General features: G+C 41.6%; 52 protein-coding genes and 7 tRNA genes (1 of these 59 running past the window's edge). 29 read left to right on the top strand and 30 right to left on the bottom strand.

Translation table 11 applies throughout. From position 1 onward, the window contains the following. A protein-coding gene (gene leuS, locus H5125_RS11435; protein WP_101088859.1) for a leucine--tRNA ligase crosses the window boundary here: on the bottom strand, positions 1 to 1,411 show its 5' portion. It extends 1,181 nt beyond the left edge of the window; 1,411 of the gene's 2,592 nt are visible here — the first part of the coding sequence; it begins with the start codon at positions 1,409 to 1,411; its stop codon lies off the left edge, out of view. 120 nt (positions 1,412 to 1,531) lie between these two features. Between leuS and H5125_RS11430 the strand changes: the two genes are divergently transcribed. Continuing rightward, complete coding sequence (locus H5125_RS11430; RefSeq protein ID WP_101088702.1) at positions 1,532 to 2,032, top strand: zinc ribbon-containing protein; 501 nt, start codon at positions 1,532 to 1,534, stop codon at positions 2,030 to 2,032. A 16-nt stretch (positions 2,033 to 2,048) separates the two neighbouring features. Here H5125_RS11430 and H5125_RS11425 read toward each other — a convergent pair whose 3' ends face one another. The 8 genes from H5125_RS11425 to H5125_RS11390 all read right to left on the bottom strand — a co-directional run bounded on the left by H5125_RS11425 (position 2,049) and on the right by H5125_RS11390 (position 9,073). After that, positions 2,049 to 2,339 (bottom strand): DUF6482 family protein, encoded by a 291-nt coding sequence (locus H5125_RS11425; RefSeq protein WP_174839650.1) that lies wholly within the window; start codon positions 2,337 to 2,339, stop codon positions 2,049 to 2,051. Between the two features lie 111 nt (positions 2,340 to 2,450). Next, the gene (locus tag H5125_RS11420) at positions 2,451 to 2,963 is read right to left on the bottom strand and encodes a prepilin-type N-terminal cleavage/methylation domain-containing protein (protein ID WP_101088703.1); all 513 of its coding nucleotides are present in this window, start codon (positions 2,961 to 2,963) and stop codon (positions 2,451 to 2,453) included. Between the two features lie 12 nt (positions 2,964 to 2,975). After that, complete coding sequence (gene lnt, locus H5125_RS11415; RefSeq protein ID WP_101088704.1) at positions 2,976 to 4,538, bottom strand: apolipoprotein N-acyltransferase; 1,563 nt, start codon at positions 4,536 to 4,538, stop codon at positions 2,976 to 2,978. 3 nt (positions 4,539 to 4,541) lie between these two features. Further along, a complete protein-coding gene (gene corC, locus H5125_RS11410; protein ID WP_101088705.1) occupies positions 4,542 to 5,420 on the bottom strand; it encodes a CNNM family magnesium/cobalt transport protein CorC in 879 nt (292 codons plus the stop codon). A 45-nt stretch (positions 5,421 to 5,465) separates the two neighbouring features. Then, on the bottom strand, positions 5,466 to 5,936 hold the full coding sequence (gene ybeY, locus H5125_RS11405) for an rRNA maturation RNase YbeY (RefSeq protein ID WP_101088706.1): 471 nt from the start codon (positions 5,934 to 5,936) through the stop codon (positions 5,466 to 5,468). Then, positions 5,933 to 6,997, bottom strand: coding sequence for a PhoH family protein (locus H5125_RS11400; RefSeq protein ID WP_182744296.1), 1,065 nt, complete (start codon positions 6,995 to 6,997; stop codon positions 5,933 to 5,935). The genes ybeY and H5125_RS11400 overlap by 4 nt, the downstream gene beginning before the upstream one ends. 161 nt (positions 6,998 to 7,158) lie before the next feature. Further along, positions 7,159 to 8,583, bottom strand: coding sequence for a tRNA (N6-isopentenyl adenosine(37)-C2)-methylthiotransferase MiaB (miaB, locus tag H5125_RS11395; protein WP_101088708.1), 1,425 nt, complete (start codon positions 8,581 to 8,583; stop codon positions 7,159 to 7,161). An 82-nt stretch (positions 8,584 to 8,665) separates the two neighbouring features. Further along, positions 8,666 to 9,073 carry a hypothetical protein gene (locus tag H5125_RS11390; RefSeq protein WP_182744302.1) on the bottom strand — a complete coding sequence of 136 codons (408 nt, stop codon included), beginning with the start codon at positions 9,071 to 9,073 and terminating at the stop codon, positions 8,666 to 8,668. 227 nt (positions 9,074 to 9,300) lie between these two features. Between H5125_RS11390 and H5125_RS11385 the strand changes: the two genes are divergently transcribed. The 11 genes from H5125_RS11385 to H5125_RS11335 all read left to right on the top strand — a co-directional run bounded on the left by H5125_RS11385 (position 9,301) and on the right by H5125_RS11335 (position 14,845). Then, a complete protein-coding gene (locus H5125_RS11385) occupies positions 9,301 to 10,524 on the top strand; it encodes an FAD-dependent monooxygenase (RefSeq protein ID WP_182744295.1) in 1,224 nt (407 codons plus the stop codon). A 218-nt stretch (positions 10,525 to 10,742) separates the two neighbouring features. Continuing rightward, entirely contained in the window at positions 10,743 to 11,330 is a 588-nt protein-coding gene (gene pth, locus H5125_RS11380; protein ID WP_101088711.1) for an aminoacyl-tRNA hydrolase, read from the top strand. A 77-nt stretch (positions 11,331 to 11,407) separates the two neighbouring features. Next, on the top strand, positions 11,408 to 12,499 hold the full coding sequence (gene ychF, locus H5125_RS11375) for a redox-regulated ATPase YchF (RefSeq protein WP_101088712.1): 1,092 nt from the start codon (positions 11,408 to 11,410) through the stop codon (positions 12,497 to 12,499). 213 nt (positions 12,500 to 12,712) lie between these two features. After that, a tRNA-Met gene (locus H5125_RS11370) sits at positions 12,713 to 12,789 on the top strand. A 45-nt stretch (positions 12,790 to 12,834) separates the two neighbouring features. Continuing rightward, positions 12,835 to 12,919, top strand: a tRNA-Leu gene (locus H5125_RS11365). Positions 12,920 to 12,964: 45 nt separating this feature from the next. Next, positions 12,965 to 13,039, top strand: a tRNA-Gln gene (locus H5125_RS11360). Positions 13,040 to 13,062: 23 nt separating this feature from the next. Beyond that, positions 13,063 to 13,137, top strand: a tRNA-Gln gene (locus tag H5125_RS11355). Between the two features lie 5 nt (positions 13,138 to 13,142). Continuing rightward, positions 13,143 to 13,219, top strand: a tRNA-Met gene (locus tag H5125_RS11350). Between the two features lie 93 nt (positions 13,220 to 13,312). Beyond that, positions 13,313 to 13,397, top strand: a tRNA-Leu gene (locus tag H5125_RS11345). Between the two features lie 48 nt (positions 13,398 to 13,445). Beyond that, positions 13,446 to 13,520 (top strand) — tRNA-Gln (locus H5125_RS11340). A gap of 299 nt (positions 13,521 to 13,819) precedes the next feature. Continuing rightward, positions 13,820 to 14,845, top strand: coding sequence for a patatin family protein (locus H5125_RS11335; protein ID WP_101088713.1), 1,026 nt, complete (start codon positions 13,820 to 13,822; stop codon positions 14,843 to 14,845). 266 nt (positions 14,846 to 15,111) lie between these two features. Here H5125_RS11335 and H5125_RS11330 read toward each other — a convergent pair whose 3' ends face one another. From H5125_RS11330 to lolB, 3 genes are all read right to left on the bottom strand, one after another. Next, positions 15,112 to 16,059 (bottom strand): ribose-phosphate pyrophosphokinase, encoded by a 948-nt coding sequence (locus tag H5125_RS11330; RefSeq protein ID WP_011636202.1) that lies wholly within the window; start codon positions 16,057 to 16,059, stop codon positions 15,112 to 15,114. 90 nt (positions 16,060 to 16,149) lie between these two features. Continuing rightward, positions 16,150 to 17,022, bottom strand: a complete 873-nt coding sequence (ispE, locus tag H5125_RS11325; RefSeq protein ID WP_182744294.1) for a 4-(cytidine 5'-diphospho)-2-C-methyl-D-erythritol kinase — start codon at positions 17,020 to 17,022, stop codon at positions 16,150 to 16,152. A 47-nt stretch (positions 17,023 to 17,069) separates the two neighbouring features. Further along, positions 17,070 to 17,681: a lipoprotein insertase outer membrane protein LolB gene (lolB, locus tag H5125_RS11320; protein WP_162023774.1), complete on the bottom strand. Its 612-nt coding sequence runs from the start codon at positions 17,679 to 17,681 to the stop codon at positions 17,070 to 17,072. A gap of 237 nt (positions 17,682 to 17,918) precedes the next feature. On the opposite strand from lolB, the gene hemA reads away from it, so the two are divergent. From hemA to H5125_RS11280, 8 genes are all read left to right on the top strand, one after another. Beyond that, positions 17,919 to 19,169 (top strand): glutamyl-tRNA reductase, encoded by a 1,251-nt coding sequence (gene hemA, locus H5125_RS11315; protein WP_182744293.1) that lies wholly within the window; start codon positions 17,919 to 17,921, stop codon positions 19,167 to 19,169. A gap of 14 nt (positions 19,170 to 19,183) precedes the next feature. Then, entirely contained in the window at positions 19,184 to 20,269 is a 1,086-nt protein-coding gene (gene prfA, locus H5125_RS11310; RefSeq protein ID WP_101088717.1) for a peptide chain release factor 1, read from the top strand. Between the two features lie 9 nt (positions 20,270 to 20,278). Next, positions 20,279 to 21,133 carry a peptide chain release factor N(5)-glutamine methyltransferase gene (gene prmC, locus H5125_RS11305; protein ID WP_059744790.1) on the top strand — a complete coding sequence of 285 codons (855 nt, stop codon included), beginning with the start codon at positions 20,279 to 20,281 and terminating at the stop codon, positions 21,131 to 21,133. 124 nt (positions 21,134 to 21,257) lie between these two features. Then, positions 21,258 to 21,653 (top strand): SirB2 family protein, encoded by a 396-nt coding sequence (locus H5125_RS11300; RefSeq protein WP_011636208.1) that lies wholly within the window; start codon positions 21,258 to 21,260, stop codon positions 21,651 to 21,653. 10 nt (positions 21,654 to 21,663) lie between these two features. Further along, a complete protein-coding gene (locus H5125_RS11295) occupies positions 21,664 to 22,452 on the top strand; it encodes a tetratricopeptide repeat protein (RefSeq protein WP_101088718.1) in 789 nt (262 codons plus the stop codon). Positions 22,453 to 22,645: 193 nt separating this feature from the next. Next, the gene (locus H5125_RS11290; RefSeq protein WP_101088719.1) at positions 22,646 to 23,893 is read left to right on the top strand and encodes a DUF819 domain-containing protein; all 1,248 of its coding nucleotides are present in this window, start codon (positions 22,646 to 22,648) and stop codon (positions 23,891 to 23,893) included. A 17-nt stretch (positions 23,894 to 23,910) separates the two neighbouring features. After that, positions 23,911 to 24,762, top strand: coding sequence for a 3-deoxy-8-phosphooctulonate synthase (kdsA, locus tag H5125_RS11285; protein ID WP_011636211.1), 852 nt, complete (start codon positions 23,911 to 23,913; stop codon positions 24,760 to 24,762). 169 nt (positions 24,763 to 24,931) lie between these two features. Next, complete coding sequence (locus H5125_RS11280) at positions 24,932 to 25,804, top strand: DMT family transporter (RefSeq protein ID WP_162023772.1); 873 nt, start codon at positions 24,932 to 24,934, stop codon at positions 25,802 to 25,804. Positions 25,805 to 25,898: 94 nt separating this feature from the next. Here the strand turns inward: H5125_RS11280 and H5125_RS11275 are convergent, their stop codons facing one another. Further along, positions 25,899 to 26,876 (bottom strand): ketopantoate reductase family protein, encoded by a 978-nt coding sequence (locus H5125_RS11275; protein ID WP_182744292.1) that lies wholly within the window; start codon positions 26,874 to 26,876, stop codon positions 25,899 to 25,901. A 6-nt stretch (positions 26,877 to 26,882) separates the two neighbouring features. Continuing rightward, the gene (locus tag H5125_RS11270) at positions 26,883 to 27,239 is read right to left on the bottom strand and encodes a VanZ family protein (protein ID WP_101088722.1); all 357 of its coding nucleotides are present in this window, start codon (positions 27,237 to 27,239) and stop codon (positions 26,883 to 26,885) included. Between the two features lie 337 nt (positions 27,240 to 27,576). Between H5125_RS11270 and H5125_RS11265 the strand changes: the two genes are divergently transcribed. Further along, on the top strand, positions 27,577 to 28,062 hold the full coding sequence (locus H5125_RS11265) for a YajQ family cyclic di-GMP-binding protein (protein ID WP_101088723.1): 486 nt from the start codon (positions 27,577 to 27,579) through the stop codon (positions 28,060 to 28,062). Positions 28,063 to 28,242: 180 nt separating this feature from the next. Here the strand turns inward: H5125_RS11265 and H5125_RS11260 are convergent, their stop codons facing one another. The 4 genes from H5125_RS11260 to H5125_RS11245 all read right to left on the bottom strand — a co-directional run bounded on the left by H5125_RS11260 (position 28,243) and on the right by H5125_RS11245 (position 31,733). After that, a complete protein-coding gene (locus tag H5125_RS11260) occupies positions 28,243 to 29,670 on the bottom strand; it encodes an AmpG family muropeptide MFS transporter (protein ID WP_182744291.1) in 1,428 nt (475 codons plus the stop codon). 128 nt (positions 29,671 to 29,798) lie between these two features. Continuing rightward, on the bottom strand, positions 29,799 to 30,131 hold the full coding sequence (locus tag H5125_RS11255; protein ID WP_180957210.1) for a hypothetical protein: 333 nt from the start codon (positions 30,129 to 30,131) through the stop codon (positions 29,799 to 29,801). A 390-nt stretch (positions 30,132 to 30,521) separates the two neighbouring features. After that, positions 30,522 to 31,106 (bottom strand): peptidylprolyl isomerase, encoded by a 585-nt coding sequence (locus H5125_RS11250; RefSeq protein ID WP_182744290.1) that lies wholly within the window; start codon positions 31,104 to 31,106, stop codon positions 30,522 to 30,524. A 60-nt stretch (positions 31,107 to 31,166) separates the two neighbouring features. After that, on the bottom strand, positions 31,167 to 31,733 hold the full coding sequence (locus H5125_RS11245) for a YajG family lipoprotein (protein WP_011638554.1): 567 nt from the start codon (positions 31,731 to 31,733) through the stop codon (positions 31,167 to 31,169). 281 nt (positions 31,734 to 32,014) lie between these two features. On the opposite strand from H5125_RS11245, the gene H5125_RS11240 reads away from it, so the two are divergent. Both H5125_RS11240 and H5125_RS11235 read left to right on the top strand, forming a co-directional pair. Next, on the top strand, positions 32,015 to 33,040 hold the full coding sequence (locus tag H5125_RS11240) for a DUF2804 domain-containing protein (RefSeq protein WP_162023768.1): 1,026 nt from the start codon (positions 32,015 to 32,017) through the stop codon (positions 33,038 to 33,040). 223 nt (positions 33,041 to 33,263) lie between these two features. After that, complete coding sequence (locus tag H5125_RS11235) at positions 33,264 to 34,142, top strand: sterol desaturase family protein (RefSeq protein ID WP_101088729.1); 879 nt, start codon at positions 33,264 to 33,266, stop codon at positions 34,140 to 34,142. A gap of 30 nt (positions 34,143 to 34,172) precedes the next feature. On the opposite strand, the gene H5125_RS11230 is transcribed toward H5125_RS11235, so the two are convergent. The 6 genes from H5125_RS11230 to H5125_RS11205 all read right to left on the bottom strand — a co-directional run bounded on the left by H5125_RS11230 (position 34,173) and on the right by H5125_RS11205 (position 42,310). Beyond that, positions 34,173 to 34,946 (bottom strand): bifunctional 2-polyprenyl-6-hydroxyphenol methylase/3-demethylubiquinol 3-O-methyltransferase UbiG, encoded by a 774-nt coding sequence (locus tag H5125_RS11230; protein ID WP_182744289.1) that lies wholly within the window; start codon positions 34,944 to 34,946, stop codon positions 34,173 to 34,175. Between the two features lie 187 nt (positions 34,947 to 35,133). Next, the gene (locus H5125_RS11225; RefSeq protein ID WP_182744288.1) at positions 35,134 to 36,075 is read right to left on the bottom strand and encodes a sugar kinase; all 942 of its coding nucleotides are present in this window, start codon (positions 36,073 to 36,075) and stop codon (positions 35,134 to 35,136) included. Between the two features lie 2 nt (positions 36,076 to 36,077). Then, positions 36,078 to 37,364, bottom strand: a complete 1,287-nt coding sequence (locus H5125_RS11220) for an MFS transporter (protein WP_101088732.1) — start codon at positions 37,362 to 37,364, stop codon at positions 36,078 to 36,080. Then, the gene (locus H5125_RS11215; protein WP_162023764.1) at positions 37,361 to 37,708 is read right to left on the bottom strand and encodes a cupin domain-containing protein; all 348 of its coding nucleotides are present in this window, start codon (positions 37,706 to 37,708) and stop codon (positions 37,361 to 37,363) included. Before H5125_RS11215 ends, H5125_RS11220 begins: the two co-directional genes overlap by 4 nt. A 31-nt stretch (positions 37,709 to 37,739) precedes the next feature. Continuing rightward, entirely contained in the window at positions 37,740 to 39,986 is a 2,247-nt protein-coding gene (locus H5125_RS11210) for a heparinase II/III family protein (RefSeq protein WP_259395447.1), read from the bottom strand. Positions 39,987 to 40,018: 32 nt separating this feature from the next. Next, complete coding sequence (locus tag H5125_RS11205) at positions 40,019 to 42,310, bottom strand: chondroitinase-B domain-containing protein (protein ID WP_182744286.1); 2,292 nt, start codon at positions 42,308 to 42,310, stop codon at positions 40,019 to 40,021. An 847-nt stretch (positions 42,311 to 43,157) separates the two neighbouring features. On the opposite strand from H5125_RS11205, the gene H5125_RS11200 reads away from it, so the two are divergent. After that, entirely contained in the window at positions 43,158 to 43,898 is a 741-nt protein-coding gene (locus H5125_RS11200) for a FadR/GntR family transcriptional regulator (RefSeq protein WP_101088735.1), read from the top strand. A 994-nt stretch (positions 43,899 to 44,892) separates the two neighbouring features. On the opposite strand, the gene H5125_RS11195 is transcribed toward H5125_RS11200, so the two are convergent. After that, the gene (locus H5125_RS11195; protein WP_182744285.1) at positions 44,893 to 46,071 is read right to left on the bottom strand and encodes a methyltransferase; all 1,179 of its coding nucleotides are present in this window, start codon (positions 46,069 to 46,071) and stop codon (positions 44,893 to 44,895) included. Between the two features lie 332 nt (positions 46,072 to 46,403). Here H5125_RS11195 and H5125_RS11190 point away from each other — a divergent pair, with 332 nt between their 5' ends. Then, positions 46,404 to 46,814 carry a hypothetical protein gene (locus H5125_RS11190; protein WP_182744284.1) on the top strand — a complete coding sequence of 137 codons (411 nt, stop codon included), beginning with the start codon at positions 46,404 to 46,406 and terminating at the stop codon, positions 46,812 to 46,814. Between the two features lie 28 nt (positions 46,815 to 46,842). Here the strand turns inward: H5125_RS11190 and H5125_RS11185 are convergent, their stop codons facing one another. Continuing rightward, on the bottom strand, positions 46,843 to 47,325 hold the full coding sequence (locus H5125_RS11185) for a type II secretion system protein (RefSeq protein WP_157822845.1): 483 nt from the start codon (positions 47,323 to 47,325) through the stop codon (positions 46,843 to 46,845). Between the two features lie 173 nt (positions 47,326 to 47,498). Here H5125_RS11185 and H5125_RS11180 point away from each other — a divergent pair, with 173 nt between their 5' ends. Beyond that, positions 47,499 to 49,319, top strand: coding sequence for an ABC transporter transmembrane domain-containing protein (locus H5125_RS11180; RefSeq protein WP_182744283.1), 1,821 nt, complete (start codon positions 47,499 to 47,501; stop codon positions 49,317 to 49,319). Positions 49,320 to 49,558: 239 nt separating this feature from the next. Here the strand turns inward: H5125_RS11180 and H5125_RS11175 are convergent, their stop codons facing one another. Continuing rightward, positions 49,559 to 51,157 (bottom strand): AMP-binding protein, encoded by a 1,599-nt coding sequence (locus H5125_RS11175; protein ID WP_162023758.1) that lies wholly within the window; start codon positions 51,155 to 51,157, stop codon positions 49,559 to 49,561. 459 nt (positions 51,158 to 51,616) lie between these two features. Here H5125_RS11175 and H5125_RS11170 point away from each other — a divergent pair, with 459 nt between their 5' ends. Beyond that, complete coding sequence (locus tag H5125_RS11170) at positions 51,617 to 54,223, top strand: TonB-dependent siderophore receptor (protein WP_162023757.1); 2,607 nt, start codon at positions 51,617 to 51,619, stop codon at positions 54,221 to 54,223. Between the two features lie 122 nt (positions 54,224 to 54,345). On the opposite strand, the gene H5125_RS11165 is transcribed toward H5125_RS11170, so the two are convergent. After that, the gene (locus H5125_RS11165; protein WP_101088741.1) at positions 54,346 to 54,879 is read right to left on the bottom strand and encodes a thioredoxin family protein; all 534 of its coding nucleotides are present in this window, start codon (positions 54,877 to 54,879) and stop codon (positions 54,346 to 54,348) included. Between the two features lie 134 nt (positions 54,880 to 55,013). Between H5125_RS11165 and H5125_RS11160 the strand changes: the two genes are divergently transcribed. Beyond that, positions 55,014 to 55,631: a LysE family translocator gene (locus H5125_RS11160; RefSeq protein ID WP_182744282.1), complete on the top strand. Its 618-nt coding sequence runs from the start codon at positions 55,014 to 55,016 to the stop codon at positions 55,629 to 55,631. A 195-nt stretch (positions 55,632 to 55,826) separates the two neighbouring features. Here the strand turns inward: H5125_RS11160 and H5125_RS11155 are convergent, their stop codons facing one another. Together H5125_RS11155 and H5125_RS11150 are read right to left on the bottom strand one after the other, a co-directional pair. After that, positions 55,827 to 56,153 carry a DUF3144 domain-containing protein gene (locus tag H5125_RS11155; protein WP_101088743.1) on the bottom strand — a complete coding sequence of 109 codons (327 nt, stop codon included), beginning with the start codon at positions 56,151 to 56,153 and terminating at the stop codon, positions 55,827 to 55,829. A gap of 71 nt (positions 56,154 to 56,224) precedes the next feature. Further along, complete coding sequence (locus H5125_RS11150) at positions 56,225 to 56,776, bottom strand: prepilin-type N-terminal cleavage/methylation domain-containing protein (protein WP_409085818.1); 552 nt, start codon at positions 56,774 to 56,776, stop codon at positions 56,225 to 56,227. Between the two features lie 89 nt (positions 56,777 to 56,865). On the opposite strand from H5125_RS11150, the gene ung reads away from it, so the two are divergent. Next, entirely contained in the window at positions 56,866 to 57,528 is a 663-nt protein-coding gene (gene ung / locus H5125_RS11145) for a uracil-DNA glycosylase (RefSeq protein ID WP_182744281.1), read from the top strand. Positions 57,529 to 57,671 lie beyond the last annotated feature (143 nt).

Raw genomic sequence — 57,671 nt, 5'->3', positions numbered from 1 at the left:
TGATCGGACTTTGAATACCGTCCATCACCACATCTTCTGGCAAAATAACTGGCAGTTGATCTTCAGGCGTTGGCACAACAGTACCATCTGCGAGGGTCACCATTGGGATAGGAGCACCCCAGTAACGCTGACGAGATACACCCCAGTCACGTAAACGGTAGTTTACTTGACGCTTGCCTTTGCCTTCTGCAGTTAATCGAGCATCAATGGCTTCAAAAGCCGCTTGAAAGTCTAAACCGTCAAGCTCTGGGAAAGTGTCTCCAGAATTAAATACGATACCTTTTTCGGTGTAGGCTTCTTTGCTGACGTCTACTTCGCCATCTACTGGCTTAATGACCGCTTCAATCGCAAGCTTATATTTAAGCGCAAATTCATAATCGCGTTGATCATGAGCAGGTACCGACATTACCGCACCCGTGCCGTAATTCATCAATACAAAGTTAGCTACCCAAATAGGTACTAACTTGCCACTAATAGGATGAATAGCTTGTAAACCGGTTGCTACGCCTTTTTTCTCCATCGAAGCCATCGCAGCTTCAGTGGTATCAGCATTTTTACATTCTTCTAAAAATGCGGCTAACTCAGGGTTATTCAATGCAGACTGTTCAGCTAAAGGATGACCTGCTGCAATAGCTACATAAGTCACGCCCATTAACGTATCTGGGCGAGTGGTGTAGATGTCAAACGAGGCATCACTGTCAGCAACGGCAAAGGTCATTTCAATACCTTCACTGCGGCCAATCCAGTTGCGTTGCATGGATTTAACCTGCTCAGGCCAGCCATCTAACGTGTCGATGTCGTTAAGTAATTCTTCTGCGTAATCGGTGATTTTAATAAACCACTGAGGAATTTCTTTCTGAATCACTTCAGTATCACAGCGCCAGCAGCAACCATCTTGTACTTGCTCGTTTGCGAGTACAGTTTCATCGTTTGGACACCAGTTTACTGATGAGGTTTTTTTGTACACTAAACCTTTGGCATACAACTGAGTGAAAAACCATTGTTCCCAACGATAGTACTCAGGGGTACAGGTAGCGATTTCACGACTCCAGTCATAACCAAAGCCTAATAGCTTAAGTTGGTTCTTCATGTAGTCGATATTTTCGTATGTCCACGGTGCCGGCGAGGTCTTATTATTGATCGCGGCATTTTCTGCAGGCAGACCAAATGAGTCCCAACCAATCGGTTGCAAAACATTTTTACCTTGCAAACGTTGATATCGTGCCACTACATCGCCTATTGTGTAGTTACGGACGTGGCCCATGTGAAGACGACCTGAAGGATACGGAAACATTGAAAGACAATAGAATTTCTCTTTGCTTTCATCTTCAGTAACTTCAAAGGTTTTATGTTCGTGCCAGTGCTTTTGCACTAAGGCTTCAATTTCTGAGGGATTATATAGCTCTTGCATCAATCTATTTCCGGCCATGCCGCCCATTGTTTGATCTAACGCTCAGCAGCGAGATTTATAACTGCATAGAATAAACCAGAAGTGATCTATTAAAAAGGTGCGTATTAAGGAGTATTACTTATGAGTGGAAAAAGTTCAGCACTATTAGCCTTATATCAGTCACTATTCGAACAGGTGAAAACCTCGTTTGAGCAAGATAACTCATTGACTGCTAAAAGTTTGTTTAAGTCAGTGACCCAGGGTAAAGAGTATTTAAAACTAAAATCTCATGCAGATGAAGAAGAGCTCGCTTTAGTAGAAGAATTTTTAAAGCGTGACATTGCAGCCTTCTTAAATGAGGAAAATGCCGATAATTTGAGTTTTAGTCCGATGGTTATTGGGATTGAGAATACATTATGGCAGTGGTTGAGCGAAATAACTGATCGTAGCCAAGTGGAGTGGCATGAACTTTTACAAGATTTTAAACATCATGGTGTTTATAAGTCTGGGGAAATTATTAACCAAGGTAAACTGACCTGCGATAAATGTGGTCATCAAATGCAAATCGATTTTCCTGGGGTCATCCCCGACTGCCCAAAATGTGATTATAATGAGTTTTCAAGGGAGCCGTTAACACCATAAACAGCTAAGTGAATACTTAAAACTCTACTCGGTAATGGTAGTGACTCGTACTGCTGTTACCGATCATTTCATCATACGCTGTCTGAATTTCTAGCATGGCATAATGAATGCCTTGTTGTTTCAATAACACTTCAGCTTGTTTGATTGAGTTGAAACTCAGCTGTTTCCCTGCTTTATTGCGAACACTGTAAAAATTTCCCAGCAGATCTTTAACACCGAGCAAATAATGATTTGAGTCGGCATAACTAATAATCGTTGGATGTTTAGTTTGTTGGGATATGGCTAATTTTATTTCAAATAGTTGCATCGTAATCTTCACCAATAGTTGTTTACTGAAGACATTACGAAGCAAGCTGAAGCTTAGTTTATATTGATAGCTTATTTTTAACATCTAAATGCATTTAAAGATGGTTGTAGATTAGCAACCACTGACTACAGTTTGATATTGGGGTGCTGTATTTGCATCTGCGGCTTGAGTGTAAGAAAAGTAACAATTGTCATTGATGACCTGGCCATTATCATCTTTATCATATCCGATATAAGTAATAGCAATTCCTTGATATTGAATGGTAAAAGCGTCATCCACAACGATCCATTTTTCGATGTCCGTGTTGTCTAAATAGCCCCATTTCAACCGAGTTTCAAATACTCCGTCGTTGTCGATATCAATATCGATTAAGTCATCGCGGTTTGTGACGGCTTGCACTCGTAAGCTCGTCATTTTTGAACGGGCATACACCAGAGTATTGGCTGTTTTAATGCTGCCCATGAGGCCCGATAGGGTGCGCTGTCTCGCTTCGGTACTCAAGCCAATAAACTTAGGTGCTGCAACCAGCGCTAGAATGCCTAAAATAATGATGACCACAATCAACTCTATTAAGGTAAATCCTTTTGAGAGAACCTGTGTTTGGAGTCGAATCGATTGTGACATCAAATTGTCCTGTTATTTACGTAAGACGTTTCTGACACCAAATAACACTAATAAACCGCACAGTATGAGTAAGGGGAATTGACCTATTTTTCTAAACCAAGTTTCACCTTGATAAAGTGCAATATTGGTTACTAACACCCCAGTTTCAAACTGCGGGATAGCATCGGTAATTCGTCCATGCGGATCAACGACTGCAGTAATGCCATTATTGGTACCACGCAGAAGAGGTTTACCCATTTCAATGGCACGCATTTGGGCTATTTCCATGTGTTGTAATGGCCCGTTAGATGCGCCAAACCAAGCGTCGTTTGATACGGTGAGTAGCATATCTGTTTCATTTGTAACGCTTGCTCTTACTTGCTCTGGAAAGGCAATTTCATAACAAATCGCCGGCGCTACATGATAACCCAGTGCAATTAAATTAGGTTGAGTGTAGTCACCACGTTGGAATGATGACATTGGTAAATTAAAAAACGGTGCAATAGGGCGTAATAAATCCCCTAATGGCACGAACTCACCAATTGGCAGTAAATGATGTTTCTTAAACTCGTTGGTGCCACCGGCAATATAGTCAGCACTTTGTTGCTGTTTCTGATGGTGATTACCTAATACGATTAATGAGTTATAAAAATCATTTTGCTGGTGGCTAATAATGCCTGTAATAATCGCAATGTTATTCATATTGGCGACTTGATTGGCATTCAATAAAAAGTCTTCCACCATGGCTTCTGGTGCAGGAATGGCAGCTTCTGGCCAAATAACGATATCGACACTAGAGGCATCATCAAATTGCTCACGGGTTAGATCCATGTATTTAAGCATGGTTGGCCACAATGCATCTGGCTCCCACTTCATACTTTGGGGAATATTACCCTGCACTAATGCCACTTTAACTGTTTTACCACTGGCTGATATTGGGTTGAGTTGCGGTGCCGCCCAAGCGCTTAATGCCAAGATAGGTAATATGATTAACACTGGGAATACTCGCTTTTGTGTTAACAGCATCAGTGAGCCTGCAACTAAAGCCACCACAAAGCTCAGTCCTAACGCACCAATAAAGCTGGCAAATTCACTAAGAGGCCCTAATGTTTGGCTGTAGCCAGCCCAAATCCAAGGGAAACCTGTCAGTACCCATCCTCTTAACCATTCAGTTAGCACCCATAATGCTGGGAATAATCCTAGATAGGTAAAGTAAGGATTTAAGGAGTGCTTAGCTGTGCGTGATAACTTGCTGAGCAAGTATCCTGTTATTGCGGGATAAATTGCCAGATACAGTGCCAGTAAAGCCATTAAGGTTATCGACACAACAATGGGCATGCCACCAAAGGTATCAATACTGACATGCACCCAACTAATGCCAATGGCAAAGCAGCCAAAACCGAAACTAAGCCAGTAATACAAACTTTGTTTGGCGGTTAATGTATGACTCTGCCATAGGGCAAAACTCAATGCTAAAGGAAATATGGCCCAAATTTCATAAGGCGCAAACGAAAGTGCCGTACTGGCGCCAGCAATAAATGCCGTCACCAGACGAACAATACTCAAAGAAGAGTGTAAAGGTTGAGTTTTTAGCACGATTTAGTCGTCGAATTCTTCACTAATATTAGGGTCAGGGAGTTTAACACGAAGTTGCACCAAGCGGCGGTTATCTGCGTTAATGACTTTGAACTCGATATTGTTGATGATAATGCTTTCATTACGTTCTGGTAAATGGCCAAATGCATGCGACACCATACCACCGACAGTATCGAACTCTTCATCACTGAAGTTGGTACCACAGGCATCGTTGAAATCTTCAATTTCAGTCAGCGCTTTTACCATGAACACCGTGTTACTGAGTTTTTTGATTTCGGTATCTTCAACTGAATTATGGTCAAATTCATCTTCAATTTCCCCGACAATTTCTTCGAGAATATCTTCAATAGTGACTAAGCCTGACACTCCACCATATTCATCGACAACAATCGCCATATGGTAGCGTTGCGAGCGGAATTCTTTGAGCAGTACATCGACTCTTTTACTTTCAGGAACGACCACGGCAGGTCTAATCACTTGGGCAAGAGTAAAAGATTCATCAGATTGTTTAAATCCGTATTTGATCAAATCTTTAGCCAGTAAAATGCCTTCAATATGATCTTTGTCTTCATTAACAACAGGGAAGCGAGAGTGACCTGAATCCATGACGATTTCTAAAAACTCATCGACGGTCGAGTCTATTTGAATGGTAACAATTTGCGATCTTGGGATCATGATGTCGCGCACACGAAGGTCGGAAACCTCTAATACACCTTTAATCATTTCGCGAGTATCTTCGGTGATGAGGTCACGCATTTCTGCACCGGCGATGACATCAACTAAATCTTCGCGATTTTGAGGTTCGCCCTGAAATAATTGGTTAATTTTATCGAACCAGCTCTTCTTGTGGGCGTTTGTACTCGGGGGGATATCGTCACTCATAATATTTACCTAAACAGGGTTATCTATAAGATATACCTTGTTTATTTATGCTTCCTTATAGGGATTGTCAAAACCTAAGCCTTCAACAAGTTGGGTCTCTAATGACTCCATCTCATCGGCTTCTTCGTCGATAATATGGTCATAACCCAGCAAATGCAAGCTACCGTGTATGACCATGTGTGCCCAGTGTGCGATTAGCGGTTTATTTTGCTCAATTGCTTCTTGTTCCACCACTGGTGCACAGATAACGAGGTCACCCAATAATGGCAATTCAACTTCAGGCGGCGCTTCAAATGGAAATGACAATACGTTAGTTGGTTTGTCTTTACCGCGATAAGTTGAATTGAGCTGCTGACTCTCGGCAATATCAACAATACGAATGGTTAACTCGACTACTGGCATTGTTTGGCCAATAGCCGTTCGAACCCAAGTTTCAAACTCAGCTTGAGTCGGTAAATGTGGATTATCGACTGCAATTTGCAGGTCGAGATCTAATGATATCCCTTGCTGGCTCATTGAGCACTTTCCTCTTTATCTATTAGCTGACGTTTCTGCTCACGTTCACGATAAGCTTGTTCTTTGATGGTTTTTTGGATTTGCTCTTGTTGCTCGAATGCTTCATACGCTTCAACGATACGAGCAACAACAGGGTGGCGGACCACATCTTGGGCAATAAAGAAATTAAAGCTGATCTCAGATACTTCACTGAGCACCTCAATGGCGTGACGTAGGCCTGATTTTTGGCTACGAGGTAAATCAATTTGAGTAATGTCGCCAGTGATCACCGCACGAGAATTAAACCCAATACGGGTTAAGAACATTTTCATTTGTTCAACTGTGGTGTTTTGGGCTTCATCTAAAATAATGAAAGCATCATTGAGAGTCCGGCCGCGCATGTAAGCGAGCGGGGCGACTTCAATTACGCCGCGTTCAATCAGTTTTTCAACCTTCTCAAAACCCATCATCTCAAATAAGGCATCATAAAGTGGGCGTAAATATGGATCGACTTTTTGGCTTAAATCGCCCGGTAAAAAACCGAGTTTCTCGCCGGCTTCAACCGCAGGACGAGTTAATAGAATACGACGCACTTCTTGTCGCTCATACGCATCAACCGCCGCTGCAACAGCAAGGTAAGTTTTACCTGTACCAGCAGGGCCAATACCAAAGCTGATGTCGTGACGAGTGATATTATGCATGTACACACTTTGATTTGGTGTACGAGGCTTAATCACACCACGCTTAGTTTTTATATGGATGCTACTGTCGTCGGAGCCTTGCTGTGCTTCAAGGTTAATGGCTTCTTGAATGGCTAAATGCACTACTTCAGGTTCTAAGTCTGGCGTGCTGCCTTTTACGGTTTGGGTTTCAATGTATAACTGACGCAGCAAGTTATTGGCATTGAGCGCATTACGTGGCAGTCCAACAATAGTGAAGTGGTTATCTTTATGAACAATCTCAACACCTAATCGGCGCTCTAGCTGTTTGATGTTGTCATCAAATGGGCCACATAATGACACGAGGCGGCGAGTATCTGAAGGTTCTAGATACAAATTCATGGTAGTGACTTTAGTGGTCAAATAAGGCTCCAGGTTTTGGTATTGGACAACAAAATATATGCCATTTAGTAATAATGACAGTTTACGAGTCTCTGTATCGAATTACCATAATATGACTAATTTTAGGCAAAATTAAAGGCGGACAAGCCGCCTTTAATATCATCTTAAGCAACAAACATGAATTACGGCTTAAAGTGGGTCACACCTAATGCGTCATCTTGCTTGTGTTTAGCCATAATATCAGCTGGTTGTAAACTGCGACGTAAATCCATTTCATCTTCACCACGGACAAATTCGCCGCGTAATGAGTTGGTATAAACATCAACAATTTTCACATCAACGAAACTGCCGATATGAGTGTGGGCGGCTTCAAAGTTAACGACTCGACTGTTTTCAGTACGACCGCGAAGTTCCATTGGATTCTTTACCGATGGACCTTCTACTAAAATACGTTGAACTGAGCCTAACATATGACGGCTATAACGCATTGCTTGTTGCGTAATGCGCTCTTGTAAAATAGCTAAACGCTGCTTCTTTTCTTCGTCGCTAACATCATCAGGCAAATCTGCCGCAGGCGTGCCTGGGCGAGCGCTGTAGATAAAGCTAAAGCTGTGGTCAAAACCAACATCTTCAATCAGTTTCATGGTATCAGCGAAATCTTGTTTAGATTCGCCAGGGAAACCAATAATAAAGTCTGAACTGATTTGAATATCAGGACGAGCTTTACGCAAGCGACGAATAATCGACTTGTATTCAATTGCCATGTGACCGCGTTTCATTTGGGTCAAAATACGATCAGAACCCGATTGCACCGGTAAATGCAGGAAGCTCACCAATTCAGGCGTGTCTTCATACACATCGATAATGTCTTGGGTGAATTCAATTGGGTGGCTAGTGGTAAAACGTAGACGGTCGATACCATCAATTGAGGCCACTAGGCGCAATAATTCCGCAAAGGTACATATCTCATCATCATGAGTTGCACCGCGATATGCGTTAACGTTTTGACCTAATAAATTGACTTCACGTACACCTTGGGCGGCTAATTGGGCCACTTCAAGAATAACGTCATCTAACGGACGGCTGACTTCTTCACCACGGGTATAAGGTACCACGCAGAAAGAACAGTACTTACTGCAACCTTCCATAATTGACACGAACGCGGTTGGACCGTCAGCGCGAGGCTCAGGAAGACGATCGAACTTCTCAATTTCTGGGAAACTGATATCAATCACGGCTTTTTCGCCACGTTGAATTTGTTCAATCATCTCAGGTAAACGATGCAATGTTTGTGGACCAAAGATAATATCAACGCATTGAGCGCGATCTTTAATTGCTTTACCTTCTTGTGAGGCAACGCAACCGCCGACCCCAATAATTAAATTAGGATTTTTATCTTTTAAAGATTTCCAACGCCCTAGCTGATGGAATACCTTCTCCTGTGCTTTTTCACGAATAGAGCAAGTATTAAGCAGCAGAACATCTGCTTCGCTTGCGTCCTCGGTCAAGGTATATCCTTGATAGTCGTCTAATAAATCGGCCATCTTTGATGAGTCATACTCATTCATTTGACAGCCCCAGGTTTTAATATGAAGTTTTTTACTCATCAGTGCTCGCCAGTAAATCACAGTAAAAATAGCGCGACATTTTACCTGTTGTCAGGCGGTCTGGCTAGCACTAGTGCAAGTTTCACTCATTTGAATCTAAACTTTGTAATAGCCTTGAAAATTGTAATGATTTATCGTTGGCGTTAAACGTGATGGATTGAGCTGAGTAAAAACCAAATTCCGCGGCCATTTGGCGACTTTGTTGCTGGACTTGAACGAGATTACTTTGGCTTAGATCGCGATTAAAGCGGAGCAACATTTCCGTGGTTTGTTGATATAGGGCATAATCGAATGCATTACGATATGTCACGGTAATGGTTTCAATGGGACCTATATTTGTTGCGTCCGGAGTGATTAAATTATTTTTGGGGTTATTGGCACTGGCATTAGTCGACAGTATTAATGCGCAACTTATGATTGTGGTGATCAAAACTGTGGCAATTAAACCATAGCGAATGTAATGGCGTACAAATTGATGGTGACGGTTCATGATGTCCTCTCTTGATGACGTAAAGTGGATCAATTAATCAGACAGTCACAGCATATAAAATCGTTTATTGATTGGTTTTTGTTCATTGTAAGCAAGTGTAGGAAAAAGCCGTTATAGCAACATTTGGTCATGCTTTAGCTCTTATAGACATATTTATACATATATTGACCTCTATTCACTGTCATATTAAACAGAAACTCATCTCACTATTTATGGATGCCAACACAATGCAAGATGCTTCATGCACATCAACGAACACCACTGGTCACAATAATCATTATGATGTTGTCGTTGTTGGCGGCGGAATGGTCGGTGCAGCAGCAGCGATTGGATTAGGTCAGTTAGGGCTCAGTGTTGCAGTGATTGAATCTCGCCAACCGCAACCTTATGAACCAGAGCAGCCTCTAGATGTACGAGTTTCGGCAATTAGTGTGGCATCTGAGCAATTGTTAGCGCGACTTGGTGTTATGGATGAGCTGCTAACCATGCGTCATGTGCCATATACTGGTTTAGAAACATGGGAACTTGATGGCTGCCTTACTGCATTTAGCGCCGAACAAGTTGGCCAGCCGCACTTAGGCTATTTTTTTGAAAACCGTTTAATTCAATTAAGCCTATGGCAACAAATTCATCAAATGGACAACATCACCTTACTGTGTCCAGCTAAAGTGATGCAGTTTTCGCGTTTAAGAGATGGTCATCAAGTCGGTGTTTTGCTGGATAATGGCGATATGCTTACTACAACATTACTTGTTGGTGCCGATGGGGCTAACTCGCAAGTGCGCCAATGGGCTGGTATTGGGGTGACAGGTTGGGATTATGCCCAATCGGCAATGTTAATCAATATAAGTACTCAAACTCCTCAGCAATCAATTACCTGGCAGCAATTTACTCCAGCAGGGCCTAGAAGCTTACTGCCGCTGCCTGGAAATAATGCTTCGTTAGTGTGGTATGACGATGCCAATCGAATTAAACAGTTATCTCAACTGAATGATCTACAACTTGCCGAACAAATCAGACTGCATTTCCCATCGAGATTAGACCCTGATTTTACTGTTGAAAATCGCGGTAGTTTTCCATTAACTCGGCGCCATGCACAACAATATTATCAAGATAATCTGGTTATTATTGGCGATGCAGCTCACACGATTAATCCATTAGCTGGTCAAGGCGTTAATATTGGTTTTAAAGATGTCGATGTGCTGGTGGCTCAAATTGCTAATGCTATTGGTAATGGTAAAACATGGTGGCATGCGAGTGTATTAAAGCATTATCAGCAAGCGCGATATTATGATAATCAATTGATGATGACTGCAATGGATGCTTTTTACGCTGGTTTTAGTAACAATTTATTGCCATTAAAATTACTGCGTAATGGCGCGTTAAAACTGGCCAATATCGACTCACCGCTAAAACGTAAAGTATTGAAGTACGCGCTTGGGCTGAATTAAACTATCGGTTGGCGATATGTGCCATTTGTTAGCTAGGCTTACTACGCAACAAACATGACTTCTGTAAAGAGTCGTCAACCGTAAAGCATGAGTGGCTTTGAATGATTACATTATGAGTGAAATTGGTATAAAATGCCGCGTTTTGCATCATGTGTATTTTGATGTACCCCATGAAGGCATTTAGCAGCATTGTTTGCTATTAAACTGACTAGGTTGTGATGAGTAACATTAAATTGATTGTCGGGTTGGCAAATCCGGGTGCTGAATACGCACAAACTCGCCATAATGCTGGTGCATGGTACGTGCAAGAATTAGCGCGTATATGTAATGTCCCTTTGGTTGCAGAGAGTAAATATTTTGGTGTCACAGCCCGTGCAACGTTGCATGGCAGGGATGTTCGTTTACTGATCCCGACAACTTATATGAACTTAAGTGGTAAGTCGGTTGCAGCGTTAGCCAATTTTTTCCGCATTTTGCCCGAGGAAATCTTAGTCGCCCATGATGAGCTGGATATGGATCCTGGTGTGGCTAAATTCAAGTTGGGCGGTGGCCATGGCGGTCATAATGGTTTAAAAGACATTATTGCCAGTTTAGGTAACGACAAAAACTTTCATCGTTTGCGCATTGGCATTGGCCATCCAGGCGATAAAAATAAAGTCAGCGGCTACGTACTTGGCAGGGCACCAACGATAGAGCAAGAGCGAATAAACGCCGCGATTGATGAAGCGGTTCGTTCAACCGAGATTTTATTTAACCAAGACATGGCGAAAGCCATGCATAGATTACATTCGTTCAAAGCAGAATAAGCCAAGCGAGTTTTGTTTTAACACCCTTTCGACATCATTATCCAATGGGATAACTCTACATATATAAAGGTAAGCATATGGGTTTTAAATGCGGCATTGTTGGTCTGCCAAACGTGGGTAAGTCAACGTTGTTTAATGCGTTAACACAAGCGGGTATTGAAGCGGCAAACTTTCCGTTTTGCACTATTGAGCCAAACACGGGTGTGGTACCGGTACCAGATGCACGTCTTGATGCGTTAGCTGCTATTGTTAAACCTCAACGTATTTTACCTACTTCTATGGAGTTCGTTGATATCGCTGGTCTAGTCGCTGGTGCATCGAAAGGTGAAGGCTTAGGTAACAAGTTTTTAGCTAACATTCGTGAAACTGATGCAATTGGTCATGTAGTACGCTGTTTTGAAGATCCGAACATTGTTCACGTAGCGAATAAAATTGACCCAGCTGGCGATATTGAAGTCATTAATACTGAGCTAGCTCTAGCAGACTTAGACGCATGTGAGCGCGCTATTTTTCGTCAAGCTAAACGTGCTAAAGGCGGCGACGGTGATGCAAAATTTGAAGTCGCTGTACTTGAAAAAATGCGTCCATTGTTAAATGAAGGCCAAATGTTGCGTTCGTTGGAATTAACTAAAGAAGAGTTAGCAGCCGTTGCTTACCTTAACTTCTTAACGATTAAACCAACAATGTACATTGCTAACGTTGCCGATGATGGTTTCGAAAACAACCCTCATTTAGATGTTGTTCGTGCTATTGCCGCTACAGAAAATGCTATCGTTGTGCCTGTATGTGCTGCTATTGAATCTGAATTAGCAGAAATGGAAGCAGATGACCGCGCAGAGTTTATGGCTGACCTTGGTTTAGAAGAGTCTGGCTTAGACCGCGTAATTCGTGCAGGTTACGAATTACTGAATCTGCAAACGTACTTTACTGCAGGTGTAAAAGAAGTTCGCGCATGGACAGTACCTGTTGGTGCTTCTGCCCCACAAGCTGCTGGCGTAATCCATACCGACTTTGAACGTGGCTTTATTCGTGCACAGGTTATGGCATATCAAGATTTTATTACCTACAAAGGTGAAGCTGGCGCCAAAGATGCGGGTAAATTACGTGTTGAAGGTAAAACATACATCGTTAAAGATGGCGATGTAATGCATTTCTTATTTAACGTATAAGTGTCACTTACGTTAATTAGAAATTAAAATGGGGCGTAAAGGTGTTTAAGGTGTGTTAATTGGGTTTATTTTGTCGATTCGGCATTCAGTTTGGTGAAGTTATAGCCGAACAAGTCGAATTGATGAAAATAGCGAAAAAAACCAGTTGACCTAGATAACCTGAATAAGCATAATACGCCCCGTTCCTCACCAAGAGGGATAGCAAGAAATAGTGGCAATATAGCTCAGCTGGTTAGAGCACAGCACTCATAATGCTGGGGTCGCAGGTTCAAGTCCCGCTATTGCTACCATCTATTTCTTACCCATCTGCTCAAGATGTTAAACTAGAGTGTTGTGCGGGAGTGGTGGAATTGGTAGACACGCCAGATTTAGGTTCTGGTGCCGCAAGGTGTGAGAGTTCAAGTCTCTCCTTCCGTACCATTTATTAGAAATATTGGCTTAAGCGGATGTTTCAAAAAGTTTGATTGGGATATCGCCAAGCGGTAAGGCACTGGGTTTTGATCTCAGCATTCCAAGGTTCGAATCCTTGTATCCCAGCCATTTATAAAGTTAGACAAGATTATTGGGATATCGCCAAGCGGTAAGGCACTGGGTTTTGATCTCAGCATTCCAAGGTTCGAATCCTTGTATCCCAGCCATCTTTGGCAATGTAGCTCAGCTGGTTAGAGCACAGCACTCATAATGCTGGGGTCGCAGGTTCAAGTCCCGCCATTGCTACCATATTTACTGGGTAGAGTGAGTTGTACTTACGTTAGCTGGTAAAGCAAAGTTTACTCTGAAATAAAAAGAGTATACTCTAAGTTAAAATTTGATGCGGGAATGGTGGAATTGGTAGACACGCCAGATTTAGGTTCTGGTGCCGCGAGGTGTGAGAGTTCAAGTCTCTCTTTCCGTACCATCAAATTTTAGCCACAATTGTTCTTCATATCTGTTTAAAAAATACTATTGGGATATCGCCAAGCGGTAAGGCACTGGGTTTTGATCTCAGCATTCCAAGGTTCGAATCCTTGTATCCCAGCCAAATTCTAAAAAGCCCGTCTTATAGACGGGCTTTTTGCTATTCTTTTTCAGCAAAATGTTTTCAGCAAAATGTTTTGAGCATATTGAAGCCTGTTGATGTTAATACTGCTCAAAGAAAATCACCCCTTAGCCTTATCCCATCTGCTATCAAGTTACTCTGAATAAGCAGATAATTAATACAATCGGTATTGTTTACCAATAGTATTTTCCTATCAACGCGATTGATTCTATCGGTTATCTATTTTACTTACTGTTGTTTAGACTTGTCTTATGCAGTGAATATTTTTAGAAAGGCTTATCATGAACGTCCTAACACCAACACCATTAACGAACCCTTATGAAGCATCACAACCCAAGATGGCACTGATTGCTGAAGGTGGTGGGCAGCGAGGGATATTCACTGCTGGTGTTTTAGATGCGTGGTTAGATAATGATTTTGATCCCTTTGATTTATTCATAGGCACATCTGCTGGTTCACAAAATCTCACGAGTTTTTTATCTCGCCAAAAAGGCTATGCCAAACGATTAATCCGTGGGTTATCACGACATAAGCGATTTTACCAACTGGGCCGAGGGTTAGTTGGCGGAAATGTTGTCGATTTGGACTGGTACTTTGATAAAACGACTCAAGGTAGTTTTGCCTTAGACTTTACCGCAGCAGCGAAATCTTTGGGACAACGCGAGTTATTGATCACCGCAACTAATTCACGCGACCGACAAGGTTATTTCTTACGCCCAAATGGTGATAATGACCACTGGCGCGAATTGCTTAAAGCCTCAAGTGCATTACCCTTTCTATATAAACAGGGGGTTAAACTTGCGCCCTGGTTAACCGCCAGTGCAGCTAATCAAGTTCAGACCGACGATGATTACCCTCAAGCGGACTTTTATCTTGATGGTGGACTGGCTGCGCCGTTACCGGTTCGTGAAGCATATCGCCGTGGTGCGAGAAAAATAGTGGTAATTCGTACTGTTAATGCAGATTTTCATGCACAGTCTGCTTGGGTGCATAAATTAAAATCATGGATTTGTGTGTCAGGTTATTGTCCCAAAACCATAGATTACTTGGTTCAGCATGAACATGCTTACGAACAAGAGCTCGCGTTTATCGCCAATCCACCAGATGATGTCGAGATCATTCAAATTTTTGCTGATGATGATCTGCAAAGCAAATTGTTGGGTAGCACAGATATGGGCTTACGCCATGATTATCAAACCGGTATCACTGCGGGCAATACTTTTTTACACACTCAAAAGGCATTCTATTCTGCACATTCTCAGCATCCGCTAGAGTCGAATGCAGTCATGCAAAGCATGACTGCATAGATGAGTCTGGTTTTTGGGTTTGGAAGCGGACGATGAGATGATGCTATTGATTCAATCAATAAATGCACTTATGAGTTGAATGCTTGAAGGTTGTAGAATGATTTGACGGATAATGTTAGACATCTGCCATTCAATACTGACAAACATCTGGTAATGGTGGTTCGGCTTATTTCTCAAGTAACTTATATAAAGTATTTTTGCGAGGTTTAACCAAACAAAAACGCACTCGTAAGAGTGCGTTTAGTTGTTTCACTCACTAAAGATGATTAGTGGCGGAACATCGCAGAGATTGACTCTTCGTTGCTAACGCGACGAATCGCTTCAGCTAATACTGCAGACATCGTTAGCTGGGTCACTTTAGCCACTTTCAGCATTTCAGGGCTTAATGGCACCGTGTCTGTCACGATAACTTCATCGATAACAGAATTAGCAATATTTTCAGCAGCATTGCCTGAGAATACCGGATGAGTAGCATAAGCGAACACGCGGTTAGCGCCATGTTCTTTTAATGCTTCAGCAGCTTTACATAAGGTGCCACCCGTGTCGATCATGTCATCAACGATGATGCAATCACGGCCTTGAACATCACCAATAATATGCATTACTTGGGCAACGTTAGCTTGTGGACGACGCTTATCGATAATCGCAAGGTCAGAATCATCTAATAGCTTGGCAACTGCACGAGCACGAACTACACCGCCAATATCAGGAGACACAACAACAGGATTTTCTAATTTCTTTGCCAACATGTCTTCAAGTAACACAGGGCTACCGAACACGTTATCAACAGGGACATCAAAGAAACCTTGAATTTGCTCAGCATGTAAGTCACAAGTCAATACGCGGTCAACACCCACGCTTGACAAGAAATCTGCAACAACTTTTGCGGTAATGGGTACACGTGCACTGCGTACACGGCGGTCTTGACGAGCATAACCAAAGTACGGAATAACGGCAGTAATACGACCCGCTGATGCACGACGTAGCGCGTCAACCATTACAATAAGCTCCATGAGATTATCGTTAGTTGGTGCGCAAGTAGATTGGATGATGAACACATCCGCACCACGTACATTCTCGTTTATTTGAACACTGATTTCACCGTCGCTGAAACGGCCTACAACTGCGTCGCCAAGTTTGCAAAATAAACGGTCGGCTATCTTGGCGGCTAGATTTGGGGTAGCGTTACCAGCAAAGAGCTTGATGTCGGGCACTTTATGAACCTCAGGTGTTTGCTTTACGATTAAAGGCTAGATCAATTTTACGTGTTGTCACTCAAAACTGACCCAGAAGAAATAATGTTGTTAGAGCTGCTCAAGTCGTATTTGTAATGGCGACTTGTTCATCCCTTTTGCGACAAAACCTCGCATATCAGCCGGTAATTTGGCTAAAGCGTCAAGGGCTTGTTGCGAATGTGTAAATTCCCCGAACACGCATGCACCTGTTCCGGTCATTCTCGACGGCGCATATTCTACCAGCCAGCTTAAGGCATTGGCAACTTGAGGGTGCTTAGTTGTGACCAGTTTCTGACAATCATTGCTCCATTGTTGAGTCATTAAACTACTCATATCCAATTTTGGTGTGTTACGTGGCAAATCAGGATGTTGAAAAACATCCTGGGTTGACACATGTACATCAGGGACAATAACTAAATACCATGACTCGGGTGGATGTACTGTGATTAGCTTCTCACCTACACCTTCGGCAAACGCAGATAAACCATTAATAAAAACAGGGACATCCGCACCAAGCGTTAAGCCAATTTCAGCCAGTTTACTGGGTGAAACATTGGTTTTCCATAAGGCATTTAGCGCCACTAATGTAGTTGCCGCATCAGATGAACCGCCGCCTAAACCACCACCCATAGGTAATAATTTTTCTAACCAAATATGCGCACCGCCTTGATATTGGGCGTAACGCTTAAGTGATTTTGCGGCCTTAAGAATTAAGTTATCGCTGTTAGCGACAGAATCGGACATCGTAGAATGGAGAATTAAATCTGGTGTGTCTGTGATATGAAAATCAAGGTAGTCACAATGGTCAATAAATTGAAATAGTGTTTGTAATTCGTGATAGCCATCGGCTCGTTGGCCAGTTACATGTAAAAATAAATTCAGTTTTGCAGGAGCAGGCCAACTTTTGGATACCGCTGATTTGCGTGATTTCGTCGATGTCATGTTTTTGTTCACTACCTTGTTGATTAGCCAGCACTGAATATTTAACGTTATTTAGTTTTGGCTGCTACCGCTGTCCATTGATTAGTTTGAATTTTTATTTGTACATTCTCACGCTCAACCTTCAACAACCTAGGCACAAGCGCGCCGCTTTGTTGTTGCCAACCGAGAAAACTGACTACCCAATTGGCTTCAGAGTCGTGACTGATTAATTGTTTAATTGTGCCATCAGGATTATAGCTGACAATTTTATCATTGCTGCCAATTTGGCCGGTAATCCATAAAGGAAGGCTATCAAGCGGGATTGACCATCCGCTAATACCTGTCAGTAAATCTTGTGCATTACTGTCACGATAGGTTTTGCCGTCAACTTCAAGTGTCGCCATACCTTGATTTGTCTTAAGGGTTAATACTGTAGTGCCTAATACCGTTGTTAGGCGTAAATCATTTGCTTTAGGTTGATGTAGCCAATACAAATTGGTGCTGAATTTGTCTTGCGATGTCTTGACGGCAATTTTGCCTTGAAGTTCCCATGCTTTGGCTTGAGCTGCGTTGGTCACATCGATAGGGGTGAAATCATCAGATGGAGTGACACTACAACCGGCTAAGACAAGCAACACGGTAATGAGAGCAGTATGAAATAAAGATGCAGATAAACGCAATGGATTGCCTAGCGGTTGCTTAAGATGATCTTATGATACTGGGCTTAAGCCATTATGTAAAAATGCTTTTGCCAAAATTAATGTGATATTAATGTAATGGTTTGCACAATAGATATGTGATCAATAAATAAAAATTTAGACATTTATTCGGTTTTGTTAAGCCAATTGTGTTTTTAGTTGGTCCAATTCAGTAGAATAGCCTAATTAACGTCACCGAAAAGAACTTGATACCGTCTAATGAGCCTAGTAATAATCGGGATAAACCATAAAACCGCCACGGTAGATTTGCGTGAAAAAGTCGCTTTCTCTCCAGACCGCATTCATGATGCCATGAAAAGCTTGGCCAGTCGCACCCGCACGGGTGAGGCTGTTATTGTGTCTACCTGTAACCGAACTGAGCTATATTGCAATAATGCTGAAAAGGAAGACATTATTGAATGGTTAGAAGATTATCATGGTTTAGATCATAGCGATTTAATGCCGTGTATCTACGCCTATGAAGAACAAGTTGCTGTCAAACATTTAATGCGGGTAGCGTCAGGTTTAGATTCTCTGGTGCTAGGCGAACCGCAAATTTTGGGACAGGTCAAACAAGCGTTTGTGAAAGCCAAAGAAGCAGGCACTATTGCATTAACCATCGATCGTTTATTTCAAAATACTTTCTCAGTGGCTAAAAAAGTGCGTACTGACACTGAAATCGGTGCCGCCGCGGTTTCTGTTGCCTTTGCCGCTGTCAGCATGGCCAAACATATTTTCTCATCGTTGAGCACCACTAAGGTGTTACTCATTGGTGCTGGAGAAACCATTGAATTAGTCGCTAAGCACCTTAAAGATAATGGTGTTGCTTCTATGGTGGTGGCAAATCGCACGATTGAACGTGCTCAAGCCATGTGTGAAGAGTTTAATGCGACCGCAATTACCTTAGAACAAATACCAGACTTTCTCGCTAAAGCCGATATCGTGATATCCTCTACCGCCAGCCCTTTGCCTATTTTAGGTAAAGGTATGGTCGAAAAAGCGCTAAAACAGCGTCGTCACCAACCTATGTTGTTGGTGGATATTGCAGTTCCAAGAGATATTGAAGCAGAAGTCGGTGAGTTAGACGACGCATTCCTTTATACTGTAGACGATCTGCATAGCATAATTGAACAGAACATGGCTTCACGTAAAGAAGCCGCCGAGCAAGCAGAATTAATTACTGAAGATCAATCACACTTATTTATGGAGTGGATTAGGTCTTTAGAGTCAGTCGACAGTATTCGCGAATATCGCAGCCAGAGCTTGGCTATTAAAGATGAATTAGTTGAACGTGCCTTGAATAAATTATCTCAAGGCAGTGATAGTGAACAAGTGATACTTGAGTTAGCTAACAGGCTGACCAATCGTTTGATACATTCACCTACACAAGCGCTCACTTCAGCAAGCCGCCAAGGTGATTTGAATACGTTAGGCCAATTAAGAACTGCGCTTGGTTTAGATAAAAACTAAGGTTAGCGAGCTAAATGAAAGAATCCGTTATCCGCAAGCTTGAAGGCTTGCTCGAACGTAATGAAGAAGTATTAGCGTTACTCAGTGATGCTACCGTGATTTCGGATCAAGACCGTTTTCGTGGATTATCAAAAGAATATTCTCAACTTGAAGATGTTGTGAGTAGCTTTAAGGCATTTCAACAAGCTCAAAAAGATTTCGACTACGCCAAAGAGATGCTTGAAGAAGACGATCTTGAAATGCGCGAAATGGCGCAAGATGAGTATAAGCAGTCAAAGCAAGTGCTAGAAAAGCTTGAAGATGAATTACAAGTTTTACTATTGCCAACAGACCCTAACGATGACACCAACGCGTTTCTTGAAATTCGCGCCGGTGCTGGTGGTGATGAAGCGGCTATTTTTGCTGGCGACTTATACCGTATGTATTCTCGTTACTGTGAAGCCAACCGTTGGCAAATGGAAGTGATGAATGTCAACGAAGGCGAGCATGGCGGCTTTAAAGAAATCATTGTTAAAATCAGTGGTGACGGTGCTTACGGTAAATTAAAGTTTGAGTCAGGCGGACATCGCGTTCAACGTGTGCCTGAAACCGAATCTCAAGGTCGTGTGCATACTTCTGCTTGTACTGTTGTGGTATTGCATGAAGTACCAGAGGCTGAAGCGATTTCGATTAATGCAGCAGACTTAAAAGTGGATACATTCCGCGCCTCTGGTGCGGGTGGTCAGCACGTTAACAAAACCGATTCTGCTATTCGTATTACCCATATTCCATCGGGCATTATTGTTGAGTGTCAGGATCAGCGTTCACAACATAAAAACCGTGCCCAAGCGATGAGTGTATTGGCAGCGCGTATTCAAGCGGTTGAAGATGAAAAAAGACGTAGCGCTGAAGAAACAACCCGCCGTAGTTTAGTGGCCAGTGGTGATCGTTCTGAACGTATTAGAACGTACAATTACCCACAAGGTCGCGTAAGTGATCATCGTATCAACTTAACGCTATATCGCTTGAATGAAGTCATGGAAGGCGATTTAAATGTCTTGCTTGAACCTATCATGCTAGAACATCAAGCAGACATGCTTGCAGCGTTAGCTGACGATTAAGGAGTGCTCTTGACTCAGTCTTCGTATTCAACAATTGCTGAAGCCCTGCAATGGGCTTATTCACAATTAGCTGCAACCTCTGAATCTGCACATGTGGATGCAGAGGCATTGCTATTGCATTGTATGAATAAAAATCGCAGTTTTTTATACACTTGGCCTGAGCGGCAGCTGACCAGTGAGCAATTTAAAGCTTATAGTCAGATGATTACTAAGCGTCAAAGTGGCACTCCGGTTGCGCATATTATTGGTGAGCGAGAGTTTTGGTCATTACCCTTCATTGTCAACGACTCCACCCTTATTCCACGGCCTGATACTGAAATTTTAGTAGAGACTGCACTGAACTTATCTGTGCGTCACAATGCCAAAGTATTGGATTTAGGTACCGGAACGGGGGCCATTGCATTGGCTCTAGCGTCTGAGCGGCCAAAATGGCGAATTACTGCCATTGATAATGTGCCTGAGGCTGTCGAGCTTGCTAAAGCTAATCGCGGTAATCTTAATTTAACCGAAGTCGAAATTATCCAGTCGGACTGGTTTTCAGCGGTAGAGCAGCGCGATTTTGATTTAATTGTGTCTAATCCTCCTTACATTGATGAAGCCGATGAGCATCTTCATTTAGGCGATGTTCGCTTTGAACCGCAAAGTGCACTCACCGCAGGCAATGAAGGTTATGCTGATTTGTATTACATTGCAGAGCAAGCACGGGCTCATTTACTTCCCGGTGGTTACTTATTGCTTGAGCATGGCTATGAGCAGGCAATCAAAGTTCGTGAAAAACTGATTGAGCTGGGTTATCAAAATGTCGCCACAGTGCGAGACTTTGGCAGCAATGATCGATGTACGCTAGGACAATGGGCTGATTGATAATCCTGTCTTACTCGGCGTTTCCCTTCTAAGTAAATAACACTCATCGTGATATTGGTATGTGGCTGGTTGATAGAGTAGACTAGCCACCTTTTATTTTGACCTTTTTAATGAGACTTAATTAATGGAAACATTTTACAGTTTATATCCAGCGGTAAAGCATACTCACATGATGCTAGTTGCCATGAGTGTGATCTTTTTTATCGTGCGTTTTGTTTTGCATTTACGTCAGTCTCCTATTATGGAAAAAAAGTTTGTTAAAGTGGCGCCACATGTTATTGATACCTTTTTATTACTATCAGGCTTCACTCTTTGCTTTATGATCAAACAATATCCTTTTGTTGATCCATGGATGACAGAAAAAATCATCTGTGTTGCGGCATACATTGCTTTAGGCATCATGGCACTTAAATCTAACCGTAATAAACTGTTTAAGTTTTTTGCTTTTATCGGTGCAATAGGTTGGGTAGTGTTAGCGGCCAAACTGGCTCATTTTAAACAAGTCGTATTCATGGGTTAATTGGTTTTTAATGGCAAAATATCATCTTGATGATGCAGTTTCGATACCTGAAACTGCATTTGAACTCTCTGAACATCTTGGCTTTTCAACCTCTAAACCTGCTATGTGGGCATGGTATGAAATGGCTGGTTCGGTATTGAGTCACTATGTTGTTGACCAACAAGCACGGCTTGAAGGTCTGTTTAAGTGGTTTTACAATGATTTAGGCTTTTGTGCTCGCGATGACTATTTTAGTGTTGAGGCGGCAGATTTAAGCTATTGCGTGTTAAAGCGTCAAGGTAACAGCACCACGTTATCAATATTACTCATTTTATTGGCTAAGCAACTCGACTTAACACTCGAGGCGGTTTTATTACCCGGTAATACGGTATTAAAAAGCCAAGTGAATGATGTTATTAGATATCATGATCCGCTTACAGGTGAAGAGCTTAGCCGTCATCAGTTGCATGCATTTGTACGTGGTGAATTGGGTAATGCGGCTAAATTAAAGCCGAGTCATCTAAAAACAGCTACGCTAAAACGATTAATTAGCCGCATGTTACATGAGCTAAAAGCGGGTTGTATTGTCAGTCATAAATTTGAACAGGCAATGGAATGCTGTAATTTATTATTACAATGGCATCCAGATGATGTACATCTTAATCGCGAGCGAGCGTTTATTGCGCAGCAATTAGGTTGCATTAAAGTGGCCATGTCTGATTTACAACACTTCATTGATTTGAGTCCGCATGATCCGGTGATTGAACTGGTTAAGATTCAATTAAAGGAACTCAGTCAACATATGCAGGTTTATCATTAATGATGTGATATTACCTGCCGAACAGGCTGCTTTGGGTTAACTCAAAGTGGCTTTAGTTCGCAAGTCGGGCGCCAGCAAGCTCAGTTTTAAAAGCTCTGCTGCGAAATCATGCGATTTTAATCACCATTGATTTTCGCAATAACAATCACAATAACAACAAAAAATATAATGTATTTGTAAGGGAGAACACTGCATGACAACGTCAGCAATGGTGAGCAATGATGCCACCGCACTGGGTATACTCGCCGTTATTTTAGGTTTTGTTTTTTACACTAGTTCATCTACCCATCCGTTTTGGCAAAAATTCTATAAATACATCCCAGCATTACTACTGTGCTATTTCTTACCTTCATTATTAAACACTTTTGGTGTGATCGATGGTCATGCGTCACAACTGTATTTTGTTGCTTCGCGGTATTTATTGCCTGCGTGTTTAGTGTTATTGATTTTAAGTGTCGATTTAAAAGCCATTCTTAGTTTAGGCCCTAAAGCGGTGATAATGTTTTTAACCGGCACGCTGGGGATTGTTATTGGCGGACCGATTGCGCTATTAAGCGTATCAATGATTGATCCATCACTACTAGGTGGTAATGGTCCTGACGCCGTATGGCGCGGCATGACAACCTTAGCGGGAAGTTGGATTGGTGGTGGTGCTAACCAAGCCGCGATGAAAGAGATTTATTCGGTCGGTGGTGAGATATTCTCGGTAATGGTTACGGTAGATGTCATCGTGGCCAATATCTGGATGGCAGTACTGCTGTTTATGGCATCAAAAGCTAAAGAGATTGATGCCAGAACGGGTGCAGACACCACGGCAATTGAAGCGCTAAAAGAGAAAGTAGAAAAGTACCACGCCGAGAATTCACGTATTCCATCACTTCGCGACATCATGTTAATTGTGGCTGTTGGGTTTGGGGTAACAGGTTTTGCCCATTTTGCGGCAGATTTCTTGGGGCCATTCTTTGAAGCCAACTATCCGTGGACCGAAGATTACAGTTTAACCTCTAAATTCTTCTGGTTAGTGGTAATTGTGACTACTATTGGCTTAGGACTTTCATTTAGCCCTGTGCGTCATCTTGAAGCCTCTGGCGCATCTAAAATCGCCTCGGCATTTTTATACATTCTCGTTGCAACCATAGGTTTGCATATGGATGTATCTAAAGTCATGGATACGCCGATTTATTTCTTAATCGGTATCGTGTGGATGTTAGTGCATGCAGGATTAATGTTATTGGTTGCTAAACTCATTAAAGCGCCATTGTTTTATATGGCAGTGGGCAGCCAGGCAAACGTGGGCGGAGCTGCATCGGCGCCAGTGGTGGCTGCTGCATTCCATCCAGCATTAGCACCTGTAGGGGTGTTGTTGGCAGTATTCGGTTATGCATTAGGTACTTACATGGCATGGCTATGTGGTCAGTTATTACAAATTGTTGCAGCGTAATGCGCTAAGAGGATCAAATGGATCAAAAAATTATTCAGTTATCTAATAACGTTCAAGTCGCTAACGATAAGCCGTTCGTGTTATTTGGTGGTATGAATGTGCTTGAGTCGCGCGATTTAGCGATGTCGATTGCCGAGCATTATGTGGAAGTGACCCAAAAGCTTGGCATTCCATATGTGTTTAAAGCGTCTTTTGATAAAGCCAATCGTTCATCGGTTAACTCATACCGTGGCCCTGGTATGGAAGAAGGTTTACGTATTTTTGAAGAAATAAAATCAACCTTTAACGTACCTATGATAACCGATGTGCATGAAATTCATCAGTGTGCGCCAGTTGCAGAAGTTGTCGATATTATTCAGTTGCCTGCATTTTTAGCACGCCAAACTGATCTTGTAGTGGCAATGGCGAAAACCGGTGCAGTGATCAATGTGAAAAAACCGCAGTTTCTAGCGCCACACGAAATGCGTCACATCATTACCAAGTTTAACGAAGCCGGTAATGACAATATTATTTTATGTGAACGTGGCAGTAGTTTTGGTTACAACAACCTCGTTGTAGACATGCTAGGCATGGACGAAATGAAACAAACCGGTTATCCGGTAATATTTGATGCCACTCATGCACTACAACGCCCTGGTGGACGAGCAGATTCTGCTGGTGGACGTCGTGCACAAGCAACCGAGCTTGCTCGTAGTGGTATGGCATTAGGTTTAGCGGGTCTATTTATTGAAGCCCATCCCGATCCTGATAATGCAAAATGCGATGGCCCATGTGCGCTACCACTGCATTTATTAGAGAAATACCTAACGCAGATGAAAGCGGTTGATGAATTGGTTAAATCTTTTGAGTTTATTGATACCAGCAAGTAAGCCATCAATGACACTGAAAGACTGAAACAGCGGTAAGTTGATTTTTAATCAATTAGGCATTTAATCAGTGTCTTTTAATGGTCGTAAACAGTAATCTAATTGCCCTTGTATAAGCCCTGACTTTTTACCAAGTTTCAGGGCTTTTTTATGTAATGAGCAATAGTTAATTATGTGGATCATGTTTACCTTCCTCGCTGCGTTTATGCAGGCGTGGCGCAATGCATTTCAAAGCAAACTCAGTAAAGAAGTCAGTGTTGCAGGTGTTACCTTGGCTCGATTCATTTGGGCCGGCCCTATTGCTGCGTGTTATCTGTATGGTTTACATCAATATCAACCTAGTGCATTACCTGAGTTTACAGGGACATTTTGGGGCTTTGTGATTGGTGCATCATCGATGCAAATTCTAGCAACAGGCTTGATGGTTAAACTGTTTAAAATGCAAAACTTTGCCATTGGTGCCGGGCTGGCTAAAAGTGAAGCATTAGTCGCTGCAATACTTGGGGTGCTATTTTTCGGCACTCAATTATCCCTATTAGGCTGGATAGGCGTTGTTATTGGCGGCTTAGCAATAATGTTGTTAAGCAGCAAACAAGGTTTTAAACAGCTCTCAGTTAAAACAGTCTTGTTAGGGCTTGCGTGTGGCAGTGCTTTTGCGTTGACTTCCCTATGGGTACGCGAAGCAAGTTTAACTCTGCAAGGGCCGTTTACGCATCGTGCAGCATGGGTATTACTGTGGGTTATTGGTTTACAAACCATCGTGCTCATTGGTTATTTGCTGGCAAAAGATAAATCGACTTTAGCGGCGTTGTGGCAACGACCCACATTAACCTTATCAATTAGTATCACCAGTTGCATCGGTTCAATTGGTTGGTTTAGCGCAATGTCGTTGCAGGCTGTGCCTTATGTCAAAACACTCGGCCAGATTGAGGTGTTTTTTACTTTGATGATCGCTGTTTTTTGGCTTAAAGATAAAGTTAAAATTAACGATGTAGCGGGTTTGATTTTAATCGCGATAGCAGCTGTTTTGGTCATGTGGAGCTAAATCCAGTAGCGAATAATTATCAGTTCAAATATTTTGATTTGGGCTGACTTACTCGATGATTTAAATTGAATTGAGGCGAGTGATAGCATCGCATTCAAGATTTACTCAATTGCAAAACCTTGTCGACGAGATATTGATTATTGGGCACATTAAGATGAAGCGCCTTGGCTTGCTGGCAAATGTAGCCATTTATCTCGTTAATTTCAGTCGGTCTGCTGTGGGCGACATCTTGATACATAGATGAGAAGTTTGCCGAGGTTAACTCAATCACCTGATAAACCCGCGCTTTGACAGCTGCCTTATCTAATATGATGCCATCATATTTAGCCACTTCTACTAGCTCATCGATAATGGCACTGATCTGTGATTGATATTCTGTTGCTGCCAATTGACCATTAGCACATTGATTTAACACAGTTAACGGGTTTATTACTGCATTAATGGCCAGCTTTTGCCACAAGACTGGTAATACAGGTTGATGCCACTCAATCGGTTGGTTGTCACTATGTAGACGAGATATGCGCATCTTTAACGCTGTCGACATAGCAGAGCCACAATAATGACCTAGCTGAGTCACACCCAAACCACTGTACTTCACCTGCCACGGGCTTAACTTCAACGCCGCTTGTGAAGTGGTGCCTAAGGTTAAGCCCATATCCTTATACCGCATAAGGGCTGCAGCAACAGGTAAGTGCGGGCCTAAACCATTATGCAGTAATACAATATGGCATTGAGGCGACAGTTTCGGTAATAAAGGTAAAAGCGCTTGCTCGACTTGATAGGCTTTAACACACACAAACAGTAATTCAACTCGCGCTAAGCGGTTATCATCTGTTCCCAATATAGTCGCTAATGCTTCATGGGTGTGTTGGGTGTGGTCAATAAAACGCAATTGTTGATGGCGAGTCTGCTTATCTCTGCCAATCAACATCACCTCGTTTACTTGAGCTTCTTGGGTATTAACACTCAATTTATGATACATCAATTGCCCAATCGCACCTGCACCTAAAACGGCAATGAGAGCATTATTGTCGTGTGTGGATGACGCTGGCAACGCTGATGTTTTTACCATGAGGTATTAACGATTCGCTTTTAATTTACGGTACTTATTGATAGAAAAGTGCAATAAGTAAAATAATGCAATCCCGACAAAATCGGCAATAACATCGGCAGCTGATGCACTGCGATAAGGTAAGCGAGATTGAATCAATTCAATTAACACTGCATAGGCTGCCAAAGAGGTACACAAAAAATACCAACGCGGTTTAAAAGCGTAATGTGCTAGATATGAAAGGGCTAAAAAACTGCCTAAATGGCCCACTTTATCCATATGGGCGAACGTTTGCGGGTAACTTGGTTTTGAAAAAACAAGATAGCTAGTCACTATCACAGCAACAACTAACGCAAGTTTAAAAATGTTTTTATAAGTGATCACGAGCGTAACATCAGCCTTGTGAAATGAGAATATCGCTAATAATAAGAAACCTGTTTAAAATTGTCACTAATTAACCTCTATAGAAAGTAACAATTGTTCAAAAAGGGCCGTTTTTACTATCGATAATGACAAACCCATAGTCGTAAAACTCAATAGAATGGGCGTTTTAACTACAATATCATTTAAAATAGCTGGTTAATGATATTTTGTTAATCAATGGGATATTAGCGCACGATAATCGGTTTAATAGAGCCTAAGTTGTACTCCACTATCCTGTTAATGACTCCTAGTGTAAAATAGCCGTATATAAATGTGATGAATCAAAGAGGAAAGCAACATGCCATCTATGGATATTGTGTCGGAAGTTGATGAAGAAGAATTACGTAACGCGGTAGAAAACTCTCGCCGTGAAGTGGCTAGCCGATTTGATTTACGTGGTAAAGAAATTGAAATTGAATACAAAGACAACGTTGTCACGCTAAAAGCGGAAGATGATTTTATTTGTAAGCAGCTCGTTGATATTTTGCGTATTCAGTTGAGTAAACGCAACGTCGATCCGTCGTCAATGGAAGTCGATGATAAAGCGGTTCACAGTGGCAAAACCTTCAGTTTAAAAGTTAATTTTAAGCAAGGTATCGATTCACTGATTGCTAAAAAGCTAGTTAAAGCCATCAAAGACAGCAAGCTTAAAGTGCAAGCCGCTATTCAAGGCGACTCAGTACGCATCACTGGCAAAAAGCGCGATGACCTACAAGCGGTCATGCGTCTAGCCAAAGAATCAGAACTCGGACAACCATTCCAGTTCGACAACTTCAGAGACTAATCCTGAAGTGATAAATTCTGCACAGGCAAGTGCGCAGAGATAAAAAAGCCGATAAGGGAAACCCTATCGGCTTTTTTATATTTCATTGATTATTGGAATTAACATAACAGCTAAAAGATAAAAAGTTAGATCTCGGCTCATAAGCATTACCGGGATGACGTAAAAAGAGTAATACAGTTGCTATAGTGGTGGTTTACCAACATCAGTCGACACATCGATAGATCCCTCTGTTGATGCCGCATTGGAAATAATCACTTGGTTTTGCGATCGATTCACCAACACCACTAATAGCAACACCGGAAAGCCAATCAAACTCGCTGCAATAAAGAAATTGATGTAACCAAAAGCATCAACATACAAGCCCGAAAATCCTGCGATAAATTTAGGAAATAGTAACATTATCGAAGACAATAACGCATATTGTGTCGCGCTATAACCACTGCTGGTTAAACTGGACAAATAAGCGATAAACGCTGCGGTTGCGATACCTGCACTAAAATTATCTACCGATATGGCTAAGGTTAAAAATGGCACGTTGTAGCCAATATACGCTTGCCAAGCAAACAACAGGTTAGTGACCGCGACTAACAAGGCACCTAAGAATAGAATTTTCATGGTGCCATAACGCATAAGCAACACACCACCAAAAGCGGCGCCGACTAAGGTCATGATCAAACCATAGACTTTACTGATAAAAGCGATTTCTTCTTTGCTAAAACCGATATCAACATAAAACACATTTGCCATAATACCCATGACAATATCGGAAATGCGATAGCACGAGATTAACAACAAAATCAGAATAGCGCTTTTGCCATAACGCTTAAAAAAGTCAATAAAAGGCAATACGCTAGCGCTGTATAACCAGGCTAATGCCCCAGCGACTTTAGCAGGGTATTTGGCAGCAAACTCGGCTCTTAATAGGCGTTCTTTATCGTCAGCCTGTTTGGTATCGACTTGCGGTTCTTTGGCACATAACGTGGTAATGATACCAATGCCCATTAACATCGCCATGGCAAAGTAAGCTGTTTGCCAAGCTTCTAAGTTGTAAGCATCATCGCCAGGAGAAACCCAAGCTGCAATGGTTAATGCGCCTGCTGTTGCGATGATCATCGCACTGCGATAACCGACTTGGTACGCTGCAGCAAGCGCTGCTTGCATTTTTTCAGGGGCGGATTCAATCCGAAAAGCATCAATGACAATGTCTTGGGTGGCGGAGGCAAATGCCAAAAGTAGGGCGCATAAGGCCAAACGTTCAAGATTGACCACTGGATCGCTAACAGACATACCGAGTATGGCGCCGACTAAGCACAGTTGTGCGAACAGCATCCATCCGCGTCGTCGTCCTAAAAAACGGGTAAAAAAGGGCAATGACATACGATCGACTAATGGCGACCACGCCCATTTAAATGCATACGTTAGTGCTATCCAGCTAAAATAACCAATCGCCGCTCGGTCGATGCCAGCTTCACGTAACCAAAAACTTAAGGTCGAAAAGACTAACATTAATGGTAAGCCGGCAGAAAACCCCAGCAAGAGTAAAATAAATACTCGTTTGTGGTAGTAAACCGATAACGCTTCACGGGTACGAGACAAGAAAACCGACATAAGACAACTGGATAAAGGAGAATGGCTCTAGCTTATGTTGCAAGGGGTTTAGGTTCAAGCCATTCTAAAAGATTATTCAGTCAGTTTGAGGTTAAATTAGCATTCAGAGCAGATTTAAGATAATCGCCTTAAGGTCTGATACCAATACAACTTTGTGGCACATTGCCGCCAATATTAATGTAGTCGCAACATTCATGAACTTGCTGGCGTAAGTATTGATTGCCTTTAATTGCCCAACCAGACCAATGATCGAAGCAATACAATAAGTGCCAAAACACTTTCTCGGTATCGCTAGGTTGTTCGGCTAATTGGATGGGATTATTTGATATAAATTGCCACTCTTCTAGTACATCCCACATATAGAGCTGTATCTCTTTGTAATCTAATTGATTATTTAAAAAAGCTTTACCAAAATAGGCAAGTTGTGGTGCTTTGGTTTCAATAAAATCATTAGCCGTCATCATAATTGCGTCCTTGAATATTCGAAATGCGGTTGCGAAGAATTGCGCAGCTAACTAGGTGAATGGGTCAAATAGAGTATAGACGTTAATTTAGCTGTCGATAGTCAAAAGCTTAAAAAAGTGTCGATTCAGTCATTCAATAGTGCTATTTAGTTGATTTATCAGCTAGTAAAAATGTATAGGGTAACAATTTATGACGTCACAATATTGAGCAAGTTTGGACCAATTAATCGAGCTAAAACTGGTTGAGATAATATTGACCGAGATAAGACTGACCGAGATAAGACTGACTGAGATAAGACTGGCCAATATGACATTGTTGGAGACAACATAAATGCCGATGGCATGCATTAACATGACCATCGGTAGGTATAGGCGATTAGTGGGATATTAGCGAGGCAGTAGAGTCGCTTTTTTCAACATGACAGTATTAACCGGAAAATCGGGCCAATTTAGGGTGGTGTTATGTTCAGTTGGTACCAATGAAATGGCTTCTAATACATCCATCCCCTGAGTCACTTCGCCAAAAACAGTATAGCCCCAACGACGTTTAGAAGGGTCTAATTTTTTATTGTCACCTAGGTTGAAGTAAAACTGACGTGTTGCTGAATGAGGATCGTTATCTCGAGCCATGGCAATTGTGCCAAGGGAGTTTGATAAACCATTACCGGACTCATTTACAACCGGCTCTAGCGAAGGGCGTTCTTCTAATTTAGTGGTTAACCCGCCACCTTGCACCACAAATTCGGCAATCACACGATGAAAAATAGTATTGTCATATTCGCCTTTAACCACATAGGTTAAAAAGTTATCTACGGTAAGCGGTGCACGAGTGCGATCTAACTCAACCACTATTTTCCCCATAGAGGTGTCCAACTCTACTTGCGGATATAAAGTGTCTTTTTGAATGTCGACCGCAGCGTTGGAACTTAAGCTGGTCAATAACAGTAGGCAAGTGGATAACCATTTCAACATAATGTGACGTCCTTTTTTATTGGCATCTCTCGATGCCAATACCTGATAAAGCGGGTTGGATTAACGTTGAATAAATTGGTGTAACTCTTCATCGTTAAGAATTTCAGTGGTGAGCTTATCAACGAGTTTGGTGATATCTAATTCAAGAGTGGCAAAATCTGGGCTTAACGGGCCTTTTAAATAGCCATTAGCGTTATAGGATTTGGTGAACTCTTGTTGTGAGTTTTTAGCCAATACATTGATAACTAAACGTGTTTTTGATTCGTAACTGAACGTGGTATCCGTGACGTCAGCTAACAAGTAATTTAGCTGAAACTGCACTGAATTGCGTGCGGCAGGGTCAATAACATAACCGGCTTTGTTCATGCCATTACGGAACAGTGTATCCAACTGTTGACGGATGGGCTCACTGGCGCTGACTAATCTTGGTGATTTGCCTTCTTCATTAAAGCGCACCACAAAGCTTGCTTCGCGAGTATCGATGGTGTCGACCAGTACAGGGAAATCGACTTCAGTTTGTAACTGAATCGGACCCAGCGTGGGATTAAGACCAACATGAGTCGGTTCATAACTTGCGCAAGCCGACAACAATAATGTAGACAGTAAAATAGGGATCAATAACTTCATGAGACAACAATAACCAGTAAAAGGTAGATAAATGATACCAGAATTTGTCTGGGTTTCCAGTATCGCTAAGGTTATGTTGTTATAAAGAGAACTAGAGTGATGCCCATTACAAGTTATGCAGGCGTCATCACTTATTAATATCTGGTTTTAACGTCATTTTAACGTCATTTTAATGGGGTTATACGGCAACCATATACTTGGTTATTGACATTAATGACTGATCAATTCAGGTTAGTGATATGTAACTTAAGTTTGATAAACAACATGATGTAGGTAATGTAATGCAACATAAACAGCCGCAATTGGCTCCTGATAAATTGATTAATGTCAACGGCCAGCCTGTGTTTGGCATATTTGATGGGATTGTTGATTCACTCAATGTTAATCAGTTTGCTTATTCGACGGTAATGGACAAGCCTGCATCGGCAATGGCTAAGTACTTTGATTTTAAACAATTCCAATTCGTTAGTATTATCACTCCTCATTATATTATCGCCCTGGCGATTGCCGATATTCGTTATGTCGCCAATGGTTTTTGCTACCTTTATGACATTAAAACTAACAAGCTGACCCAAACGCAATGGCTAACGCCATTCGGGTTTGGGTGCCAGCTAAGTGACTCTCCTAAGCGTGGACGCGCCGAAATTGGCCGTAAACACAAAGGTATTGTTATCAATATTGTCGACGGACAATGGCAAGTCGAGATTAACCTTGCAGACATACAAGCCAATTTACGTATTCAACCTGCGCCGTTGAGTTTACCCATCAGTTTGTGTACCCCAACGGGTTATAACGGTTGGACCTATACACAAAAGCACAATGGCTTAGCCGTAACAGGGCAATTAACTATTCATCATGAACCGCAGCCTTTACAATATGCGCTTGCAGGTTATGATTTTTCGGCTGGGTTTATGCGCCGCGAAACCAGTTGGCGCTGGGCTTCAATGAATGCCAAAACTGACGCCGGGGTTATTGGGTTGAATTTAGCCGCTGGCGTTAATGAAACGGGTCAAACAGAAAATGTGATGTGGATAAATGGCCAACGCCATATACTGGGCGGGGCACAGTTTGATTTTAATCGACACTCACAACAAGATGTGTGGCATATCACCACTAATGATGGCAATGTCGATTTGCATTTTAGGCCGTTAAATCAACGCAGCGAAAAGCTCAATTTAATCTGGTTAAAAAACAACTTTAGACAATACATTGGCTACTTTAGCGGAGTGATTTGCGACAACAATGGTAATCAATATAAGTTAACTAACCAGCTAGGATTAACAGAAGATCATTTTGCCAAATGGTGATGACGATTAACGATGTCGACTAGATTAGTGACCTTTTTAGTCTATGGCCTATTAAAAACGGCCTATTAACAACGGATTATTAAAAACGGCCTATTAAAAACGGATTATTAAAGCGGTTTACTCAAATGGGTTTCGCCAAAAGATCACTTTGATTAGGAACCAGAAATAGTGAACCACTAGTACAAACATTGACTCAATAATAATAAATAGAAATGGATAACATATGGACATGGATTTACTGATAGCTCACCCAGAGTGGTTATTACTGGTGTTAGCCCCGATTTTTTTCGGCTGCATTTTACTGGAATGGTGGTTTGGTGTTCGCGCCCAGCGATTACCGAGTAATGCTCAATATCGTCCTGCCGAAGTATTGTGTAATTTTGTATTGGCTGGCATGCATCAAGTGGCGGATATTATCGCGGGCTTATTGATTGCAACGATCTACTTACACTTTTTTGGCTGGCGCTTATTTGATATCGAAATGACATTATTCACTTTTGGTTTATTGCTCATTGCGCAAGACTTTTGTTATTACTGGTTTCATCGCGCTAGCCATCGTATCCGTTGGATGTGGGCTGCACATGTGGTGCATCACAGCTCAGAAAACATGAACTTCAGCACCGCCTTTAGACAAAGCTTAATGTACCCGTTGGCAGGCATGTGGTTGTTTTGGTTACCGCTGGTGGTGATTGGCTTTGATCCTAACTGGGTGGTGTTTGCGGTGTTGCTCAACCTTGGATTGCAGTTCTTTGTTCACACTCAAGCGATTAAATCGTTAGGACCGTTAGAATTGATTTTCAATACACCGTCCCATCATCGTGTTCATCATGGGCGCAACCCACAATATATCGACAAAAATTATGCCGGTGTGCTGATTATATGGGACAAAATGTTTGGTACGTTTGAGCCTGAAAATGAAACTGTGGTGTACGGTATTACCAAACCGGTAAACAGTTTTAATCCGTTAGTGGTAACGTTTAGTGAATGGCGCGACATGTGGGGTGATGTTACCCAAGCGCAATTATCGCTAACACAACGTTTACGGATATTATTTGCACCGCCTTCAACACATCAACAGTCATCCACTAAATCCGATATTTGAGCCCGCTGTAAACAGGCTTCAGGCTAGTACTTATCCCACTTTGCTTGCTTTAATAGAGTAAATAAGTGGGATGAGGTGGTCTTGATGTTTCAGCTGGTAACCTTTGCCTACCACAAACTCCAAATCTTCAACGCAGTTGTAGGGACTGTAAGGGTGTTCGTTAAACGCTTCGATACTGAGTCCTGCACTAATAAGTGCGCTAATGACTTCACTTATCGGGTGCGGCCAAGTGACTACCGTTTCAATTTGGTCGTTGTGGTTTTCGGTGTAGGTGACTTCATCTTCGATATCCGGTTGTGTCTGTGGAAAGTAGCCATAACCACACAGCACATCATTAAAAGGGTGGAACTCAACCAAATGAAATTCACCGCCTGGACGTAATGCTCCTGCAATGTTTTGCGCCCAGCGAGTTAAATCGGGTAACCAAGCTAACACCCCATAAGAGGTGAATACGATGTCATATTGCTCGACATTGTGATCACCAAATTGATAGATGTCATTATTGATGAATGTTGCTGGTAAGTGTAATTGAGCAGCCAGCTTTTTTGCAGTTGCAATCGATTCGCTTGATAAATCTACGCCAGTGACATTGGCGCCAAGCCTTGCCCACGATAAGCTATCTTGTCCAAAGTGACATTGTAGGTGCAACAGGCTTTTGTGGTGTACATCACCGACTTGTTCAAGTTCAATGGGGTTTAATGATGACTTACCTTGGATAAATGCCTCTAAGTCGTAAAATGTTGAGTCGAGGTGGATTTGGGTTCGCTGGTTCCATGCGTGTTTATTGATGGCTAAATAGTCCATGTTCAATGTCTTCTTATTGCTTTAATAGGGTAAATTATCGAAATGATTCAGTAATATTACTTGGTTTGAAGCTAAAACACGAATGGCTCAACAGGCGATGTGTTACTTTTGCTTAACAAATAAAAAGGCTTGATAACTCAGTGTTATCAAGCCTTTTTAAAAGCGACAAAAGATGACTCTTTAGCTGTTATTGCATGATTAATTTTTGACGTTCAATAAATTGATGAAACTCAATTTTAGGTGCTATGGCGCCTTTATGTTGGATCACAAATCCTGCTGCTTGGGAGGCTAATTTTATCGCTGTGCTGATATCTGCGCCAGTTAAGCGTGCGCCTAAATACACCCCATTAAACGAGTCCCCCGCTGATGTGGTGTCGACAACATTCGTTACTGGTGTGATTGAGAAATGCTGTTGCTGACCATTAATTACATAATTAATGCCGTTTTCACCATTTTTTATCACCAGTTCATTAATGTCGTAAGGCTGGCAGAACGCAATAATGTCTTCAACGGAGCTAATACCGTAAAGTTGATTAAAGTCATCAACACCTGGCAGTACGACATCGGCCACACTAAACGCAATATCAAACTGCGCCTTTGCTTGGTCTGGACTGTGCCACATTCTTGCGCGGTAGTTAGGGTCAAATACAATACTGACACCTGCTTGCTTACATTGTTTAATCAGTAACCAAAATGCGTCGCGATCTTCTTCATTAATAACCGCTAAAGAAATGCCCGAAAAAAACACCATATCTGCCTGAGATATTTTACTGATGGCTGCATCATCAATAAATTGCATGATTTGCTTGGCGGCTGAATCGTTGCGCCAGTATGTAAAGCTGCGCTCGCCTTTACTGTCGGTTTGTATTGCATACAGACCAGCAATTTTGTCGGTGCTTTGAAAGACCATATCAGTATTAATTTTTTCATCTTCAAAGCGTTGCAACATGGCCTGGCTAAAACTATCTTGGCCAATAGCTGTGACTAGGTGGGTGCTAATATCGCTAAAGGTGCGTTTAAGGTAAACCCCAGTGTTATAAACGTCACCAGCAAAAGATTGCTGTAAACTGGTGGCCGTTACACGCTGTAATTCGACCATACACTCACCAAATAAATACAGACTCTTCACGGTTATGCCTTCCTTTTTACCGGTTCAATTTTTCCGCCTAACCACAACGAAATTAATGCTAATGGAACTAACGCCGCACCTAAAATAAAGAATGGCGTATAGTCACCGCCTTTGGTCATCATTGGCACTAATTGGATGGTGATAATTACACTTAATACTGCCGATGTACCACTAATACCAGCTAAGGTTCCGACAGTTTTACCGGAGAAGTAATCACTTGGTAATGTTTGAACGTTGCCAATAGCTGTTTGAAAACCAAATAAGATAAGTGCTATAAGGCCCATTGCCATCCAAGGCGTTGCAGCAAGAGATGTCAGTAACAGTGCTGGCAGCATAACCATACAACCTAAGACAATTGCACTACGACGGGCTTTATTCACCGACCAGCCTCGGCTCATCAAGTGGCCACTAAACCAGCCACCAAATAATGCTCCGATGGCAGCTCCGACATAAGGTAACCAAGCAAATGCGCCAATTTGTTTAACATCAAAGCCAAATTTTTCGTTTAAATACAATGGTAGCCAAGCAACAAATAACCACCAGATAGGGTCGATAAAGAAACGTGCTGCAATCACTCCCCAAGTTTGGCGGTGGCGTAATAACTGTCCCATAGTGGGCACGTATTCTTTGTCCTGTTGTTTTTCTGAAGTGCATCGTTGTCCGGTTAAGATATGTTGGCGTTCTTCTTCAGTGATCCACGGGTGTGAGTCTGGTGATGATTTATAAACAATCAACCAAGGTAAAATCCAAAGAATACCCAAACTACCAATGACGATAAAGGTTGCCTGCCATCCTAAAAAGGCATACAAAAAAGCAATTAATGGTGGGGCGATAATCGAACCTAAAGACGCTCCAGCATTGAAGATGCCTTGTGCTAGGGCGCGTTCTTTAATCGGAAACCATTCTGCATTCGCTTTGGTTGCGCCAGGCCAGTTACCCGCTTCACCTAGCCCGAGCATAGCTCTAAAAATAGCAAATGAGGTAACGCTTGCTGCAACAGCATGGAGGGCGATTGAGACCGACCACACTACAATGGATAGTAAAAAACCTAGGCGCGTGCCAATAGCATCAAATATCTTACCAAATAGAGACTGACCAATTGCGTATGAGATCATGAACACGGTAATAATGTTGGCATAATCACTTTTATCTAAACCTAAATCTTCTGCAATGCCTGGCCACATAATGGCAAGGGCAGATCGGTCGATGTAGTTAATGACAGTAGCGAGTGCCACTAAGCTGACAACAAGCCAACGTAGGTGCTTCAATTTAAGGGGGACTTTTTTCATGCTAAACCCTCAACAAAGTCTTCTCTAGCCGGGCTAAAGGTATCAATTAAAATGCCACCAGTTGGGCAAACTGCACCATGGTCTACATGAGGTGGCACAAAGAAGCTGTCTCCAGCCGTTAGCACCTTAATCACGCCATCGACATTGACATGAAACTCACCTTCTACCACATAAGATACTTGTGAATGGCGATGAGCATGCACATAGCCTTCTGCTCCCTTATCAAACCAAATCTTTACTGCCATGAGTTCATGATTAAATCCAAGCATTTGGCGCTTTAACCCTCCGCCAATATCTTCGATTTCTGTTTGTTCCCCAAATGAAAAATGTTCACTTTGCTGCATGGTGTTTATTCCTTTTTATTTTAATTTTGTGTTACTTGAATTCTTTAATGTCTAATAATTCGGCGCGTCCGCTAAATGGGTATTGCACCCCATTGACGCTAATGACACTTTGAGTTTCTTGAGTCACAGCGATATCTGCGTGGTTGATTGCTAATAGATATTGTTGTCCATCGGTAAAGCGTATTTGCACCGCTTCTAGATCAGCTTGTTGATGATGAATCAGCTCAGCAATACTGCTGGTGGCTTCTAAGGTGTATTCTTTTGATGGGTTGTACTCGCCGTGTGGCTCCATCACGCTGATATAAGTATGATTAGTAGCATTCACTCGGTGAATGAACGACTGCTGTTGGCGTAAGTTCATATCCGGATCGTTGGCACCCAATTGGGTGAATAACATTTGCTCGTCAGTGGCGTTGTTAAAGTTAGTATTAACTAACGTGCTAAGGGTATAAAAATGGCCGTTATCATTTAACCAAGTGACTTTAGCCAGTTTATTAGCGGCTTTGTCTTTGGCTAGGTTAGCAGTTGCTAACAACCATAGATGTTGATAACCATTTTCGGTACCCAAAGCAGACAATTGAGTCAAGGATGCCTGTCTGTCAAAGTTGGTATCGATTAATTGCCCTTGATAATGCACGGGTAAGTCGTATTGATGTGGCTTGTTAGCTGTAACACGCATTATATCGATGCCAATTACCGCATCACGTTGCTTGACGTTGACTAAGGCGAGAGTGCGCTTAAATGCGACATCATCATAAGCGGTATCGATAGAAGCCGACGCGATGGTGAGGTCTTGCTTTGCTGAGTAGAAGTGTAATGTAGGGTTATTTTTGTTAGCCGCTTTAAGCTTGCCATTAAAATGACTTTTCTCGTCAACAATTAAAGTGTTATGGGCAATGGTTTGTTTAGCCCATGATTCATTTTCAGGTAAATAACGGCCACCAAATTTTGCCTCAACATTTAGAAAACGTGCAGCGCCATAATCGGATACGATTTCATTACCAGCATCGTAAAACTGCCAGGTTAACTTATCAAAATGGCCATGACCTAAACCTTGCGCAGTCGCTTTAAATACAATGGCTTGGTCGGTTGCTTTACCTTGACGCATAACCACTAATGCACCGTCATCACCTTGTTGGCCATCACGGAATAATGTCGAAACGAATGGAAAGGGCTGTTGTAGTTTATTGTCTAACCCTTGTGCAACTTTAAGCCCATCACCCGTTAATAAAATATTGTGTTGTTGCTGTGCAATATCTAATAAACGTGGATCGCCGTTGAGACCATAAGCAATGGCGACGCCGTTGACGAGTTCAATAGTGTCGATGCCTTTGCTTTTAATCGCATCGTTAAGGGGAAAAAACAGCTGGTTATAACTGAGTTCAACTGTGCTGGTAATGGCTTTAAGTAAAATACCGTCACGGTATTGAAAAATCTTACGCTGCGGTTCGTTTTGCTCAATAGCTTTAGCAAACGTCACAAATGGCATTAATGCATAACGTTGATAATATGGCCCTTCATTGTAATAACCGTCTGGTGAAAACAATTCGTCCAACTGACGCATAAAACCGCCTTTTTTGGCGAGATTTAAGTCGTATAAAGCACGTTCAACCCAAAGTGGCTTATCGAGTACATATCCGCTCATGCCAACCGCAGCAGTGGCCCAAGTGCCGTGGTTATGAACTTTATTAAAGGTGTGCGGCGATTGTTCTGACAAAAAGAGTGCAGCAGGTATTATTGCACCCGTTTCGATGGTATTACGTTCTGCAGGTGTTAACGCATCATAGATAAAGTCGTACGCCTGAATGGTGTGTACCAACCAAACTGCTTCATTGAGTCCTTGCCAGAAAAGTTTACCTTCATTGTTACTTTTACGCATAGGGTGCAAAGGTAGCGTTGGGTAAAGTGTGGCATATTGCAACAGCATGTCTTTAACGTATTCGGCATATTTTTTATCGCCAGTCAGCTGATAAATAATGCCCGTGTCATACATTTGTTGGTAATTACTTTTATGTTTTTCGTGGGTATAACCACCACCGGCATCTTTGGGTACTGGTACTTCAATTGGCTGAACCAGTCCTTTATCGACACTATTCTGTGTGGCATTGAAAGCATTTTGAAATGTCCCAGGTAGAGTGATGGCCTGTTTCATTGCGGCCACATCTTGCTGGTTGATGACTAAGTTTGGATGTTGCGCAGCCATAACGGGTAATGAAATAACGCACGTCATTGACGCCAATAGCGCTATTTTTCCTGCCTGCTTAATGACACGCGTCATCGGGCTTACGCCTGCGGTTATATTGAAGTTATTCATAATTTTTGCACTTTATTATTGTTGATATCTGCAGTGTGTTTACCTATTGCAACTAACTCCGTTACTTGTGGGCTAGGTGTATTAGTAAACTGATTATGCGTAATGCGGGTTTGTGGTTCACCGACGGTGTGAACAACAATAATAGCGGAACTGTCGTTAAATTTATTGTGCTCTATTTGGCTCATTTGAACCCCATGTAACTTCAGTGACGCGCCTGTTTTATTGCGCTTACCTTGACCGACTTTAATGAACACATTGTTGGTTACCGATACATGGGGACCAAAGGTACTCTCATCCGTTCCACCGCGGTATACCGAGGCAATAGCACCTTCAATATCGTCAAACTGGTTATTGTCCAATATGAGGTATTCGGTGTTATAAATTCCTAGGTCGTCGGTTTCTTTGTCGAGGCGAAATAAATCCCCGCTAATATGGCGGAACTGGCTATTGCTGACATTAATACTATCTGCAAAGGCGCGACTGCCCGAATCGAAAAAGTGAAATGAATGATTCACATTGAGTTGCTCAACAATGCTGTTTGTCATTTCAAAACGATAATTCGTTAACATGCCCCACTTGCGGGTTCTTACCACGCTATTACCGGCAGCGTCAGGGCTATTTAAACCCGTAATGACTAGACCATCGAGTTGCAAACTACCATTGTCTTGAATTTCAAATAGACTAGGGCGTTCAAAGCTGATTATTGCTTGGTGAGCATTAGCGGCTTTAAAGCTTAACGTTTTGTTGATCGCCAGTATTCTGCTGATGTTATATTTGCCATCACTGAGTAATAAAATATCGCCTGGTTGAGCTCGTTCAACTGCGCTTGCTAATTCATCGTCACTGTCGCTAACCTTGATGGTGTTGCCAGATTGAAATGCGACAGTAGGCTCTGCTTTTGGATACCAAGATGTGCCGGTATCTTGCTTTAATGTAGGGGTCAGTTTTTTACTGGCACCATATGCTGCAAAATTTTCATCACTTGGGTATAACAAGCCATTAGCAGCGCGTTTCATGGTGATATCTTGTGAACGAATACCTTTAGCCATGAATGGGCTTAACGTTTTGGTCGCAAAATTACTCAGGTTGTCGTTAAAGCTAAGTCCGCTAATATCATCGTATAAAGTAAATGGCGCGGTTGGGCTAATAAACAGATTGTGGTTTAATTTACTGTCTAGTGGCACTGCTGAACGTTCGCTGTCACTGCCCGCGGCCAGCTCAATATGGTCAAGATTAATAAAGCTGTTGTTATTAACATTGGCGTTAACCACCTGATGATAGCGATTAATTGATGAATTTGGCACGCCATTCATAATAGTAAAACCACTGCCAAATCGATTGCCGGTTAAGCCTTCTAGATAGTTGTTAGTAATGGTTTGATCGCGGTTAATCACGCGGACCCCGCCGGTATGTTCAACGCCATTACCCAAAAACACATTACTATCGATAATATTACCGTTACCGTGCCTTAAGGTTAATGTGCCTCTTGATTCATAAAATACGTTATTTTGAATACGGTTTTTACCCGATTTGACTGAAATAATTTCGACTTCGCCATCGCAGCGATCAAAATAATTATTTTCAACCACGGTAAAAGAATCCGTTAGTGAGTAATGGCTGGTGCCAATTCTGAGGGTTTCGCCACCATTAGAGCCTAAGATTGGGCGAGGACCAAAATAGTTATGATCAATTCGGTGATGGTTTTGCTGGCTGTTCTCACTATCTAAACGCACAGCAACAGTTACGCCAACATTGCGTTTACCAACAAAGTGGTTGTGATCAAGTCGGTTATTTTGTCCATATAAGCTGACCCAATAATCAGACTCTTGGCGATCTAGATTGCTGTAGTTATCGATAACCACTTCGGTTACTCGTGAGTGATTGGCTAACTGAGTTTTACTTTTACGAAAAGCAATAACTTCATTACTTGGCGTAGAGCCATTTTTAAATACTAGCCCCGATACCTGTAAATATTCACCAGCCAGTTTAAGGTTCGATTGGCCAGACAGGATCACTTTACCTTTAGTTTCGGCAGTTAATTCAATAGGCGCATTGGCGGTGCCTGTCGCCATAAACAACACTTCAAAATTTTGCCATGTACCATTTTTTAAAATGATTTTATCGCCAGGCTCAACCAGCTTTAGTGCTTTTTTGTACTCAGCTTGGGTAGTCACTAAGCGATCTTTTGCCTGCACATAGATTGATGGGGTGCAAAGCATTAATAAGACTAACAACTGCGTGAATAACCAATGCCTTGACGATGACGTATTGTTATTTGAATGATTCATCTAGTCTCTCGTTTAATACTGTTAAAATGATATCCCCATGGCTACATTAAGTAGTTATCAAGGGGGAAAGGATCAAAATTACTTTTTCACCTTAGAATTCGTTAGCGCCATAACGTGAATAATCAGCAACTGTGGTGTTGTTTTCACGGGGAATTATTTTGAGTTTACCCAACCTGTTCAGGGCTTTGAAACATCGTGACCAATAATCTGCCACTGTAACGTTAGCCAACAAATTGAGGTCGTCCACTGTCATGCGCATCGTGATAAGAGCTGTCTGGAAATGGTAAGTTATTTGGCTGGGTGTCACTCTCACGGTATTGCTAAGTAAGCGTAACCGTAATTAAGCGTAGCCTAGTCCAATTACCTAGCATTTAAGAGACTGTGACGTGCTGTTTTTGTATTGACTCGTTTGTCTCTGTTGCACGTTCATGATTGCTTAATAGAGATATTAGTGCCGCGTCGTAAATTGCTGATCTTGATTGCGACTTTAGTCCTGTTAATCTCAAAGTATTGCTTGTCTTAATAAATTTCACGTTAACCTCCCCAGATTAGTTGATTTCCTTTTCTTTACGTACACACACAAAGTTTAAATTATTCTGTTAATGGATTATTTGTGCTTGAATAGAAAATAACCAATCATTAAGATTATGTCAATAAATTGTTTTACCAATTACTATGATTTTACATTTTTAGTCTATTACCAATATTTTTAAAGGTATGACAATGTGCTATTATTTCTATATTGAGATTAACATAACATGTAATTTAGTTGTTTGCTGCTAAGGTATTAACCGATAATATGTCAGCATTAACCAGTAAATTGGTTTTACTTTTCGAAGGAAGGTATATGAAAAACCGTCGTTTATTTTGGCGAATAGTCGATACGATTGAAGCCGCTATCGCCAGTGGCGAGTATCCGGTAGGCAGTCGTTTACCCCCAGAGCGTGAGCTTGCTGAAAAGTTTGAAGTAAGCAGGCCAACCATTCGTGAAGCTATTATTGCACTAGAAGTGCGTGAAAAAGTGGAAGTAAAAACGGGTTCTGGCGTGTACGTGGTTGACCATCAGCAAAAACCGGTAGCGGTGAATAATGTTAACGCATTTGAATTAACCCAAGCACGTGCTTTAGTTGAAGGTGAAATAGCTGCTTTAGCAGCAAAAACCATTACTGCAGAAGAACTTGAAAAACTCCATGACACATTAGTAATGATGAAAGATATGCAAAATGTCGAAGAGGCAGACGAGCTGTTTCATCAGATCATCGCATATTCTACTCGTAACGGCGCGTTGATAAATTTGTTTGAAAACATGTGGGCACTGCGTTCATCAAGTAATGAAATCATTGAAGATTATAATATTGTTTGTAGCACAGATAATAATAAAACCTTAGCAGAGCATACCGCAATTTATCAGGCATTATCACTGCACGATGCCGCTGAGGCTCGTTTAGCAATGCATAAGCATTTTAATCGCTTAATCAATGTATTGTTTGATAAATTAGAACAGCAGGCATTAGAAGAAGTACGCCGCAAAAATAGTGCTAATCGCGACTTGTATTCAATTGAGAGTTTAGTAAAAACAAAAGGTTAATTGCTTTTAAAGCGGATTAGCTCATTGCTATAAAATTAACGTGCCGACACTTAAGTGTTAGCGCGTTTTTTATGGTTTTTTATGAGTAATGTTATGAGGGATGTTGACCATAATATCGGTAACGATGACTTCATGATTTCAACTGCCAGCTTGAGATAACAAGCAATTTAGTTAACGCCATCAATAATCCTATCCCCAATGCAATGATGTGTCGCATTTTCAGCGGCCACTTTAGCTATTTTGTTACGTGACTTGTTTCTTGCGCTAATGGAGTTGCAACATTCCACATAAATGGCGACCAATTAAAGCAACTTGTTTAGGGGCCGCTGATCTTCATGGTCAACTTACAAAGAAAAGAGGCTGTTAAATTGGTCTTTCAAAAAACATAAAAAACCACTATTAACTTTAATATTATTGCAGAAAATTAGCTTGATTGTTTATTGCAGCGGCTATTCTGCCTAGGGAAATATGATTGAGTTCTATTGTTAACGCCATTTATACCCAGTTTGGTAATGTTATTAGAGGCGTATTTTATGCTTTCGTGTTAACCAATTATGTTTTCTTGGTAATGCCTGATGTGGATTGTTAAGGCACAGATTGGCGTTCGTCATAAGGTCATTGTGTCTATTTATCATTGTGTTCATTTATCATAGAGGCTATTGATGCCTCGTTATTGCCAACGAGTGCTCAAATCAATGCGGCATATAGTTATTTATTCAAGGGATATACACATCTAAAAGCGATTTGCTTTTAGTCACAACAAACCAGATCTGTATCGCCGTTTACACTGATGAATGTTCAGTGGTTATTGGTGTCCGTTAATGTGAGTGTTCGAGATAAACAAGGTGTAGCGAGTTGCAAATACATACGAGTGAAGGGCTGCACATAAATTGTGTCGGCCCTCGCTCGTTACTATCAATATTGGTTTAGTTTTATATGCAGGGCCATGCAGGGCCATTTAGGGGAACATGACCTTGGTGCCTCATTCATGGCATTATTTTATCGCTTGTAAAATGACAAACTTACCATTAGAGGCTACCGTGGTGCAGTTTTTAAAAATACGGTTTATTTTAACGTGGTAGGCTAAATGTCGATTACCAACGATATGTAATAAACCGCCTTTTTTTAGGCGCTTATGTGCATCAACAAACATTTGCCAAGCGATATGGTCGGTAATGGCTTCACCTTGATGAAACGGAGGGTTACATATCACTAAATCTGGTTCAACATCAGCTGGTAAATTACTCAGGCAATCGTCCCAATGGAAAAAAGCTTGTGACGTTTGTTCAGTTTGAGGATCTTGGGATTGAAGATCTTGAGATGGAGTATCTAGCGCGTTCGCTTGCCAATTATGCTTTGCCGAGGCGATGGCCATATCAGAATCATCCACAAAGTGGATTTGCGCATTGGGATAACATTGCTTGGCGTGTAATCCTAAAATACCGTTACCACAGCCTAAGTCTATAATGTGGTTGAATTCACCTTTGGGCATGTTGTCGAGCATAATCCTTGCGCCAATATCGAGCTTATTGGCAGCAAATACATTCGCAAGGTTACTGATAGTGAGTTTTAGCTCATCGACATTCCAATTCACGGCTTTTGCTAATGGTCGTTTTTTACCATCGCTAATACAGCTAATTACTCGTGTTTTTTTCCACGCTAAACTGGCGGATGCGGGACCTAGATTTTTTTCAATACTGGCCAATAATGCTGGATTGATTGACTTGGCTTTAGCACCAATCAGTATTTGGGTTCCCGCAGGAAGCACCGTTGATAAACGCGCAAGCTGCTGGCCAAAGTAGTGTAGATTTTTTGGTAACTTCATCAGCACTAATTGAATATCTTGTGGCAGCGTTTCGCGGCTATTTAGCCAATGTATGTTGGTTGGTGCGAGTTTGTTGTGTAATAAATTTTGCTTATAACCTAATAAGCTGGTTTTAGCATCCGTTTCGACAAGCAATTCACTGTGTGGATGTTGCATGGTTAATGCACACGTGAGTGCCCCAAAGTTGTCATTAAGAATGGCGGTTGTGGTTGCTGTTATTTCGGTGTCGATTAAGTACTTTACTAGGTGTTCATCAGCGGCATCCCATGCTTGTAAGTTTGATGCTTGTTGGCTTGGATAACGAAAAAGCTCAAGCTCTATACCTGAACAAGCAAATTGGGTTGTCATAACGGTGTTACCTAATAAAAAAGAATATCGATAAAATAGCCCGATATTATCTCAGATATCACTTACCAGCGCGAGGCTTAGGCTTAAACAAGTTGATAAGGGGAATTTTGTGGAGTGGCGCTAGTTTTATTGAATATCAAAGTTTCTCTGTTTAACTCGTGTTAAACGACATGTTGAATGTAGGATACAGAACAAGATGATATTGATTGTTAACTTTGAAACTAAAACCTAATATCACGAACATGATTGTACTGCAGAGATGATTGCTATTAATTGTACGGTTCAGTAACATCAATATATTGACTTAAAATAATGGTTTTCAAGGGATATTGATGAAAGGTGCTGGTGGAACGTCAGGTGGAATGGGTCAGTTCTTTATTGGGCTAGTGATGATGTGCGGTGGCTTTTATATGCTATTAAATGCCATTAAAGTGACAAGCTCATTTGGCTTTAGCAACCATTTATATCAGCTGGGCGGCTTTGGGCTTACCAGTGGAATGGTGATGATACCCTTTATGTTTGGTGTTGGACTGATGTTTTATAATGGCAGAAACATACTTGGGTGGTTACTGACATTTGGCTCATTAGTGGCATTGATTTTTGGCGTGATAAGCTCGATTAATTTTAGATTTTCTTACATGAGTGCATTTGATTTAATCGTTATATTGGTACTTTGTGTGGGGGGGATAGGGTTGTTTTTACGTTCGCTAAAAGCGATTGAAAAACGTTACCCTGAGTCTTAATGTTATGGTTTTTTAAACCCATTGATGTCTAACATCCGCTTGTTTGAACATCTATAACAGGTCGTGCGGTGGCTGATGTTACTTGCCTGTAACGTAAATAACATGCAGCAACGCCCGCATCCTCTTTAATGACACCATGCCAATATACCCATGCAGTTATAGGCAATGTACTTTTGCGTTGTTGCCAATCACCTTCGGGAATATTCATTAGCATTGCAATACCAGCGGCTGTTCCATCGGGATAGCCATAAGCTAAGTTAACATTGACCCCATCAATATTAAGCGTCGTAGTCGCAAGTCTTTCTACACCAGCAATAGCGGCTTTTGAATAGGTTAACGTTGCAGCTGATTGCATTGCTGTTTCCATTCCTACCATGGTAGATACAATTGCATCTTTGCGTAAGCTAATGAATTTACTGCTCGCGACAACGGCCAATAAGGCCAAAATAATAATCACAACAACCAACTCTATTAATGTAAAACCGTGCGATGGTCTTACATTATTTCTCATACTATTTCTCATACTATTTCTCATCTTATTGCTCATGCTATTTTTCATGTTATTTTTTAGTCGATACTAGCATCATTTTTTCGGCGGTCGTAATCCTGCCGTGCCGGCGCCTTATTGTTAAGGCATCTACAATGTTGTGTTTTATTGGTACTATCAGAATATCTTAGTTATATATGCTGGTTAATACTGTGACGAATCCAACGACGACTTCAACTGAGTCAATATCTTCTGCTAAACCTCCTTTAAAACATTCTGTTCTACCTTGGATTTTACAATTTCTGTCTCCTTATCGTATGAAAGTAGTGGCGGCGATTGTATTTCTGTTTATTGGATCGCTGGCATGGTTATCGCTTGGCCAAGGTGTTCGGTTAATGGTCGATGAAGGATTTATTGCCGATAATGCAGGGCGATTGAATGAGATCATGTTGTTTATTATTGCTATTACAGCAATCAGTGGAACTGCGGTTTTCTGTCGTTTTTATCTGATGACTTGGCTTGGCGAGCGGGTCAGTGCGGATATTCGGTTACAGGTTTACAATCATTTATTATCGTTATCGCCAGCTTTTTTTGCGACTCAGCGTACCGGTGAGGTTATTTCACGTTTTACGGCAGACAGTACCTTGTTACAAAGCGTTGTCGGTTCAAGTTTATCTATGGCGTTGCGTTCAAGTGTGACCGTGATTGGTGGCATCGTTATGATGGCGTTTACCAGTGTTAAGTTGACAGCATTAGTGTTGTTAGCCGTTCCTTTGGTATTAGGCCCGGTGATCTTTTTTGGCCGAAAAGTCAGAACCTTGTCGCGTAAAAGTCAAGATAGGGTAGGCGATCTTGGTGCTTATATTGATGAAACCTTACATGAAATTCATACCGTGCAAGCGTATACCCACGAGGCTAAAGACCGCCAGCTATTTGCTGACAGAGTCGAGGCGGTAATGGATGTGGCTAAAGGCCGTATTATGTATCGTGCGCTGCTTATTTCAACGGTAATGTTTTTAAGCATTGCAGCAATTGCTTTTGTTACATGGATTGGGGCGCAAGATGTGATGTCTGGCAGTATCACCGGTGGTGAGCTGTCTGCATTTATGTTTTATGCCGTGATGGTTGCAGGTGCTGTAGCGACCATCAGTGAAGTGTTTAGCGAAATACAACGCGCCTCTGGTGCGGCTGAACGTTTAGTTGAATTAGTCAAAACGCCCGTTGATATACCTCAGCAAGTTGTACCAAATAAGTTATTGTTGCCTGTTAATGGCTTGCTCAGTTTTGATAATGTGTGCTTTGCTTATCCATCTGATCTGGGTCAAGACGTGATCCGCCAATTGTCGATGGACATTGCACCGGGAGAGCGAGTCGCGTTAGTGGGCCCAAGCGGAGCAGGCAAAAGCACCTTATTTGAACTGATGATGCGTTTTTACCAGCCTAAACAGGGGCGGATATTATTAGATGGTATTGATATTTCGACGCTGTCGTTGGCAGATTTACGCCAACAGTATGCTCTTGTGCCGCAAGAGTCGGTGATTTTTGCCATGAACGTACTCGATAATGTGCGCTATGGTCGCTTAGATGCTAGCGATGAAGAGGTGAAGCAGGCTTGCATTGCGGCTAAAGCGGATGAGTTTATTCGCGAATTTACTGATGGTTATTCGACTTATTTAGGTGAACGTGGCGTACGTTTGTCGGGTGGGCAAAAGCAACGTATTGCAATCGCAAGAGCGATTCTTGCTGACAGACCAATATTACTACTTGATGAAGCGACGAGTGCGTTAGACGCGATAAGCGAAATCAAAGTAAAACAGGCCCTCGATTCACTTATGGCCAAACGTACCACTGTGATTATTGCCCATCGTTTAGCTACCGTGATCAATGCAGACCGGATTTTCGTGATAGATAAAGGACAACTTATTGCCAGTGGTACTCACAACGAATTAATGGCAAGTAATGAGCTATATCGCGAATTTGCTAGTTTACAGTTATTGATGGATAACGAGCCGTCATAATGGTTACTGCTTGGTGCGGTGAGCGTGTCGTTGAGAAATAAAAAAAGATGCCGAAGCATCTTTTTTATTTTCGAATCAATTAACTGTTTCAAATGATGTTAATCGCAGTTTGATAAGCAGTTATTGTTCTGCATTGAGGTTAGTTGCATAGCGTTTTAAGCAAGATAATATCTACTCTACTAGCGCAGTTTTTTTCTTGCTTGTGAAGCTCTTACTTACGTAGCTCTTATAACGTAGCTCTATTTACGTAGTTCTCGACGCAAAATTTTCCCTACAGCACTTTTCGGTAATTGTTCAGTAAACTCAATAATGCGTGGCACTTTATACGCAGTCAGTTGGCTGCGGCAGTAATCATTAATCGCCTGTTTGACGGCCTCGATATCCGCTGGCGGCTGTTTTAATACAATCACGGCTTTTACTGCTTCGCCAGAACGTTCATCTTCAACCCCGACGACAGCACACTCTAAAACTAACTCATTAGTTGAAAGTACGTCTTCAACTTCATTAGGATAGACGTTAAAACCAGAAACAATAATCATGTCTTTTTTACGATCGACAATGGTGTGATAACCATCTTCGCTGGCAATGCCAATATCGCCAGTTTTAAAGAATCCGTCTTTTGTCATGACGTTAGCGGTTTCTTCTGGTTTATTCCAATACCCTTGCATAACTTGCGGACCGCGCACGGCAAGTTCACCAGCTTGACCGATAGCCACTTCATTATCATCCATATCGAGCACATGAACTTCAGTGCCCAATACCGGTTTACCAATAGTACCAAGGCGTTGATACCCTGGTGCGTTAAGGCTGACAACAGGAGATGTTTCAGACAAGCCATAGCCTTCTGAAATCATACATTGGGTGGTTTGTTGCCATAAGTTAGCTGCTGCACTCGTTAATGCGGTACCACCCGAAATGGTTATTTTCATTTTACTGAAATCTAAGGCTTTAAATTCCGGCTGATGACATAAGCCAACAAATAGAGTGTTTAAACCCGCAAACCCAGTAAATGGATAGGCTTTCATGGTATTGATTAGCCCTGCAATATCACGAGGATTAGGAATTAATACTGAGCAACTACCTGACTCAAAATACAGCACCAAATTAACCATAAATGCATAGATATGGTAAATCGGTAATGGCGCGACAAATACATCATGTCCTTCGGTCATGGTGCTAGCAATTCGTGATTTTACTTGACCAGAATTAGCCAAAAGGTTGCCATGATTGAGCATAGCGCCTTTTGATAAACCGGTTGTGCCGCCAGTGTATTGCAGAGCAATTAAATCATCATGGTTAGGTTTTATTGACTGATAAGGATGCTTAGCACCTTCAACGAGCACAGAGGTAAATGCCACTTTGTTAAAAGGGGTTTCTGGTTGAGGTTGCGGTTGAATAAGATCCATTGCGTGGGTCGAAATCACCAACTCTACTGTTGTTTTGTCGATCACGTTAGTTAATGTGGGTAATAAATCCGACAATACGACTAAGGCTTTTGCCCCTGAGTCGTTAAATTGGTGAATGAGTTCACGCTCGGTGTACATCGGATTGGTATTGACTAGCACCATACCGGCTCGAATTACCCCATAAGCCGCAATCACAAACTGAGTAATATTAGGCAATTGTATCGCTACTCTGTCGCCAGGTTGCAATGAAGTGCTGTGTTGCAAATAACTGGCAAAATGGCGCGAGCCTTGTTCTATTTCACGAAAACTAGTGCTTTTCCCAAGACATGCATATGCAATATTGTCTGCATACTTGTCACAAGCTTTTTCGATCAAATCAACTATGGATGTGTATTGGTGTAAATCAAGTACTGAATCTGCATCATAAGCCATGCATACCACCTTAGATATTTTTGGTTATTATTATAAATCAAACGTCCGTTTAGATTATTTTTACTAACCTACACGGGTCAATATCAATTGGCAAAGGTTCACTGAAATTGAATCAATATTAGATTACTCGTTTAATACATCACCATCAAAACACGATTTTTTGTGTAAACTAATGGTTACACTTGTGTTTTGTGTTGATTTAGTTAAAAAAGTTTACTTCTAGTAAATAATTCGATATGTGATCTATATCACTAAAAATCAACTGCTTAGAGTATTTTTTTGTAAATTGCTATTTAGCGCTTACTTATTTATCCCAAAAAGTGTTAGCAATTGTTTTTCAATTGTTATAAAAATGTAGTTGAGATAGGGAGTATTTCGATAGGGATAGACGTGTTTTTCATTCATTTTGTGAGAAACATCGTCGACAAACAACAATAATAAGCAGTTGAGAACATAATAATGATGCAATCAAAAAAATCTAAATTTGGTATCAGCTCTTTGAGCTTAGCCATTTCATTTGCACTTGCCGGATCTGTAGTTAGCACTCAAGCATTCGCAGCCGATGAAGAAGTTGCAAAGAAAGAAAACGTTGAAAAAATCGCAGTCGTGGGTTCTCGTGCGGCACCTCGTTCAATTGGTGACTCACCAGTTCCAATTGATATCATCAGCAGTGATGATTTAAAGAAAAACGGTTCGACCGACATGATCGACATGTTAGTGACATCAGTGCCTTCTTTTAACTCTCGTGCACAACCGATTAGTGATGCAGCAACGCTAGTTCGTCCGGTTAACTTACGTGGTTTACCGTCTGACAGTACGCTTATTTTGGTTAACGGTAAACGCCGTCATCGTGCGTCAGTTATTGCTTTCCAAGGTGGTGGCATTAACGATGGTGCACAAGGTCCAGATATATCTGTTATTCCTGGTGTGGCATTAAAGCAAGTTGAAGTATTACGTGACGGAGCGGCTGCTCAGTATGGTTCGGATGCGATTGCTGGTGTAATGAACTTCGTATTAAAAGATGCTTCTGAAGGTGGTTCTATCACTGTCAGCCAAGGTGAATACTACGAAGGTGACGGCGCAGCAACCACAATTGACGGTAACATTGGTTTACCTTTGACTGATGATGGCTTTGTTAACATCAGTGCACAATATAAAACGGCAGATGCGACTAGCCGCAGTGTACAGCGTCCAGATGCAGCAGCTATCGCTGATGCGGGTAATACCTCAATTCTTAATCCAGCACAAACTTGGGGTAACCCTGAGATCAATGATGATTTTACTGTATTCGTAAACTCCGGTTTTGATATTAACGACAATACCCATTTGTATGCGTTCGGTAACGTGTCATCACGTGAAGCAACTGGTGGTTTCTATTATCGTAACCCGCATAACCGCGGTAACGTTTATTCTGTAGATGGCGGCGAAAGTTTATTAGTCGGGGATGTTGGTTTGGCTACCGATGGGGTAGCAACATGTAACAACATGAATGTCCCTATTCCTAAAATAGATATCGATGGTGATGGCATTCCAGATCAAGACGGAAACGTGTTGGGTACTGACGCTTATCAAGCAATGGTTGCCGATCCTAACTGTTTCTCTATGAACCAAATTCGTCCAGGCGGATATACACCTCAGTTCACCGGTAAAATTGAAGATATGTCTTTCTTCGCTGGTGTAAAAGGCGAGTCTGGCGAGTGGATGTATGATGTGAGCGCTGGTACGGGTAGTAACAAAGCCAGCTTTGGTTTAAAGAACTCATTAAACCCATCAATGGGTTTAGATACACCAACTGACTTTGATACTGGTTCATACGAGCAAGTAGAAACAACTTTTAATGCTGATTTTAGTCGATTCGTTACTATTGGTAGCTTAGAAGACATTAGCTTTGCTACTGGTTTTGAATGGCGTGAAGAGTCATTTGAGATTGGTCAAGGTGATGAAGCTTCATGGATTGCAGGTCCTTATGCTGATCAAGGCTTCAACATTGGCTCACACGGCTTTAAAGGTTTTGGTCCAGAATCAGCCGGTAAAAATGACCGAAGCAACATTGGTGTTTATACCGATATTGAAGCGTATTTAACCGAAGACTTATTATTAGGCTTTGCACTTCGTTATGAAAATTTCTCTACTTTTGGCGACACATTAAACTACAAGTTAACAGCGCAGTATGTTGCAACCGATGAATTATCATTCCGTGCATCGCACAGTACCGGTTTCCGTGCGCCAACCGTTGGTCAAGAAAACGTAGTTAACACTCAAACATCGATTGTTAACGGTGACTTGATTCAAACCTTCATTGCTCCACCAACAAACCCATTAGCGGCTTTCTATGGTGGTGAAGTACTTAATCCTGAAGAGTCTGTTAGCTATGCAGCAGGTTTTGTATACCAATATGATAACTTGTTCTTAACTGTTGATTACTACAACATTGAAGTAACTGGTCGTATTGCACAATCTAGCCAAATTTCGGTTGAAGCTAGTGACTACGATGCATTACGTGCCGCTGGTGTTGAGTTCCCTGAGTTGATTTCTGCGGTAACCTTCTACACTAATGATTTTGACACAACGACTCAAGGTGTTGATGTTGTAGCGTCTTATACTACAGAAATGTTATCAGGTGATGCGAAATTCAGTTTAGCCTACGGTTGGACTGATACCAGTGTTGATAAATATGACCCTGAAACAACTGATGCAGGTAAAGTTCGTCGTTTAGAAGATGGTATTCCTGCACACCGTGCAACCCTTACTTGGGGCCAAAGCTGGGATGATTTAAGCATGTCAGTTCGTGGTAATATGTTTGGTGAGTACTACGCTACACACGCTGATGATACTTCTGATTGGGGTTCTGAGGTGGCAGATGCTGCTGTGACTATCGATCTTGAAGTGAGCTATGCGGTACTTGATAACTTAACGGTATCAGTTGGCGCAAACAATATCTTCGATCAAGAAGCGCAGAAGCTAAAAGATGGCACTCTGGGTGAATTAGGTGCTGTGTACTACGAAAGTGGTCCATTTGATTACAACGGTGGTTTCTACTACGGCCGTGTTAATTATCGCTTCTAAGCGTTAGCGACATTCAAAAAACCAATCAAAAACTAAAAAGACTGCTTCGGCAGTCTTTTTTATTGAGAGCATTTTTTAAGAATTTTTCTTGAAGACTAAATATTTTTTGAAGATTAAGTATTTTATTTGACGACTAAAGCTAATGCTCGATACACATCGTCGATAATCAGCGCTTTGGGCAACTCAATGCCTTCTGGGTAAGACGGGGCATAGATTTTATTAAACGGCGTGCCAGCAACTGCCTGTTGCCCCATATACTGTTCAATGACGGTATCGGCTTGAGTCCAATTACCTTGCATGAGAATAATGTGTGGTTGGTTTAATTTATTTACGACTTGTTCGCGATGAAGTACGTTGGCTTTATTTGTTTGGCAGGGAACACACCAGTCGGCTGTAATATCAACAAACACAATATTACCTTGTTTAACATAGGCGGCAATTTTTTCAGGTTCAAGTGGTTGCCAATTCAATGTTTGATATGCTTGATAGTTTTCACCTTTATTAACAAATGCAATGATACCCGCAAAACAGATCCCCATCAAAATGAGCATGACTATCACTAAGGTCGGAATCGATTTACCTTTTATTTTAGCCCAAATCAATATTACTACGGCAATAAAAATAACCAAGAGTAATATCAGCATTAATGTCGTCATAGGTTTCCTCTGTAAATACGTTATTATACTCATCCATATAAGTGACGATACATTAACAACGCATACTTAACTGGTTGTTAAAATGTATTTTTGCAAAATATTAATAACTGGATAGTTGCAAATAAAGGAGTGTTATGACGTTAAGTGCTTGGCTGGGATTATTAGCGATATGCTGTTTGGGTGCCATGTCTCCAGGCCCGAGTTTAGCCATGGTAGTGAGGCATACACTCAGTGGTGGAAGATTACACGGCATAGTATGTGCTTGGGCGCATTCAATTGGTATCGGTGTGTATGCGCTGGTGACTCTATTGGGTTTGGCTGCAATATTAAAAGCATCACCATTAATGTTTAATGCCATTGCGATAATCGGAGCAATTTACTTAGCTTGGATGGGTATTCAAGCGCTTGGTTCCAAAGGCGGGATGCAGCAAAAATTAGCCGCTGGGGAAGCCACTAGTTTATGGATTGCAGCTCGTGATGGACTCGCTATTTCAGTGCTTAACCCTAAAATATTATTATTTTTTCTAGCCTTATTTAGTCAGTTTGTCTTGGCAGCACAAACGACCACTGGCCAAGCATTGATTGTATTTACCCCGCTAATTATTGATGGCTTGTGGTATACCGTTATTGCATTCGTGTTATCACATTCTGCTGTATTACCTAAGTTACGAGCAAAGGCAAAACTGATTGATAGGCTCTCAGGTATTGTATTGATTTTGCTTTCTATTAGGGTTATTTACACGTTGTTATAGTACTGGCATCTACTCGGTTAACAGTGATTAATTATGTTGGTTATGCATAGGTTTATTTGTTAAAGCGAACAGCGACAATAGTATGCGGTGAGCGGGGAGTGTTAAATGTGCTTTATTTTAAAAAGTAATCCCCACCAGATGTGCGGTAGGGATTATTGATTAACGGCTAATTATCAGTGACGTTGTTAGCGAATGCTAGGCACCTTTGAACATTTGTACGCTATCATCGCTTTTCTGCTCTTGTTGCGGTGCTGCTACAGGAGGATTAGCAATATGATCTTCTAAGTTTTCTTTTAACATGGCTTTAAATTCATCAGAAAACCAAGCTAATGCATGATCTTTTTCAGCGGCAAGATCAGCTGATTTAATTGAGGCTTCGAACGCATTAAAGCGTGCTGAAGCAAATCTCATTGCCGTACCCACTTTACCAATATCATTTTCTTGTTGGCTTAGTTGATTGGCTAGGGCAATAAATTGGTCAGCTATTTGATACATTGTTAATTCTGTTTTGGCTTCAGACATCAGATCCACTTTTTTGTGAGTTAATTTTCCATTGAGTGTAACGTCTTTATTGGAAAATATCAGGTAAAAAATTAGCTATTGGGATCTGAATCTACCAAGACTTGGCCGTTACGTGAGTCATAATATATCGACATAAGTGATAGCAAGTTGTAGTTATATCGGCATTGATCTGGATTGATATATTCGGCTTGGTAATCAGATGAACCTTTATCGGTACTGATAGAAACGCTTGGACCATCCATCAACAGAGTCGGCCAGACGGAAAGGCAGTCATTAACATTATTCAGTCTTGGAGAGGCTTCGTAAGGTGGATAATTTTGCGCAGGATAGCCCCATTGGTTCATATCCAGTTCGCCATCGGTTCCAGCTTGACTGAAAATTGCTAAATTATCTGCTGGGCCTGAATACCCCATCGCGGCCCATTTTAAATGAGCCAAGGTTATTGCTGAAGAAAATGCCCCGCCAGTTGCTTTTACACTGGCTATTTTAGCGTCTTGGCCTAAATCGATGAACTTAGGCAAAGCGATAATTGCGATGATCCCAAGTATGATAATAACAACGACAAGTTCAATAAGGGTAAAACCGTTATTAGCAGTGCTTTTGTTATTATGTAATGGCATCATATTATTCATAAGGGTGATTAATCTGTTAATAGTAAACCAAAGACTAAGCAGTTCACAAATTTGTCGTTTTCATTTAAGGAATACATCGAATGACTTCCCATTGGCAAGAGCTGTTTGAGCAACAACAATCGCAGGCATATTATCAACATTTGCAACACTTTATAGCCTCACAAAGAGCCGATAATCAAACCGTTTATCCGCCTGATGATGAAGTATTCGCGGCTTTTGATTTAACACCGCTGTCAGAGGTTAAAGTCGTGATACTGGGGCAAGACCCTTACCATGGACCTAATCAAGCTCATGGGCTTTCTTTTTCGGTTAAAAATGGCATTAAACCGCCACCATCACTAGCGAATATCTATAAAGAATTAACCAATGATATTGAAGGCTTTGTGACTCCCGAACATGGCAATTTAACCTCTTGGGCTAAGCAAGGCGTTTTATTATTGAATACGGTATTAACGGTAGAGCAGGGGTTGGCTCATTCACATGCTAAATCTGGCTGGGAGACATTTACTAATAATGTATTGCAGCGATTAAACCAACAATCTTCGCCGATTATATTTGTGTGTTGGGGAAATCATGCTATCAAGAAAGGCCGTCTGATTACGGCTGCGCATCACCATGTATTGAACGGCCCACATCCATCGCCATTATCTGCTTACCGAGGTTTTTTTGGTTGCGGTCACTTTTCAAGTATTAATCAATTATTAATTGAACAAGGCAATCCAGCCATAAATTGGCAAGTTTGATCATAAAAAAAGGTGTGAATTGAGTATTCACACCTTTTTATGCATCATCATCAACAATGAATTCATGATTGATTGTGGTAGTTACTAACTAAATGTTACTAACTAATTGTTACTCACTACTGTTAATTACTATTAACTGCTGC

The organism is Shewanella sp. SR44-4, from assembly GCF_014163715.1.
Taxonomy (GTDB): Bacteria; Pseudomonadota; Gammaproteobacteria; order Enterobacterales; family Shewanellaceae; genus Shewanella.
Note: the sequence above shows the minus strand (reverse complement) of the source record. Positions and strands in the feature narration are given on the sequence as shown.

Bases quoted from the DNA above. Each gene is read 5' to 3' on its own strand.
- H5125_RS11430 (WP_101088702.1), top strand. From the start codon at position 1,532: ATGAGTGGAAAAAGTTCAGCACTATTAGCCTTATATCAGTCACTATTC.
- H5125_RS11425 (WP_174839650.1), bottom strand. From the start codon at position 2,339: ATGCAACTATTTGAAATAAAATTAGCCATATCCCAACAAACTAAACAT.
- H5125_RS11420 (WP_101088703.1), bottom strand. From the start codon at position 2,963: ATGTCACAATCGATTCGACTCCAAACACAGGTTCTCTCAAAAGGATTT.
- corC (WP_101088705.1), bottom strand. From the start codon at position 5,420: ATGAGTGACGATATCCCCCCGAGTACAAACGCCCACAAGAAGAGCTGG.
- ybeY (WP_101088706.1), bottom strand. From the start codon at position 5,936: ATGAGCCAGCAAGGGATATCATTAGATCTCGACCTGCAAATTGCAGTC.
- miaB (WP_101088708.1), bottom strand. From the start codon at position 8,583: ATGAGTAAAAAACTTCATATTAAAACCTGGGGCTGTCAAATGAATGAG.
- H5125_RS11390 (WP_182744302.1), bottom strand. From the start codon at position 9,073: ATGAACCGTCACCATCAATTTGTACGCCATTACATTCGCTATGGTTTA.
- H5125_RS11385 (WP_182744295.1), top strand. From the start codon at position 9,301: ATGCAAGATGCTTCATGCACATCAACGAACACCACTGGTCACAATAAT.
- pth (WP_101088711.1), top strand. From the start codon at position 10,743: ATGAGTAACATTAAATTGATTGTCGGGTTGGCAAATCCGGGTGCTGAA.
- ychF (WP_101088712.1), top strand. From the start codon at position 11,408: ATGGGTTTTAAATGCGGCATTGTTGGTCTGCCAAACGTGGGTAAGTCA.
- H5125_RS11335 (WP_101088713.1), top strand. From the start codon at position 13,820: ATGAACGTCCTAACACCAACACCATTAACGAACCCTTATGAAGCATCA.
- ispE (WP_182744294.1), bottom strand. From the start codon at position 17,022: ATGACATCGACGAAATCACGCAAATCAGCGGTATCCAAAAGTTGGCCT.
- hemA (WP_182744293.1), top strand. From the start codon at position 17,919: ATGAGCCTAGTAATAATCGGGATAAACCATAAAACCGCCACGGTAGAT.
- prfA (WP_101088717.1), top strand. From the start codon at position 19,184: ATGAAAGAATCCGTTATCCGCAAGCTTGAAGGCTTGCTCGAACGTAAT.
- H5125_RS11300 (WP_011636208.1), top strand. From the start codon at position 21,258: ATGGAAACATTTTACAGTTTATATCCAGCGGTAAAGCATACTCACATG.
- H5125_RS11295 (WP_101088718.1), top strand. From the start codon at position 21,664: ATGGCAAAATATCATCTTGATGATGCAGTTTCGATACCTGAAACTGCA.
- H5125_RS11290 (WP_101088719.1), top strand. From the start codon at position 22,646: ATGACAACGTCAGCAATGGTGAGCAATGATGCCACCGCACTGGGTATA.
- kdsA (WP_011636211.1), top strand. From the start codon at position 23,911: ATGGATCAAAAAATTATTCAGTTATCTAATAACGTTCAAGTCGCTAAC.
- H5125_RS11280 (WP_162023772.1), top strand. From the start codon at position 24,932: ATGTGGATCATGTTTACCTTCCTCGCTGCGTTTATGCAGGCGTGGCGC.
- H5125_RS11275 (WP_182744292.1), bottom strand. From the start codon at position 26,876: ATGGTAAAAACATCAGCGTTGCCAGCGTCATCCACACACGACAATAAT.
- H5125_RS11265 (WP_101088723.1), top strand. From the start codon at position 27,577: ATGCCATCTATGGATATTGTGTCGGAAGTTGATGAAGAAGAATTACGT.
- H5125_RS11260 (WP_182744291.1), bottom strand. From the start codon at position 29,670: ATGTCGGTTTTCTTGTCTCGTACCCGTGAAGCGTTATCGGTTTACTAC.
- H5125_RS11255 (WP_180957210.1), bottom strand. From the start codon at position 30,131: ATGACGGCTAATGATTTTATTGAAACCAAAGCACCACAACTTGCCTAT.
- H5125_RS11250 (WP_182744290.1), bottom strand. From the start codon at position 31,106: ATGTTGAAATGGTTATCCACTTGCCTACTGTTATTGACCAGCTTAAGT.
- H5125_RS11245 (WP_011638554.1), bottom strand. From the start codon at position 31,733: ATGAAGTTATTGATCCCTATTTTACTGTCTACATTATTGTTGTCGGCT.
- H5125_RS11240 (WP_162023768.1), top strand. From the start codon at position 32,015: ATGCAACATAAACAGCCGCAATTGGCTCCTGATAAATTGATTAATGTC.
- H5125_RS11235 (WP_101088729.1), top strand. From the start codon at position 33,264: ATGGACATGGATTTACTGATAGCTCACCCAGAGTGGTTATTACTGGTG.
- H5125_RS11230 (WP_182744289.1), bottom strand. From the start codon at position 34,946: ATGGACTATTTAGCCATCAATAAACACGCATGGAACCAGCGAACCCAA.
- H5125_RS11220 (WP_101088732.1), bottom strand. From the start codon at position 37,364: ATGAAAAAAGTCCCCCTTAAATTGAAGCACCTACGTTGGCTTGTTGTC.
- H5125_RS11215 (WP_162023764.1), bottom strand. From the start codon at position 37,708: ATGCAGCAAAGTGAACATTTTTCATTTGGGGAACAAACAGAAATCGAA.
- H5125_RS11210 (WP_259395447.1), bottom strand. From the start codon at position 39,986: ATGACGCGTGTCATTAAGCAGGCAGGAAAAATAGCGCTATTGGCGTCA.
- H5125_RS11205 (WP_182744286.1), bottom strand. From the start codon at position 42,310: ATGAATCATTCAAATAACAATACGTCATCGTCAAGGCATTGGTTATTC.
- H5125_RS11200 (WP_101088735.1), top strand. From the start codon at position 43,158: ATGAAAAACCGTCGTTTATTTTGGCGAATAGTCGATACGATTGAAGCC.
- H5125_RS11195 (WP_182744285.1), bottom strand. From the start codon at position 46,071: ATGACAACCCAATTTGCTTGTTCAGGTATAGAGCTTGAGCTTTTTCGT.
- H5125_RS11190 (WP_182744284.1), top strand. From the start codon at position 46,404: ATGAAAGGTGCTGGTGGAACGTCAGGTGGAATGGGTCAGTTCTTTATT.
- H5125_RS11185 (WP_157822845.1), bottom strand. From the start codon at position 47,325: ATGAGAAATAATGTAAGACCATCGCACGGTTTTACATTAATAGAGTTG.
- H5125_RS11180 (WP_182744283.1), top strand. From the start codon at position 47,499: ATGCTGGTTAATACTGTGACGAATCCAACGACGACTTCAACTGAGTCA.
- H5125_RS11175 (WP_162023758.1), bottom strand. From the start codon at position 51,157: ATGGCTTATGATGCAGATTCAGTACTTGATTTACACCAATACACATCC.
- H5125_RS11170 (WP_162023757.1), top strand. From the start codon at position 51,617: ATGATGCAATCAAAAAAATCTAAATTTGGTATCAGCTCTTTGAGCTTA.
- H5125_RS11165 (WP_101088741.1), bottom strand. From the start codon at position 54,879: ATGACGACATTAATGCTGATATTACTCTTGGTTATTTTTATTGCCGTA.
- H5125_RS11160 (WP_182744282.1), top strand. From the start codon at position 55,014: ATGACGTTAAGTGCTTGGCTGGGATTATTAGCGATATGCTGTTTGGGT.
- H5125_RS11155 (WP_101088743.1), bottom strand. From the start codon at position 56,153: ATGTCTGAAGCCAAAACAGAATTAACAATGTATCAAATAGCTGACCAA.
- H5125_RS11150 (WP_409085818.1), bottom strand. From the start codon at position 56,776: ATGATGCCATTACATAATAACAAAAGCACTGCTAATAACGGTTTTACC.
- ung (WP_182744281.1), top strand. From the start codon at position 56,866: ATGACTTCCCATTGGCAAGAGCTGTTTGAGCAACAACAATCGCAGGCA.